This window comes from Paraburkholderia sp. CI2 (assembly GCF_014201055.1).
GTDB classification, from domain to species: domain Bacteria; phylum Pseudomonadota; class Gammaproteobacteria; order Burkholderiales; family Burkholderiaceae; genus Paraburkholderia; species Paraburkholderia tuberum.
The window spans coordinates 1-57671 of record NZ_JACHDL010000013.1 but is presented as its reverse complement, the minus strand read 5'-3'; the positions used below and the strand labels follow the sequence as shown (position 1 = coordinate 57671).

The following is a 57671-nucleotide window of genomic DNA, read 5'->3' as shown; positions in this document are numbered from 1 at the left end:
CGCGCTATGCCTCCGTCCTGGAGGCCGCGAGCGATCACCCCGACGCGCACTACCACCTCGGCGTGCTGCTCATGCAAACGGGGCGGCCCTCCGAAGCAGTGCCGCATTTCGAGGCGGCGCTTGGGCAGATGCCGAAAAATGGGCAGATCTGGGTCTACTACATCAACGCCCTCGTCGCCAGCCAGCAGACCGAGGCGGCGCGCGTCGTGCTCGACCTCGCGCGGCATCAAGGCCTGCCCGAGGCGGTCGTCCAGATGCTGCACGCGCGCATCAATGGGGAAGAAGCGCCGCTCCCGGCCACGCCGGAGCCCGAGGCTGCGACCGCTCCCGCTCCCCAGGCTGATGCGAGCGGGAGCGACTCGCGCCCCGCTGCGGCATCCGATACGGACGAGCGCGGGAAGCTCGATACGCGCCGCGCAAGCCTCAAGGAGATGCGCCAGCTCCAGCATCTCTTCAACAGCGGGAAATTCGAAGCGGCGCTGAATGTGTCCCGCCGCCTGACGCATCAATATCCGTCGCATGGCGAATGCTGGTACGAACTTGGGCGTGTCCTGCGACGCACGGGCCGCTACACCGAGTCCGTCGAGGCAGCCGACCACGCCGCCCGCCTGCTGCCCAATTTCATTGCCGCCCGGACGATGCTGACTGACGGGCTGATTGCCACCCGCCAGTATCAGCAAGCCGAAGCGCATTGCCGGCAGGCGCTCGAAAAATATCCGGAAAGCGCCGCGCTACATCGCAACCTTGGTACCGCCTTAGAGGAGATGGGCCGGTACGCCGAGGGGATCGTCCATCTCCGCCGTGCCGTGGAACTGGCGCCGAACGACGCCCTCGAGTGCGACGCGTTTGCCCTCTTGCTGCTCAAGCATGGTCTGTACGACGAAGCCGAAACCGCTTTCCGCCGTGCGCTCGAACTGGCACCGATGCAGGCGATAACCCACAGCAACCTGCTGTTCACCCTGATGCACAAGCCCGATCTGGACGCGCTCAGCGCATTCGCGGAGTTCCGCGAGTTTGCAGCGCGCCACGAAGCGCCGCTGCGTGCGCGTCGGCCCCGGCACACCAATGACCGCGATCCGTCGCGGCGCCTGCGAGTCGGTTTTGTTTCCGGCGATCTGCTCGGTCACCCGGTTGCGTATTTCTTCCTGTCGGTGCTAGAGCATCTGGCGCTCGATTCAAGTCTGTCACTGCACATCTATTCGAACTACGCGGTGACCGACGGCTTCACCGAGCAGATTCGTGCGCATGCGCAGACGTGGAGCGAAATCTTCGGCATGAGCGACGACGCAGTCGTGCAGAAGATCCGCGACGACGGCATCGATATCCTCATCGACCTGTCCGGCCATACCGGCCGCAACCGGCTCGTGGCCTTCGCGCACAAGCCGGCGCCGGTCCAGGCGAGCTGGATCGGCAATCCGGCCACGACGGGGCTGGATGCCGTCGACTATTACCTGTCGGACCGTTTTGTCACGCCGCTCGAACAATTCGAGCGCCAGTTCTCGGAAAAGCTCGTGTTCCTGCCGGCGCTCGCGCCGTTCAAGCCGCACCCGCAAGCGCCGGACGTCAACGAGTTACCTGCCCTGAGAAACGGCTTCATCACGTTCGGCAGCTTCAGCCGCATCGTCAAGATCGGGCCTGAAGTCGTGGCGCTCTGGGCACGCGTGCTGCGCGAGGTACCGGATTCGCGCATGGTCGTCGGCGCGATTACGGCACGGCAGCAGATGGACAAGCTGACCGGGCTGTTCGCAAGCGAAGGGATCGACTTGAGCCGTATCAGTTTTCTGCAGCGCGGGAATGTCTCGACTTACCTGCAGCAGCACAATCTGATCGACGTCTGTCTCGACACGTTGCCCTTCGGCAATTCGACCACGACCATGCAAGCGTTGTGGATGGGCGTGCCCACCATGACCCTGCCCGGCGTTTCGATGGCGAGCCGCGGCAGCACGGGGTGGCTCTCGCACCTCGGGCTCGACTCAGCCTTCGTTGCGCAGGACAAGGACGACTTCGTGCACAAGTGCGCCGCGCTGGCCGCCGACCCCGAAGCGCTCGCGGTAGTGCGCGGCGAGCTGCGCGAGTACTGCAGACAGTCGGTCCTGATCGACGCCGGCGCGATCTCCAACGCCGCCTCGCGCGCGTTTCGCACCATGTGGCAGCGGTGGTGCGACGGACTGGAGCCTGAGCATTTCGAGGTTCTGGCGCATGTCAGCAATGCGCACACCGCCGGGGACAGCCCAGCAGGCCTGTCGCCCGAGCAGCGCGCCGCGCTGGCCGGTGAATTCGTCGATACGCTCACGCTCCTGCTCGACAAGCAGCAGTTTGCCGAGGCCGAAGCTGTAGCCCGCCAGTTCACCACGCTCTTGCCAGAAATCGGCAAGGCATGGCACATGCTGGCGACGTCGCTACGGCAGCAAGGGAAACCCTTTGAGGCACTGGAGCCTTTGCGCAAGGCCAATACCCTGCTGCCGAACGACAGGAACATCCGCCAGGAACTGAGCCGAGTCTCACAATACGTGAGCGATCTCGAGCGCATCGCGCCGGTCAACCAGGGTGAGCCAGCGAGCGAGCTGGCAGCGCTCAGGGCGGATAGCCGGCAATACCGGCATCCAGTCGGCGCCCTGATCGCCAACGTGCCGGTTCTGATCCCGACCTTTAACAACGTCACATATCTGCGCCGGATGGTGTCGCAGCTCCAAGGCAGAGGATTGCGCAATCTCATCGTCGTGGACAACGCATCGAGCGCCCCCGGTATGCTCGACTACCTCGCCAGCATCCAGGATACGGTGAGCGTCGCACGGCTCGACCACAATGTCGGGCCGCGCGCGTTCACGCTTTCAGACGTCATCTATCACCGGCTGCCGGACATTTTCTGCATTACCGATCCCGATCTCGAACTGAATCCCGAGTTGCCCGATACTTTCCTGTTCGACCTGATAGACGCCACGGAAGCTTTGAAAATCGGCAAGGCCGGCTTTGCTCTCGACATCTCGCAACCCGCGCTGATGGACGAGAAAGCACTCTCCATCATGCAGTCGGACGGCGTGAAGAACTATGGGCTGATCGACTGGGAAGCACGCTTCTGGCAACAGCAGATCGCGGCGAGCGCCAACGGTGACCCGATCTTTCGCGCGCCGATCGATACGACCTTTGCGGTCTACAACAAGCGGTACTTCCGCCGCGAAACTCATCTGGCTGCGGTGCGTTTCGGTGGACGGTACACGTGCAGGCATCTGCCCTGGTACAAGGACAACGGACTGGATGCTGCGGAGGATCAGTACTACCGCAAACACCAGGCATGGTCGACGTTCCTGAAATGACCATTGCGCCTGGTCGGTCAACTAAAGCTTTGTTGCGGGCGCGTGGGGTAGAGCGATAGTTCAGGCGACAGACTATCGGCGGTGCTAATGCCCGGTATCCCGTAGCCCTGGGCGTGCACTCAATGAGGGCCAACTAGCCAACCTCTCCCGCACCCGCTCGACCACCTCTTCCGCCAGAGCGGCGCGAGCAACGCGACCGCCGGCAACGACCGGTTTGCGTCGTTGTGATGTTGCGGCTTGCCCCGCCAAACGAGACCGACGCGCAATTCCGGCGGCAGCGCATCGAGCAGCGCGAGCATGTGTCGAGGAGCTGGGGTGCGTGGCAGCGGCGCTACGACCAGGGGCTGAGCGGGCGCTTTGGGAGCGCGCTTGAAAAATATGCGCTGTGCGGCTGCGCTTTCGGGGAGGCTGGTGTGCCTGGCGGCGCGTGCCAGCCTCTCGCCCACACCAGGGATTGATGTATTGGAAGAGCGACAGGTTCTGCGCGGACGAGAAGGTTTTCTGCGACGCCTCCGCCTACCGAAGCCAGGATCGTGACCACGTTCGAGTACGAGTTGGAGAGCCGCGCCTCGCCCGTCGTGAGCGCATTATCGAGCGCCGCCGTACCCGCAGGCGTGTTGCCTGGGCGCTCGCATTGCCGGGCGTCACGCTGAACGCGTCGCCGTCCTTCGGGCGTACTCGAGATCGGGACGCTCAAGACGGAGCCGGCCACAATTACCGAGATGTCTGTGTACGTGCCGGTCGTTTGCGTCGTCGTATTGGCCGAGTTGTCCTGACCCTATAGATCATCGCGCCGGTGGTAGTGTCCGTCGCGAACTGGATTGAGTGGTTGTCGTTGACGTCAGACGCCGCCGGTTGGTCGCGTGCCCGTGCCCTGATTGGACGAGCCGGCCGCGGCGACGTAGGCGGAGCCGTCTGCCTGCACGCTCTGGAACACCGTCTGACCGTTGTCGATGATCGTGATCTGCCGCGGGACCGACACCTGCACGTAGCGCGTGCCCGCGTCGCGGTTGTTCGTGACGCTGCCGCCGGCGGCATTCGTGAACACCAGCGGTGTTCTGAATAAACTTGAGACGCGCGCAAACTATTGCGCCATCTTTTGCGCCACGCATCGACCGCGTTCAAGCGCGAGGCGTGCGGCGTAGCCTTCGTGCCCGGGGCTGCAACGTAGTGCAAGGCGGCGTATGCTCAACGGTCCCGGGTTTGCCCGGCCATTTTCCCGCATTGCGTTCGCCCACTCATACCTGGAGCCATCATGGAACTACGCAGGATCGGCACTTCCTCGTTGCAGGTCGCCCCGCTCATGTTCGGCGGCAACGTATTCGGCTGGACGGCCGATGAAGCCACCTCTTTCTCGATCCTCGACGCGTTCGTTGAAGCCGGACTCAATTTCATCGACACCGCCGATGTCTATTCGGCCTGGGTGCCCGGCAACCAGGGCGGCGAGTCGGAGACGATCCTCGGCAAGTGGTTCCATCAGAGCGGCAAGCGCGAGCGGATCGTGCTTGCGACCAAGGTGTCGAAGCATCCGCAGCGCAAGGGGCTATCGGCCGCAAATATCCAGGCGGCGGTCGAAGACTCGCTGCGCCGCCTGCAAACCGATTACATCGACGTCTATTTCTCCCACGACGACGACACCGCGACACCGCTCGCCGAAACGCTCGGTGCGTATCAGAAGCTGATCGAGGCGGGCAAGGTGCGCGTGATCGGCGCGTCTAACTATAGTGGCGCGCGCGTCGAGGAAGCGCTCGCGGTATCGCGCGAGCACGGGCTGCCCGGGTATCAGTTGCTGCAGCCCGAATACAACCTGTACGACCGCGCGCAATACGAGAGCGACAGCGAGCCGGCGGCGCTCGCGAATCATCTCGGCGTGGTCGTCTATTACAGCCTCGCGAGCGGGTTCCTGTCAGGCAAATACCGCAGCGAGGCCGATCTGGCCGGCAAGGCGCGCGGGAGCCGGGTCGAAAAATACCTGAACGGGCGCGGCTTGCGGATTCTCGGCGCGCTCGACCGCGTCGCGCAACGGCACGGCAGCACGCCGGCGGCGATCGCGCTTGCATGGCTGATGGCGCGCCCGAGCGTTACGGCCCCTATTGCGAGCGCAACCTCGGTCCAGCAGTTGAAGAGCCTGGTCGCGGCCGTCCAGCTGTCCCTCGCCGCCGACGATATTCGTGAGCTGGACGAAGCGAGCGCCTGATAAGGCGAACACCTCGGCCGCCAACGCGGGGGCGATCCGCGCCAGGGAAAAGCCTGGCGCAATCGGTAAACCCCTGGTAGGATGGGGAGTTTCCTGATATGATCGGGAGTGAATTGAGATCTTTGCCTGTTTCGTCAGTGTTCTTCGTTGATGAAAGGTTGGCGAAACGGCAACAGACGCGGCTTTTGCATTACGTCTGTCCGCGTTCCGCGGTGAACTCCCCACCTCTCTTTTCCGGCCTCCGTGGCCGCTTTGCCTCTCGCTTCATTCGTGGTTTGGCCGGGGTTGTTTATCAGCCTCGCGTTTGCCTGTTACTGGCCATGAATCGAAGCGACCGGAGGGCCGGCGCGTGAGTGGTGACCTGAGCGGTTACCGCCATGCAATTAAACCCGTATCTAGTGATTGAGTTAGGAATTACATGACGACGATTCTTCTGAAGGAAAACGAGCCGTTCGAAGTGGCAATTCGCCGCTTTCGTCGCGCAATCGAAAAGAATGGCCTGATCGCTGAACTGCGTGAACGCCAGTCGTACGAAAAGCCGACCACGGCTCGCAAGCGCAAGAAGGCAGCAGCTGTTAAGCGCCTGCACAAGCGTCTGCGCAGCCAGATGCTGCCGAAAAAGCTGCACTAAGCACGCTTTTTAGATACGCCGAACGGCGGTGTGAGCTTCGAAAGAAGCCACATCGCCGTTTTGCTTTTGCGGCGTCGGATTTTGCCCCTGCGTGCAGCCGTTACGCCGCGCTCCTCAGCCGCTCGGCCGACAGCCCGAACTCGCGCGCGATCGAGCCCAGCCGGTCGTGCCACTCCCATGTGCCGAACACGTCGTGCACGTTTTGCAGGCAACTGAGCAAAGCGATGGTCACCGGATCGTATACGTTGATGCGGGCGCGAAGCAGCGCTTTTTTCAGCGCGGCCAAGCCGACATCCATGTAAGCGGGCACTTCGGCCAGTGGCTTGCCGATGAAGCGCACCGGAACGCCTTCCATTGCGGTCATGTAATCGCGCGGCTTGATCAGGTTGCCGACCGGGCAGCCGCCGCAATAGCCGCGGTAGGCGCCGCCGCCCCTTGGTAGCAATGCAGCGCGTTTCTGTTCGAACAGATGCGTGACGGACTGATCGTAAATGTCCTGGTGGGCCAGGAAGCTAAGTGTTTTCATGGTTGGTCTCCCGCGTCCGAGGCGGTAGTTATTTGTTGTTGAGCGCGCATCGCGTGAGCGCATGGCGACGAGTATCCGCCGTGCGTCGTCCGACGAAGGGCCGACTACGGGCATGAAAGGGCGCCAATTCACGCGTTTGCGCCTCCCGCGGACGCCGTGGCCTCACCTCGCCTTCCGACCACGCCCCTTCTTGCCCAGCGACACGCATCGCTCACGACACATGCAGGTCGTCTCATGATCGTTGACCATGCCGATCGCCTGCATGAATGCGTAGCAGATCGTCGAACCGACAAATTTGCAACCGTAGCGCTTGAGCGCCTTGCTTAGCGCGTCCGATACTTCCGTCGACGCAGGTGCATGCTTATACGAAGCCCATTCGTTCTGAATCGGCGTGTCATCGACGAATGACCACACGAAGTTCGCGAGCGAGCCATGTTCGGCCTGAATCTGCTGCACAGCGCGCGCGTTCAGGATGGCCGCCTCGATTTTGCCGCGATGTCGAACGATGCTTTCATCGGCGACGAGCGCATCCACGCGCTTCGGCGTGAAGGCCGCGACCTTGTCGATGTCGAAGTCGGCGAATGCACGGCGGTAGCCGATGCGCTTGTTGAGGATCGTCGACCATGACAAACCGGCCTGCGCGCCTTCGAGCACGAGCATCTCGAACAGGTGCTGGTCGTCGCGCGAGGGCACACCCCATTCGGTGTCGTGGTACTGTGCGAGCGCTTCGCTCGATACCCAGTTGCATCGTTGTGTCACTGTCGTGCCCCCGCGTGGTCATGTCGTTCGCCAGCATAGCGGAAGCGGTGTGCGCCGCAAGCTGGCCCATCGGCTAATTGCGCGATTCAAACTGACCTGCCACGCTAAGCGCTATTCACCCACGGAACTGATTCGATTCGATGAACCACGACTTCTTTCTGATCGGCGTCGACGGCGGCGGCACCGGCACGCGCGTCGTGCTCGGCGACGCGCAGGGCCGCGAACTGGCGCAAGCGGCAAGCGGCCCATCGGGCCTTGGGCTCGGCATCCCGCGCGCATGGCAGTCCATTCAGGCCGCCTGCGGCGAAGCGTTCCAGCAAGCCGGAGTCGCGCTGGACTGGTCGCGCTGCGTGCTCGGTTGCGGACTGGCGGGCGTCAACAATCGCGACTGGCTCGCCGAGTTTCACCAGCAGGCGCCGCGGCTCGCCGGACTGGCCGTCGAAACCGACGCCTACACGACCCTGCTCGGCGCTCACGACGGCGCGCCCGGCGTGATCGTCGCACTCGGCACCGGCAGCGTCGCGGCTTCGCTCGCGAGCGACGGCGAATTCCGCATGGCCAGCGGCTACGGCTTTCCATCGGGCGACGAAGCGAGCGGCGCGTGGCTCGGCCTCCGGCTGATCGTGCACGCGCAACAGGCGCTGGACGGCCGCGCTGCCGTCGACGATCTCACGCAAGCGCTGCTCGCGCATACCGGCGCGCGGGATCGCGACAGTCTCGTCGTGTGGCTGTGCACGGCCAACCAGACTGCCTACGCGCGGCTCGCGCCGATCGCGATCGAACACCGCGCACATCCGTTCGCGGCGCGGCTGCTTGGCGAGGCCGGCGTCGAAGTCGGCAAGATGATCGCTGCGCTGGACGCGACGGGCGCGCTGCCGGTCGCGTTATGCGGAGGCCTCGGTACGCCGTTGCGCGAGTACGTGCCGCAGGCGTATCAGGCGCGCCTGCGCGAGCCGCAGGCGGATTCGGCGCATGGCGGCTTGCAACTGGCGCGGCGCGAGGCGCAGCGGCTGGCTCGAGGAGACCTGTAAAATACCCGCTTTGACGCTGCCTCGACGGTTCAGCCGCCGTACTCACCATGTATAAAGTCATCGCCACGGATCTCGACGGCACACTGCTCAACGCCGATCACCAGGTAGACCCGTTCACGGTCGCCACGGTGCGCAAGCTCGAAAGCGACGGGCTGCAGTTCGTGATCGCCACCGGGCGGCATTACTGCGACGTCGCGGGCATCCGCGATCTGCTCGGCATCAATCCGTATCTGATCACGTCGAACGGCGCGCGCATTCACGCGCCTGACAACACGGTGATCCACGCCGACGATTTGCCGCCGGCGATCGTCCAGCGTCTCGTGCAGCCCGAAATTGTCGGCGCGCATCGTCGAGTGATCGTCAGTCTGTTTGCAGACGAGGCGTGGCTCATCGACCGCGACGCGCCCCATCTGCTGGAATTTCACCAGGATTCCGGCTTCACGTACGAAGTGACCGACCTGCCGAAGCACGATGGCGTCGACATTGCCAAGGCGCTGTATATCGGCGACCCCGCCGATCTCGCGCAGGTGGCCGCCAATCTGGAACGCGAGTTCGGCGAACGACTGTACGTGACGTATTCGTTGCCGGATTGTCTCGAAGTGATGACCGCGAATGTGTCGAAGGGGCGCGCCCTGCAGATCGTGCTCAAGCGTCTCGGTGTCGACGCGTCGCACTGCGTCGCGTTCGGCGACAACATGAACGATATCGATCTGCTCGAGACGGCCGGCCATCCATTCATGATGAACAACGCCAATCCCGATCTGATCACCCGCCTGCCGCATGTGCCGCGCATCGGCAACAACTTCGAGGCAGGCGTTGCGCATCATCTGCGCAAACTGTTTGCGCTCAACGACGAACTGGCATCTTGAACCGCAGTCACTGCGATTGAAAGCGGCCCGCATCCACTCGCGTGGATGCGGGCCGCAGAAGTTGCTCGCGAAGCGCGCAGCGTGCGCTCCGCTTGCGCTCGTCAATCCCGCCAGCCGCGGTGCTCGCCTCGATTGTCATGACCCCAGCGACGGTTGTCGTGACCCCAGCCGCGATCATCGCGGTGATAGTCGCGGTAGTAGTCACCACGCGGGTAGCGATGATCCCAGCCGCCGTAATACACCGGCTCCGGCGCGGCGTAGACGCTCACGGGCGCGGCATAAACCGGGGCGCCGAGCGATAGGCCGACGCTCAGATCCGTATGCGCCTGCGCGACACCGCATGCGCCCGCCGCGAGTCCGGCAGCAACCAGCAAGTGAGTGACGATGCGTTTCATGTTGGTCTCTCCTGTGAGGCGACGTAGGTTTGTCGCACAGGACCAATGTACGCACTCGAGGCGGGCTGGACTGCGACCAGATGTTACGGACTGCAAGCATCGTCGAAGTCATCGAAGCTAGAAAAAGCGCTCGCGCGGACGTTGCGCGCAAATACCTTACTTCGCTTGCAGCCGCGCCGCACGGGGCTTTGCGGCCGGTCAATTCAAGCCGGCAGACGGCTCTTCGCGCACGCTCGCGGCTTGCCGCGCCGGCGCACGTAAACACGGCTTACATCTGTATTGCTCAATTAATCCGCCGCAGGCGCCGAAGCGGCCGAAGTTGCGGAAGAGGCCGCCCCTGCCGAAGATGCCGACACTCCCGGCAAGGCCGCGCAAGGGCAATCGGTTGCCCGCCCGTCGAGCCCTTCGCGATCGTGTTTGAAGCTCGCGCGCGGCGTGCCGTTCTGCCAGTCGAGTCGGACGACGTAAATGCTGTCGAAGTCGTCGCTTTGCCATTTCGGCACGTCGGCCGCGCGACCGCCATGCGTGCTCAACATCTGCCGCAACAGCTTCTCGATCAGCTTGTGCTCCCAGGCAACGACGATCAGCTTGCCGCGATTGGCCGGGTCGACGAGCGCGTTGCCGAGCTGGTCGATCTGCGCAAAACCGTACGGTGTTTGGACCGGCATCTGGAATTGAATCGCGGTCGGTTCGATCGTCGCGAGCGGGCGCACGTAATAGTACGGATGACCGCCGTCGTCTTTTTGCTGGCCGGGGTCGGGCGCGTAGATCGCATCGGGTTTGCCGAATTTGGCGGCGATCACGGCCGGCAACGCGAGCGCACGGTTGAGCCCCTGGCAGTCTAGCTGGCCGTACCCCTGCGCGGGTTTCTCGCCGTGTCGAACGAATACGAGGGTTTCGATATTGCCGCCCGCCGCGGCAACGACGGTCGCCGTGTTCGTCGCCGCGGACGCGGCCGGCAACGTCATCGTGCTCGCGCACAGACCGCCGAGCGACAGTGCGACGCCATGCAGGAATCCGCGGAAACGGTTCATCGAAAGCACCTGTGCGAGGCTGGGAAGTCGCCCGATTCTAGCAGCGGTGCCCACCGGCACGCGGCCGGCGCGGCATTCATATCGCATTGGCGAGCGCAATGAATAATGGGCGCCGAGGCGCCCATTCATGCCCACTACGCGACGATCGCGAGACCGGCGCGTCGAACTGGCCGTCAGTCGAGCGCCAGCCTGCGCGCATCGCTGCTGCGATCGTCAGCGATCAGCGGATAGACGACACCCGCGATCACCGCACCGATGATCGGCGCAACCCAGAACAGCCACAGCTGATCGATCGCCACGCCGCCGACGAATAGCGCCGGGCCCGTCGAGCGCGCCGGATTGACCGACGTGTTGGTGACAGGAATCGAGACCAGATGGATCAGCGTCAGGCACAGGCCGATCGCGATGGGCGCGAAGCCGGCCGGCGCGCGGCGGTCGGTCGCGCCGAGAATCACGAACAGGAAGAAGCCAGTCATGACCACTTCGCAAATGAAGGCAGCGGCGAGCGAGTAGTGACCGGGCGATTGCTCGCCGTAACCGTTCGTCGCGAAGCCGCTCGCGATGAGGTCGAAGCCAGGCTTGCCCGATGCGATCAGCGACAGTACGAATGCGCCGAGCACCGCGCCGACCACCTGCGCGGCGACATAGGGCAGAAGATCGCGCACCGGAAATCGGCCGGCGACGGCCAGTCCGACGCTCACCGCCGGATTCAGGTGGCAGCCCGAAATGTGGCCAATCGCAAAAGCCATCGTCAGCACGGTCAGGCCGAAGGCCAGCGACACGCCGACGAAGCCGATGCCCAATCCGTGAAACGGCCCGGCGAAGTTGGCGGCGAGGACCGCGCTGCCGCAGCCTCCGAGCACGAGCCAGAAGGTGCCGAACAATTCGGCAACGAGGCGCTTTGACAACTGCATGTTTGGCGATCCTAAAAAGAATGGGTACTTCAGAAGCACGCATCGAAAGGGCGAGTACGTACCTTGAGCGCGCAATTCTAGGCAGACAGCGCCAAATCGGGTGTCAAAGATTGTCAAACCGCACAGAATTTATAAACTATTGCGAGATAAAGCGCAGGTTTTACAATTCACACTCTTTAATAATTATCAGAGGAAAATTCGCTAAACCGGTATTAGTCGCCATTGCGAATTTTTATAATTGCAGCTAGTCTGCGGTCGAATGAGTTCTAGAAAAGGGGAGAACCGAATGTCTCAATATGCAGACCTCAAGGCGCAGATTGCCAAATTGCAGGCACAGGCAGAAGAAGCGCGACGCACGGAAATCGACAATGTCGTCGCCGACATCCGCCAAAAGATCGCCGAATACGGTCTGACCGCGCAGGATCTCGGTTTCGCGGTCGCCGCCAAGCGCGGCCGCCCGCCCAAGAAGACGCCGCTGCCGGCGAAATATCAGGACCCGAAGTCGGGCAATACATGGAGCGGGCGCGGCAAGCCGCCCAAATGGATCGTCGGCAAGAATCGCGAGCGATTTCTGATTGGCTCGGCGTGACGCTCGCCCGACCTGATGTGAGACGGGGTGAAGGCGGTCTGAAGGTTTCTTTGCTGTTTGACTTATTCGCCGCTCGCAAATCCACCGTGGAAGCGCAACCATCCCTGTATTAAAAAAGCCGCCCATACAGGGCGGCTTTTTCGCGTCCGGCAGCCAAAAGACTTCGTTTTTCGCTCGCGCAAACGATTCCGATGCCGGACTCGCCGCTATTGCGGCGTTATAAGCGAAGGTTCACAGCGCCGCTTCAATGCGGGCCGAAAACGGCCAGCCGTAAAAGCGCCGGCCGTTTTCAGGCGCGCCTAGCCGACCGCGACCTGGCGCAATACCGGGCGCCGCGACGTTTCAATCAAGGCGGAATAGCCGTCGATATAGTTCTGCGCCATCGTTTTCGAACTGAAGCGGCGTTCGAACTGGGCGCGGATTTCGATGCGCGACAGCTCGTCGAGACGCTGCAGAGCCGCTACCGCGCCTTGCACGTCCTCGACGATATAGCCGGTCACGCCGTGGTCGATCACCTCAGGCACGGAGCCGCGGTTGAACGCGATAACCGGCGTGCCGCAGGCCATCGACTCGATCATCACGAGGCCGAACGGCTCGGACCAGTCGATCGGGAACAGCAGCGCCTTCGCGCCCGACAGAAACTCGGGTTTCTGCGCCTCGTTGATCTCGCCGACGAACTCGACATGCGCCATCGACAGCAGCGGCTCGATCTCGCGCTTGAAGTACTCCATGTCGACCTTGTCCACCTTGGCGGCGATCTTCAGCGGCAGACCGCTTTGCGCGGCGATCCTGATAGCTGTATCGACGCGTTTTTCCGGGCAGATGCGGCCGAGGAACGCGAGATATTCGGGCTTCTTGTGCGGCTGCGGCGTCAGCAACTGGTCCGGCAGACCGTGATAGATCGTGTTGAGCCAGTTGGCCTGCTGCAGCGGCAGACGCTGCGAATCCGAAATCGACACGACCGGCACGTGCGAGAACGCGTCGAACACCGGCTGTAATTCCGGCAGGTCGAGACGACCGTGCAGCGTGGTCACGAACGGCGTGTCCATCGTCGTGAACAGGGGGAACGGCAGGTAGTCGAGATGGAAGTGCAGCACGTCGAACTCGTGCGCGATCTTGCGGACCTTTTCCATCATCAGCACGTGCGGCGCCAATGCATCGCGAATCGTCGGATCGAGGCGCAGCGCGCGCGGCCAGCATGCCTCGAGATTGGCGGACGTGACTGAGTCGCCGCTCGCGAACAGCGTGACGTCGTGGCCGAGTTCGACCAGCGCTTCGGTCAGATACGACACGACACGTTCGGTGCCGCCATAGAGTTTCGGTGGGACAGCTTCGTAGAGCGGCGCGACTTGTGCGATTCGCATGCGTTTTCTCCTGTGTCGATCAGAGTTAGCGCTGTGGCGCCGACCCGGATCCCATGCGGATTTTTGATACTTACCGGGGCTTCGCACGACGGCTGAATGGCGCGTGGTACGTCTGCCTAACCGGACGGTTGGGCGCGGTTTGCCCCGCCCGAGGGTGCTCCGAAATAGCTATCGGGTAATCCCTTAGCCTTCATTATCGGGATCGACCGCGGTAATTCGAGTTATTTTTCAAACGCTTAATGTTGTTACAGCGCGAAACATGGACCGTTACAGCTGCCGCGCAAGGTCGAGCAGCCAACAGGTCCCCATAATCGGGAAGCGTAATTCCACCGACTCAATCAAGCTCGACAGGCGAAATGCACCGTAGCAAGCGGCGGACCCGAGGGTCGGATGAGCCGGGAAAGATCTCTAACCGAGCCAGATTGCAGCCGGGTGAAAACGTCTTATAATTCTTTTCCACCGTTTTACGGTGCGGCGGTGAAGTTCTGAAAACTCACCATCCGGTACACGCCGCAGCCGTATAAATTCCCAGCGCGCATCGTCAGTCCCGCCCCGCGCATCAATTCGGCCCAATTCGTGCCTCGCCGCAACCCGGGTTGTAGGAATAATTCCTACACAAATGACGGATTAATCCGTCACCCAGCTGGGGTGTCTCTCCGATTTTCGGCTGTGCCCCCTTTCGAGACAATGCTTGCAAGACCAGAGACGAGCGGATTCGCGCGGATTCAGCGCGCGCGTTCGAGCAAACGTTTCCGCAAAAATCGGCCTGACCAGCCGGGCATACGAACGGGGGAAATCATGAGCACGACTAGCCATATGCTCAGTGAGATCAGGGAAGTCAATCTTTCCTATCTGCTGCTCGCCCAGCGTCTGCTGCGCGAAGACAAGCCGATGGGCATGTTCCGCATGGGTATTTCGGACCAGCTGGCCGACGTGCTCGCCAATCTGTCGTTGGCGCAGACCGTCAAGCTCGCGGCGTCCAACCAGATGCTGTGCCGCTTCCGCTTCGACGATCACGCGGTGCTGACCGCCCTCGCGGACAAGGACAAGTCCAGCGCGATCGCGCAGGCTCATTCGGCGATCCTGATGGCGAGCCAGCCGGTCGAGCAGATCGGCTGATGGCCAGTAAGAGCGTCGTACTCGAAGTCCGGGAAATCACCCTCGCGATCGAGCTGATCGAACTGGGCGCGCGTCTGCAATTGCTGGAGGCGGAAACCAGCCTGTCGCGCGACCGGCTCGTCAAGCTGTACAAGGAATTGAAAGGGGTGTCGCCGCCCAAGGGCATGCTGCCGTTTTCGACCGACTGGTTCATGACCTGGCAGCCGAACTTTCATTCGTCGCTGTTCTACAACATCTACCGTTTCATGGCCGGTCACGGCGGCTGCCGCGCGATCGAATCGATCGTGAAGAGCTACCGGCTGTATCTCGAGCACGTGCAGTTGCACGACGACGAGCCGGTGCTCAGTCTCACGCGCGCCTGGACGCTCGCGCGCTTCTTCGACTCGGGCATGCTGCAGATGAGCGCCTGCCGCCGCTGCGGCGGCCACTTCGTCGCGCACGCGCACGATCCGCAGCACGGGTTCGTTTGCGGGCTGTGTCAGCCGCCGTCGCGCGCGGGCAAGACGAAGAAGGCGGCGCAAACGCGGGCCGAGCGGCAAATCGCCGTCGCCGGAGTCCCGGCCGAGGTGCCGCAAGTGACCGACGCGCGAGCTCACGAGGCCCGCTGCCCCGCCCCCACGCTCGATACCCTCGTCACCGCCGAAGTCTGAGCAGCACGCGTTGAGGCAGCGCAAGCCTCTGGTTTACATCGGACTCGAGCGCCGTCTTTTTCCCCAAAGTTTTCCGCCTCGGTGCCGTAAACCTGACTAACGACGGTAACCGTCGCTTTTTTGTGAGGGCTCGGCAGTGCTGATTTTCGTGGGAACACTCGTGACGCTGTTGTCCGTTTTCGGCGGTTACGCGCTCGAAGGCGGCCATCTCGGCGCGCTGCTGCAACCCGTCGAGGTGCTGATGATCGTCGGCGCCGGAGTCGGCGCATTCATTCTCGGTAACGGGATGAAGACGATCCGGGCGACACTGCGCGTCATTCCGACCCTGTTCAAGGGCGCGAAGTACAACAAGGATGTCTACATGGAGCTGATGGGGCTCCTGTACGTGCTGCTCGCGAAAGCGCGCAAGGAAGGCACGCTGACGCTCGAAGCCGACATCGACGATCCGTCGAAGAGCCCGATCTTCACGCAGTACCCGAAGATCCTCGCCGACAAGCACATCATCGAGTTCCTGACCGACTACCTGCGGCTGATGGTCGGCGGCAACATGAATGCATTCGAGATCGAAAGCCTGATGGACGAGGAGATCGAGACGCACCACCAGGAAGGCGAGGCGCCCGCGCACGCGCTGACCAAGGTCGGCGACGCGATGCCGGCGTTCGGTATCGTCGCCGCGGTGATGGGCGTCGTGCACACGATGGCCTCGGCCGACAAGCCGCCCGCGGTGCTCGGTGAAATGATCGCGCAGGCGCTCGTCGGCACGTTCCTCGGCATTCTGCTTTCGTACGGGCTGATCGGGCCGCTCGCCAGCGTCGCCGAGCAGCGCGTGACCGAGTCGACCAAGATGTTCCAGTGCATCAAGGTGACGATCCTCGCGAGCCTGAACGGCTACGCGCCGGCGATCGCGGTCGAGTTCGGCCGCAAGGTGCTGTTCTCGACCGAGCGCCCGTCGTTCGCCGAGCTCGAAGAGCACGTGCGCCGCGTCAAGGCGAAATAAGCAGGCGACGGGAACCGAACCGATGAGCAGCAAGGACAAAGACCGCGCAATCGTCGTCAAGCGCAGCGCGCCGAAAAAGTCCGGTCATCACGGCGGCGCGTGGAAGCTCGCGTACGCGGACTTCATGACCGCGATGATGGCGTTCTTCCTGCTGATGTGGCTGCTGAGTTCGGCCTCCACCGTGCAGCTGAAAGGTATCGCCGACTACTTCAACCAGCCGTTGAAGATCACGCTGTGGGGCGGCGATCGCAGCGCCGAAGACTCGAGCATCCTGAAGGGCGGCGGTCGCGACATCTCGACCGACGCGCAGGGCGTGACCCGCTCGACCGACGGCAGCAGCAGCCGCGCCGAGCGCACCGCGTCGCACAACGACGACGACTCCGTGAAGCAGCTGACGGGCGCGCTCGAACGCCAGGAACAGGTGCGTCTGCACGACCTGCAGGTCAAGCTGATGGCCGCGATCGAGGCGAACCCGGTGCTGCGCCAGTTCAAGCAGCAGATCCGCATCGACTCGACGCTGACCGGCCTGCGCATCGAGATCGTCGACTCGCAGAAGCGGCCGATGTTCGCGACCGCACGCGACGTCGTCGAGCCGTACATGCGCGACATCCTGCGCGAGATCGGCCACACGCTGAACGACGTGCCGAACCGCATCATCGTGCAGGGCCATACCGACGCCGTGCCGTACGCGGGCGGTGAGAAGGGCTACAGCAACTGGGAGCTGTCGGCCGACCGCGCCAACGCATCGCGGCGCGAGCTGGTCGCGGGCGGCATGGACGAAGCGAAGGTAATGCGCGTGCTCGGTCTCGCGTCGACGCAGAACCTGAACAAGGCGGACCCGCTCGATCCGGAAAACCGTCGCATCAGCATCATCGTGTTGAACAGGAAGTCCGAGGAGGCGCTCGATCACGACGACTCCACGACGACGACCCTGTCGGACGACGCAGCCGGCTCGAAGCCGCTGCTGCAAAGACTTGCGCAGCCGGTGACGGCTGCACCGAAGTTGCCGGCGGCGGCGCCGCCGGCCCAGTAACAGACCGCGGCCGCCGGGCCGCGGCCCGCGCCCGACCGGCGCGCACCGCCCGGCGGCCCAGTGTTAAGCGCAGCGAGGTTTTCATGATCAGGCACATCCTGGCAATCGACGATTCGGCATCGATGCGGCAGATCCTCGCCGCGACGCTGACGGGCGCCGGCTATGAAGTCACGCTCGCGGCGGACGGCAACGAAGGGCTCGAAAACGCGCTCGCGATGGCGTTCGATCTCGTGTTGACCGACCAGCACATGCCCGGCAAGACCGGTCTCGATCTGATCACCGCGCTGCGCGGAAATCCGGCCTATCAGGCGACGCCCATCCTCGTCCTCACGACGGAATCGGGCGAACCCTTCAAAGAGGCGGCGCGCGCGGCGGGCGCGACCGGCTGGATCGAAAAGCCGCTCGACCCGGACCTGCTGACCGAGCTGGTGGCGGCGCTGGCCGAACCGGACCCGGCTTGATCCGCGTCATCAGCACCTTTAGACACAGTACAGATAGCTCTCGACGCGCCTCTACGGCGACTCACGCCAGACAGGCACTCTCGCGGTGAACCAGGCATGACACTCGACATCACACAGTTCTATCAGACGTTCTTCGACGAAGCGGACGAACTGCTCGCGCAGATGGAGCAATTGCTGCTCAATCTCGACGTGGCCCACCCGGACCCCGAAGACCTCGCGGCGATCTTTCGCGCCGCGCATTCGATCAAGGGCGGCGCGGCGACGTTCGGTTTCACCGCGCTCACCGAGACCACGCACATTCTCGAGTCGCTGCTCGATCGCGCGCGCAACAACGAGCTGGTGCTGCGCAAGGACATGATCGACACGTTCCTCGAAACCAAGGACGTGCTGTCCGGCCAGCTCGCCGACTATCGCGCGAGCGTCGAGCCCGATGGGGCGGTGGCGCGCGCGATCTGCGCGAAGCTGGAGCACCTGCACGCGGAAAGCCGCATGGGCGGCGCGCCGGCAGCGGCGGCGAGCGCCGAAACCGCGCCGGCCGTGAGCGCCCCCGCGCCCGCAGCAGCGCAGGCGACGGCAACCCAAACAACAACACAAGCAACCGCGGTACAGCAGCAAGGCGGCACCCCGCCCGAGCACGTCGTCGAACAGGCGGTGCAGGCGGCGGGCGAATGGATCGACGGCGAACCGGCACAGACCGGACAAGCCGCGGGCACGGCCGACAGCGCCGGCCCACATCTGAAAATTACGCTACGGGGCGTGGGAGAGAAAGACCAGGAACTGCTCGCCGAAGAGCTGGGCAACCTGGGCAACATCGTCGGGCAGGTCAAGAGCGGCAGCGATCTGACGCTGTGGCTCTCGAGCGACGTATCTTCCGACGACATCATCGCCGTGTGCTGCTTCGTGATCGACGAAAGTCAGATCACGATCGGCCGCGGCACCGCGCCGGCGGACGACGCGCAGCAGGGCGAACCTGGAACGCCCGACGCTGCCGCTCCGACACCGGCGCAATCCGCGCAGGTCGCGCCCGCCGCTCCCGCGGCGCAAGCGCAGGCGCAGCCGGTCCTTCACACGGAGCCCGCAGCATCGTCGACCCCGGCGGCCCTCGCCGCTGCGCCCGCAGGCGCACCCGCTCAGGCGGACAGCATCGAGCCGCCGCCCGCGGCACCCGCGGCGGCTCAGGCGGCGGCCAAACCGGCTTCGGCCGCGTCCGCCGATCCGGACCGCAAGGCGGCCCGTCCGGCCGCCGCGGCGGCCGGCGGCGAAGGCAGCTCGATTCGCGTCGGCGTCGAGAAGGTCGATCAGCTGATCAATCTGGTCGGCGAGCTGGTGATCACGCAGGCGATGCTCGCGGAGACCACCAGCACGTTCGATCCGGCGCTGCACGACCGGCTCTTCAACGGCATGGCGCAACTCGAGCGCAACGCGCGCGATCTGCAGGAAGCGGTGATGTCGATCCGCATGATGCCGATGGATTACGTGTTCAGCCGCTTCCCGCGTCTGGTGCGCGATCTCGCGGCGAAACTCGGCAAGGAGGTCGAACTCGTCACCTTCGGTCAGGCGACCGAACTCGACAAGAGCCTCATCGAACGGATCATCGACCCGTTGACGCACCTCGTGCGCAACAGTCTCGACCACGGCATCGAAACCGTCGAGGCGCGGCGCGCGGCGGGCAAGGACTCGACCGGTCAGCTGGTGCTGTCGGCGGCGCACCACGGCGGCAACATCGTCATCGAGGTCAGCGACGACGGCGCGGGCCTGCGCCGCGACAAGATTCTCGCGAAGGCGGCCAAGCAGGGCATGCAGGTCAGCGACACGATGAGCGACGAGGAAGTCTGGAACCTGATCTTCCTGCCGGGCTTCTCGACCGCCGAGCAGGTCACCGACGTGTCCGGCCGCGGCGTCGGCATGGACGTGGTGAAGCGCAACATCCAGTCGATGGGCGGTCACGTCGAGATCACGTCGCACGCGGGCAAGGGCAGTACCACGCGGATCGTGCTGCCGCTCACGCTCGCGATCCTCGACGGCATGTCGGTGAAGGTCGGCAACGAGATCTTCATCCTGCCGCTGAACTTCGTGATGGAGTCGCTGCAACCGCGAGCCGAAGACATTTACACGGTCGCCAACGGCGAGCGCGTGGTGCGCGTGCGCGGCGAATACCTGCCGCTCGTCGCGCTGCACGAGGTGTTCAACGTGTCGGATGCGAAGCAGGAGCCGACCCAGGGCATCGTCACGATCATGCAGACCGAGGGACGGCGCTTCGCGATGCTGATCGATGAACTCGTCGGCCAGCAGCAGGTGGTCGTGAAGAATCTGGAAACGAACTACCGCAAGGTGCACGGCATTTCCGCGGCGACCATTCTGGGCGACGGCAGCGTCGCGCTGATCGTGGACGTCGCGGCGCTGAACCGCGAATCGCGTCATGCGCATGGGCATGCGCAGGCGATGAGCCTCGCGTAACGCACGCAGCAAACGCGGCACTGACAGACATTCGCAACACAACTTCAACTCAATTCATCCCAACCGTTTGGGGGCTAACGTGGCAGAAGTCCAATCCATCAATTCGAGCGTCGCGGGCGGGGCGAAGGGTCGCCGCGACGCGCAGGCGGACGCCGGCGGTCAGGAATTCCTCGTCTTCACGCTCGGCGCGGAAGAGTACGGCATCGACATCCTGAAGGTGCAGGAAATCCGCGGCTACGACAACGTGACGCGCATCGCCAACGCGCCCGAGTTCATCAAGGGCGTGATCAACCTGCGCGGCATCATCGTGCCGATCGTCGACATGCGGATCAAGTTCCATCTCGGCCGCGTCGAGTACGACCATCAGACCGTCGTGATCATCCTGAACGTCGCGCATCGCGTGGTCGGCATGGTCGTGGACGGCGTGTCGGACGTCCTGACGCTCGCGGTCGATCAAATCATGCCGGCGCCGGAATTCGGCGCGACGCTGACGACCGAATACCTGACCGGTCTCGGCACGGTCGACGGCCGCATGCTGATCCTGATGGACATCGAGAAGCTGATGACCAGCTCCGAGATGTCGCTGACCGAAACGCTCGGCGTCTGAGCGCAGGCAGTAACGGAACCCGGCACAAGGAGCATCAAAATGCTGAGCAGGTGGTCGATCCGCACGTCGCTGACGATGGTGGGGATTCTTCTGGCGACGCTGACCGTGGTAGTCGGCGCGCTCGGGCTGACCGCGCTGAATCGCGCGAGCGGCTCGCTCGATCGCATCGCACGCGGCGAACTGGTCGCGATTCATGCGCTCGACGATGCGTCGGCGTATCTGTTGCGTTCGCGCATCGCGATCGATCGCTTCAACACGCTGACGGCCGCCGGTAACGCGGACGAGGCGAAGAAGGCGCTCGATCGCGCGCAGGAGCTGCTCGGCAAGAGCAAGCAGAGCTGGCAGGCGTATCTCGACGCGCCGAAGCACCGCGTCGAGCAGGCCTTGCTCGACGACGTGCTCGCGAAGCATACGACGGTGATGCACGACGGCGTCGACGTCGAATTCGCCGCGTTGAACGCGAACAATCTCGACGCGTATCACGCCGTCGCGGACACGAAGATCAGCCCGATGTTCATCGCCTACGACGCGGCCGCCGCCGCGGTGATCCAGGCGTTGCGGCAGAGCGTGGCCGATCAGGAAACGAGCGCGCAGTCGAGCGCGTCGCTGATGATCATGCTGATCGGCGTGACCACGGTGCTCGCGCTGCTGGTGGTGGTCGGCATCCGTTTCGCGCTGCGCGGTCTCATCGTGCAGCCGCTGAACGACGCGACCGCGTGCTTCGAGCGGATCGCTGGGGGCGACCTGTCCACCCCCGTCGAGGTGTTCAGCAACAATGAAATCGGCCGTCTGTTCGCGGGCATCAAGCGGATGCAGGAAAGCCTCGCGACGATGGTGCGCGCAGTCCGCAGCGGCACCGAATCGATCGACACCGGCGCGCGCGAAATCGCGATGGGCAACACCGATCTGTCGCAGCGCACCGAGCAGCAAGCGGCGTCGCTGCAGGAAACCGCATCGAGCATGGATCAGCTGACCGGCACCGTGCGGCAGAACACCGAGAACGCGCGCCAGGCGAGCCAGCTCGCCGTCAACGCGTCGGACATCGCGACGCGCGGCGGCGACGTGGTGAGCCAGGTCGTCACGACGATGCAGCAAATCGCGACCAGTTCGAACAAGGTCGTGGACATCATCGGCGTGATCGAGGGCATCGCGTTCCAGACCAACATCCTCGCGCTGAACGCGGCGGTCGAAGCCGCACGCGCCGGCGAACAGGGCCGCGGCTTCGCGGTCGTCGCGGGCGAAGTGCGCAGCCTCGCGCAGCGCAGCGCGAGCGCCGCGAAGGAGATCAAGGAGCTGATCGGCGATTCGGCCGACAAGGTCAGGAGCGGCTCCGAGCTGGTCGGCCGCGCGGGCACGACGATGGAAGAAATCGTGCAGGCGGTGCGTCGAGTGACCGACATCATGGGCGAGATCAGCGCGGCGTCGGAAGAGCAGTCGGGCGGCATCGAGCAGGTCAACCGCGCGGTCGTGCAGATGGATTCGGTCACGCAGCAGAACGCGGCGCTGGTCGAACAGGCGGCGGCCGCGGCGGCGTCGCTCGAAGATCAGACGCGGCAGTTGCAGGCGGTGCTGGGCGGCTGGAAGGTAACCGGCACGCCGGCGCGTCGGAGCGCCCCGCCGACGCGTGCGCAGACGCCCGCGCGGCTCGCCAAGGCTGCACCGCAAGCGGCGAGCGCGGCGACTCCGGTGAACCCGGTGAACCCGGTGGGCGCGAGCAAGGAATCGAAGGCAATCGCGGCGAGCGCGGCGACCCCGACGCAGCACGACGCAACCGCACGCGTCGAACCGGTATTGAAGCCCCGGCCGGCCGCAGCCGCGGCTCGCGTCACGACCGACACGCCCACGCGCGCCGCTCCGCCGGGCACGGCGAAGGCGAGTTCGGACGCGGACTGGGAAACGTTTTAGGCAACGGCAGAGTGACATGTGGTCAACCGGCATCGCGCCCGCGGATGGGCGAAGCATCGAAGCACGCGCAGTACGCGTGTCGCGAGCCGGCCATATGTCGCTGGTACTCGCGGGAGGGCGCGACCCCGCGACGACAATTCCTACCTCCCAGGCAGTCCGGCTGGGCGGCGAGCGTGATGGCTCATATCGCAGACAGGAATTTTCATGATGGCAACGCGCGCAACACAACGCCCCGCGCGGGCAGCACCTGACGGCACAGAGCCGGCCAGGTCCGTCGAGACGGGCCGCGATTTCGAATTTACGGCGGCGGATTTCGCCCGCATCCGCGAGCTGATTCATCGCGGGGCGGGCATCTCGCTGTCGGACCACAAGCGCGACATGGCGTATAGCCGCCTCGCGCGCCGCTTGCGGGCGCGCGGCATCGATACGTTCCGGCAGTATCTCGATCTGCTCGAAGCGGAAAACGATCCGGCCGAGTGGGAAGCGTTCACCAATGCCCTGACCACCAACCTCACTGCGTTTTTCCGCGAAGCCCATCACTTTCCGATCCTCGCCGAGTTCGTGCCGCGCCGTGCGCAACCGGTGTCCGTGTGGTGCTCGGCGGCATCGACGGGCGAGGAGCCGTACTCGATCGCAATGACGCTGATCGAAGCGCTCGGCGACAGCGGCGCGCGCCAGGCGTCGGTGCTCGCGACCGACATCGACACCCAGGTGCTCGCGAAGGCCGAGGCCGGCGTCTACCAGTTCGACCAGGTCAAGCACCTGTCGCCCGAGCGGTTGAAGCGCTTCTTCCTGAAGGGCACGGGCGCGCATGCGGGGATGGTCAAGGTGCGTCCCGAAGTGCGCGCGCTCGTGCGCTTCGAGCAACTGAACCTGACCAATCGCGATTACCAGTTGCGCACGCAGTTCGACGCGATCTTCTGCCGCAACGTGATGATCTATTTCGACAAGCCGACGCAGGCGCAGGTGCTGACGCGCTTCGAGCCGCTGATGAAACCGGGCGGCCTGTTGTTCGCCGGCCATTCGGAAAACTTCACGTACGTGACGCAAGCGTTCCGGCTGCGCGGCCAGACCGTCTACGAACTGACCCGCGACGTGGGCGGCATTCGCGCGCCGTCGCGCGCCAACGCGCCTGACGCGCATGACGCGCATCAATCGAGCGGGGTGGCCGCATGAGCAGCACGCTGCCGATCGCTTCGAACCTGTACTACGACAACCACTTCCAGCGCCCCGGCGTGAAGCTGTTGCCCAACGAGTTCTATACGACGAGCGAAGACATGGTGCTCGTGACCGTGCTCGGCTCGTGCGTCGCGGCCTGCATCCAGGACCGCACCGCGGGCATCGGCGGCATGAATCACTTCATGCTGCCCGACGACGGCGCCGACGTCGCGCAGGCCGCGTCGGACTCGATGCGCTACGGCGCGTACGCGATGGAAGTGCTGATCAACGAACTGATCAAGGCGGGCGGGCGGCGCGAGCGCTTCGAGGCCAAGGTGTTCGGCGGCGGCGCGGTGCTCGCGGGCATGACGACGATGAACATCGGCGATCGCAACTCCGAGTTCGTGCGCCGCTACCTGGCCACCGAAAAGATCCGCATCGTCGCCGAGGACCTGCAGGGCTCGCACCCGCGCAAGGTCGCGTTCATGCCGCGCACCGGTCAGGTGATGGTGAAGAAATTGCGCTTGCAACAGGAAGCGGGCGTCGCCGAGCGCGAGCAGGCGCTCGTGCTGCAAAGCGCCGAAGCACGCGCGGAGCGGCTCGCCGCCGCGCGCAAGCGGGTCGAGCTGTTCGCGAAGCCGGCCGCCGCCGCCGCGCGGCCGAGAATCGAACTGTTCGGCGCGAGCCCGCGCCCGACTCATTCCAACAACGCCAGAACCACAGAGGAGGCGTGAGCGCTGTGCAAAAGATCAAGGTATTGTGCGTCGACGATTCGGCGCTGATCCGCAGCCTGATGACCGAAATCATCAATAGCCAGCCGGACATGACGGTGGTCGCGACGGCACCCGATCCGCTCGTCGCGCGCGAGCTCATCAAGCAGCACAACCCGGACGTGTTGACGCTCGACGTCGAAATGCCGCGCATGGACGGCCTCGACTTTCTCGAGAAGCTGATGCGTCTGCGGCCGATGCCGGTCGTGATGGTGTCGTCGCTGACCGAGCGCGGCAACGAAATCACGCTGCGCGCGCTCGAACTCGGCGCGGTCGATTTCGTGACCAAGCCGAAGGTCGGCATTCGCGACGGCATGCTCGACTACGCGGAAAAGCTCGCCGACAAGGTTCGCGCGGCAGCCCGCGCGCGCGTACGCCAGGCGGCGCCGGCGCAGCATGCGGCCACCCAGGCCGCGCAGGCGCCGGCCGGCGCCGCGCCGCTCTTCAACAACCCGCTGCTGAGTACCGAGAAGCTGGTTATCGTCGGCGCCTCGACGGGCGGCACCGAAGCGATCCGCGAAGTGCTGGTGCCGCTGCCGCCCGACGCGCCCGCGGTGCTGATCGCGCAGCACATGCCGCCGGGCTTTACGAAATCTTTCGCGCAACGCCTCAATGGTTTGTGCCGGATTACCGTTAAAGAAGCAGAGCACGGCGAGCGTGTGCTGCCGGGGCACGCGTATATCGCGCCGGGCCATGCGCATCTGTTGCTCGCGAGGAGCGGTGCGAACTATATTGCGCATCTGTCCGACGACCCGCCGGTGAACCGGCATCGTCCGTCGGTCGATGTACTGTTCCGTTCGGCCGCGCAGCATGCGGGCAAGAACGCCGTTGGCGTGATCCTGACCGGCATGGGGCGCGACGGCGCGGTCGGGCTGCTGGAGATGAAAAAGGCCGGTGCCTACACGCTGGCGCAGGACGAGGCGAGTTGCATCGTGTTCGGCATGCCGCGCGAGGCGATCGCGCTCGGCGCGGCCGACGAAATCGCCGCGCTGCCGGACATGAGCCGGCGCGTGATGGCGCGTTTGTCGTCGATGGGTGACCGCGTTCAGCGGGTATGATGCGTGCCGGATGGAATGACGCGGCCGAGCGCCGCAACATGGATCAAGCAAAGGGAAAGAAATGGACAAGGGAATGAAGATTCTGGTGGTTGACGATTTTCCGACGATGCGCCGGATCGTCCGCAACCTGCTGAAGGAACTGGGCTACTCGAACGTCGACGAGGCGGAAGACGGCGCGGCCGGTCTCGCGCGTCTGCGCAGCGGCAGCTACGAGTTCGTGATCTCCGACTGGAACATGCCGAACCTCGACGGTCTCGCGATGCTGAAGGAAATCCGCGCCGACGCGAGCCTCGCGCATCTGCCGGTGTTGATGGTGACGGCCGAGTCGAAGAAGGAAAACATCATCGCGGCGGCGCAGGCCGGCGCGAGCGGTTACGTCGTCAAGCCGTTCACGGCCGCGACGCTCGACGAGAAGCTCAACAAGATCCTCGAGAAAATGGCGAAAGCCGGGAGCTGACGTGACGCCGCCGACCCAAACGCCTGGCGCCGAAGCGGGCAACGACAGCGGCGACTTCGCGTCGGACCGCATCCTTGCCCGCATCGGACAACTGACGCGCACGCTGCGCGATTCGATGCGCGAACTCGGGCTCGACAAGCACGTCGAGCGCGCGGCCGAAGCCGTGCCCGATGCGCGCGATCGTCTGAAGTACATCGCCAACATGACCGAGCAGGCCGCCGAGCGCGTGCTGTCGGCGATCGACATCGCGAAGCCGATCCAGGAGCAGCTGCAGAAAGACGCGGGCACGCTCGACGCGCGCTGGGAGCAGTGGTACGCGGCGCCGATCGAGCGCGAGGAAGTGCGCGCGCTGATGAACGACACGCGCACCTTCCTGCGCGGCGTGCCCGAGGCGACCAGCGCGACCAACTCGCAGCTGATGGAGATCATGCTCGCGCAGGACTTCCAGGATCTGACCGGCCAGGTGATCAAGAAGATCACCGACGTCGTCTATCTGATCGAGCAGCAGCTGCTCGGCGTGCTGGTCGAGAACATCGCGCTCGAGCGGCGCGAGCAGTTCGCGGCGAACGCCGCGGCTCTCAAGGCGGAGGTGTCGTCGACGGGCAGCCCGGAGCATCTGCTCAACGGTCCGCAGATCAATCCGGAAGGCAAGACGGATGTGGTGCAGGATCAATCGCAGGTCGACGATCTGCTCGCGAGCCTCGGTTTCTGAGCAAGTGACTCGGCCCGGCAAGCGCGCCGGGCTGGTGGTTTCTCCGCGATTTGCGCCAATCACGCGTTCAATGAGTACCGGCTACCCATCTTCCGTACGTTATCCTGCTAGTAATAGTCGGTAAGTCGCGCGCGTGGGCGCGCCTTGCGCCGGCTGAAAGAATCCGCAGGCATACTACGAGGTCAAAGCGGTACGGCACCCGGCCCGCGCAACGCCGGGCAGTCGCCCGGTGAGGCCATCCCTCAGCGTTGTGGCCGCGGCGGTGCCGTATCATCTGCCTATAAGCGGCCGCTTCGCGCAGTCGGCGAAGCGTGCCGCGGCTCGGGAGGAGCTTCTCATGTGGAGTCGTATTGGTCGCGCCGGAGTCACGGCGCTCGTATTGCCATGTTCGTTACTGGCCCTGACGGCCGCGCAATCCGCCCATGCGGCGCTGGGCAGCGCGCCGCTTACCCCCCCGTCCGACGCGTCGGTGTCCTCCCGCGTGGTGCAGCCCGCCAGCGGCACATCGCAAAGCGTCATGCGTTCTGAATCGAGCGCGGCGTCTTCCACATCTTCCATACCCGCTTCCTACACGGTACGCGAGACCACGTTCGGCAACGGCACCGTGGTGCGCGAATACCTGAGCACGAGTGGCGCGGTATTCGGCATTTCGTGGCATGGTCCGCAAATGCCCGATCTCAGTGATCTGCTCGGCAGTTATTTCCCGCAGTACGTGGCCGGCGTGAAGGCCGCGCGGGCCGCGCGCGGCAATGCGCGGGGGCCGGTCGCCGTCGACGAGAGCGGGCTGGTGGTGCGTTCGGGCGGCCACATGGGCGCGTTCAGCGGCGTCGCGTGGCTGCCCTCCGCGCTGCCGGCCGGCGTCAGCGGTTCCGACATCCAGTAACGGCGAGGACCACGATGCGAAACATGCTCACGACCGCGAACCTCAAAAGCTGGATGCAGGCCGCGCTTGCCGTGCTGCTCACGGCGACGCTCGTCGCCTGCGGCGGAGGCGGCGGTAGCGACAACAACTCCAGTTCCAACAATGGCGGCAGCTCCTCGAACGGACTGAACGGCGGTTCGCTGCCGGCCAGCCCGACCCAGCAGCCGATCTCCGCGAATGCGTCGAACACGGTGCCGATCACGGTCGGCCGGGGCGTTTCGGGTGTCATCAACATCCCGACCGTCAGCGTGACGATCTGCGCGCCGGGCTCGACCAGCAACTGCCAGACGATCAACAACATCCAGGTCGACACCGGCTCGTTTGGCCTGCGCGTGGTCAGTTCAGTGCTCAATTCGACGCTGCTCGGCGCGCTGCCGGTCAGCACGATCGGCAGCAACGCCGCGCAGCTCGCCGAGTGCGCGACGTTCGCGGACGGTTACACGTGGGGCTCGGTGCGTACCGCGATCGTGACGCTCGGCGGCGAAACGACGACCGGCAGCATCCCGCTGCAGATCATCGGCGACAAGGCCGCGAGCACGGTACCAAGCGGCTGCGGCAGCGGCCCGGCCGAAAACACGGCCGCCGATCTGGGCGCGAACGGCATCCTCGGCATCGGCACCGCGCCGACCGATTGCGGCGCAACCTGCGCGAACACGACGACCGCGGCGACCTACAGCAACTACTTCGCCTGTCCGAACGGCACGTCGTGCACGCGCACCGCGGTGCCGATTCCGCAACAGATCGCCAATCCGGTCGCGAACTTCCCGCTCGACAACAACGGCGTGATCGTACAGATGGCACCGGTGTCGAACACCGGGCAGGCGTCGGCGACCGGCACGCTGGTGTTCGGCATCGGCACGCAGGGGAACAACCCGCTTGCCGCTGCGCAGGTGTTCACGACCGACGCATACGGCGACCTCAACAACAGCACCTTCAACGGCACGACCGTCCAGGCGTTCCTCGATTCCGGCTCGAACGCCTATTTCTTCGGCGATAGCACGCTCACGCTGTGCGGCAGCCAGTTCGCGGGCTTCTATTGCCCGTCGTCGGCGCAGACCCGCACGGTCACGCTGGTCGGGAAGAACAACGTGTCGGCGGTCGCGAGCATCGGCATCGTGAACGCGCAGACGCTGTTCGCCAACGGCGGCAACTACGCGTTCAACACTCTCGCCGGCCAGATCGGCGGCAACGCCAGCTTCGACCTCGGTCTGCCGTTCTTCTTCGGCCGCTACGTGTACTACCACCTCGATCAGACCGCGAGCGGCGGTCCCTCCCCCTTCGTCGGCTACTGAAGCCGCACGTCGATCCAATGCCGGACGGCTTGCGTGACAAACGCGCGAGCCGTCCGCTCATCCGTCGAAATACCCCCGTTTCTCCGCCCTTATCCGCCGATCGGCGCTTGCGTCGAGCAGGAATAATCGCTCTCACTGGAAAGAGGCGCCGTGCCTCGGCCGACTGGAGAGCTTTGTGGCAGAGGACAGCGACCTCGAAAAAACCGAATCCGCGACCCCTCGGCGCCTGCAGAAGGCGCGCGAGGAGGGGCAGATCGTGCGTTCGCGGGAGCTGTCGACCTTCGCGCTGCTCGCGGCCGGGTTCTACGGCGTATGGGGCATGTCGGGCAGCATCGGCGAGCATTTGCAGAACATGCTGCGTGCGTCGCTCACCTTCAACCACGCGAGCGCGTTCGACACCAGCCGCATGCTGATCGGCGCGGGCTCGGCGGGTCGCGAAGGACTCTACGCGCTCGTGCCGATACTCGGCGTCACCGGACTTGCCGCGCTGCTCGCTCCGATGGCGCTGGGCGGCTGGCAACTGTCCGCGAAAGGGCTCGAGCCGAAGTTCAACCGGCTGAACCCGATCGAGGGCCTCGGCCGCATATTTTCGATCAACGGACCGATCCAGCTCGGCATGTCGCTCGCGAAGACGCTGGTGGTGGGGTTGATCGGCGGCACGGCGATCTGGAATCGCCACGAGCAATTCCTCGCGCTCGCGACGCAGCCGCTCAATCTCGCGCTCGCCAACTCCGTGCATCTGATCGCGGTGTGCTGCGGCATGACGGTGGCCGGCATGTTCGCGGTGGCCGCGCTCGACGTGCCGTACCAGCTGTGGTCGTTCCACAAGAAGCTGCGCATGACGAAGGAAGAAGTGAAGCGTGAGCATCGCGAGAGCGAAGGCGATCCGCACATCAAGGGCAAGATTCGCCAGCAGCAGCGCGCGATCGCGCGGCGCCGCATGATGGCGCAAGTGCCGAAGGCCGACGTGGTCGTGACCAACCCGACCCACTTCGCGGTCGCGCTGCAATACACGGACGGCGAGATGCGCGCGCCGAAGGTGGTCGCGAAGGGCGTGAACCTCGTGGCCGCGCGGATTCGCGAGATCGCCACCGAAAACAACGTGCCGCTGCTCGAAGCGCCGCCGCTCGCGCGTGCGCTCTATCACAACGTCGATCTGAATCGCGAGATTCCGGGGCCGCTCTATGGCGCGGTCGCGGAAGTGCTCGCGTGGGTCTATCAGCTGCGCCGCTTCAAGGCCGAAGGCGGCGACGTGCCGGTCGCGCCGACCGAACTCGACGTGCCGCCCGAACTCGACAAGGGCGGCGTATCGGACGAGGACGCCGCCGAGGAAGCCGCCAACACGCTGAACCCGGCCGACGACAACGCCAACGACGCCACTAGCGACGACAACAACGGAGCCTCCGCATGAACGCTCGCGCCGGTTTCCTCGCCCGACGGCCGGATGCGCTGAGCAGCACCAACCTGCGCGCCCTCGCCGGGCCGGTGCTGATCTGCATGATCCTCGGCATGATGATTCTGCCGTTGCCGCCGTTCCTGCTGGATCTGCTGTTCACGTTCAACATCGCGCTGTCGGTGATGGTGCTGCTCGTCAGCATGTACACGATGAAGCCGCTCGACTTCGCCGCGTTCCCGAGCGTGCTGCTGTTCTCGACGCTGCTGCGGCTGTCGCTGAACGTCGCCTCGACGCGGGTCGTGCTGCTCGAAGGCCATACCGGTCCCGATGCGGCCGGTCAGGTGATCGAGTCGTTCGGCCACTTCCTCGTGGGCGGCAACTTCGCGGTTGGTATCGTCGTGTTCGTGATCCTGATGGTGATCAACTTCATGGTGATCACGAAGGGCGCGGGGCGGATCGCCGAAGTGTCCGCGCGCTTCACGCTCGACGCGATGCCCGGCAAGCAGATGGCGATCGACGCCGATCTGAACGCCGGCCTCATCAACGAAGAGCAGGCTCGCACGCGGCGCAAGGAGATCTCTCAGGAAGCCGAGTTCTACGGCTCGATGGACGGTGCGAGCAAGTTCGTGCGAGGCGATGCGGTCGCCGGCCTCCTGATCATGGTGATCAACATCATCGGCGGGCTGATCGTCGGGATGGTCCAGCACGACATGAGTTTTGCCGCGGCGGGCAAGAACTACACGCTGCTGACGATCGGCGACGGCCTCGTCGCGCAGATTCCGTCGCTGGTGATTTCGACGGCGGCCGGCGTGATCGTGTCGCGCGTCGCGACCAACGAGGACATCGGCACGCAGCTGACCGGCCAGCTGTTCACGAACCCGCGCGTGCTGATGATCACCGGCTGCATTCTCGTGCTGATGGGCCTGATCCCGGGCATGCCGCACTTCGCGTTCCTGATTCTCGGCGGCGGCCTGATCCAGCTCGGCCGCACGATGAAGAAGCGCACCGAGGAGCGCAAGAACGCACCGGCGCTCGTCGACGTCGCGCCGGCCGCGCTGGCGCCGGTCGAAAACGCCGAGGCGAGCTGGGACGACGTGACGATGATCGACACGCTCGGCCTCGAAGTCGGCTACCGGCTGATTCCGCTCGTCGACAAGAACTCGGACGGCGAACTGCTCAAGCGGATCAAGAGCATCCGCAAGAAGTTCGCGCAGGAAATCGGCTTCTTGCCGCCGGTCATTCATATCCGCGACAACCTCGAATTGCGGCCGAACGGCTATCGGATCGCGTTGAAGGGCGTCGAGGTCGGCTCGGGCGAGGCGTATCCGGGCCAGTGGCTCGCGATCAACCCGGGCCAGGTATCGGCCGCGCTGCCGGGCACACCGACCCAGGACCCGGCGTTCGGCCTGCCCGCCATCTGGATCGACACGAATCTGCGCGAACAGGCGCAGGTATACGGCTACACGGTCGTCGATTCGAGCACGGTGGTCGCGACGCACCTGAATCACCTCGTCGTCACGCACGCGTCGGAGCTGCTCGGCCGCCGCGAGGTGCAGTCGCTGGTCGAGCGGATGCAGAAGGACACGGCGTCGCTCGTCGACGATCTGGTGCCGAAGATGCTGCCGCTCACCACGCTGCAAAAGGTGCTGCAGAACCTGCTCGAAGAAGGCGTGCCGATTCGCGACATGCGCACGATCCTCGAAGCGCTCGCCGAACACGCGACCAAGCTCACCGACCCGCACGACCTCACCGCCGCGGTGCGGCTCGCGCTGGGCCGCGCGATCACGCAGCAGTGGTTCCCCGGGACCGCCGACATGCAGGTGATGGGCCTCGACGCGAACCTCGAACGGGTGCTGTCGCAGGCGCTATCGACCGGACCGAACCCGGGCCTCGAACCGGGCCTCGCGAACACGCTGCTCACCGAAACGCAGAAAGCGATGACGCGTCAGCAGAACCTTGGCCTCGCGCCGGTGCTGCTGGTGCAGCACGCACTGCGGCCGATGCTCGCGCGCTTCCTGCGCCGCAGCCTGCCGCAGCTGAAGGTGCTCTCGTATGCGGAAGTGCCCGATACGCGCAACGTCAAGGTGGTCAATCTGATCGGCGCGCACGGCTGACGAAGGTCGCTCGCTCGCGGCTGTCGATATAACGAACCGGCGCTCCAGTGGGGTGCCGGTTTGCGTTTGCACGGCTCTCCCGGGCTCGTCGAACGATGCGTCCGCCGTGTGTCCATCGCGCGAATTACCCACCTTTAACGGTCTTTATCCATCGATCGTCGCCCGACGCCTTTCGCAATAATTGATCGCAATGGGAAGCGGTGTATTGCCGGTCCGTCAGTCCGTATACCTCATCGGGGGTCCAGCTTGAACATTCGTAAATTTGTCGGTGCTACCAGTCGCGATGCGTTGCGTCTCGTTCGCGAAGCACTTGGCCCCGATGCGGTCGTGCTGTCGAATCGCACGATGGACGACGGCAGCGTCGAAATCGTCGCGCTCGCCGATAGCGATCTCGCCGCGATCACGCCGAAAGCGCGCGAAGGCGCGCAGGCCGCGGCGCTCGGCACGGGCTCAGGTGCGGCATCGACGCGGGCCCCGCGCGGCTTGTTCGCGGCGCCGACGAATCCATACGCGAGCGCAATGCCGGACGTGTTTTCGTCGGTGTTCGGCGCGAGCCCGGAAGCGGGTGGTGAAGCGACGCCGGCGATCGAGCCGGCGAATGCGGCTGCGGATTTCATGGCCGGCTCGGTGAACAGGACGGCGCTCAATTCGGCCGTCAGCCAGGCGCTCAGCATGTCCGCGAATCAAGCAGCGTCCGCCGCCGCGTGGCCCGGCAATTCGCCAATCGGCCCGGCGATGCTGGGCGCGACCGGCGCGTCCGCGGCCATCGCGACAGGCCCCGCACCCGCCGCAAGCCAGTCGGCGTCCAGCGCGGCCACATCGTTCAACGCACCGGCCACGCCCGCCGCTGCCGCCACGCCTTCCGGCGCGAGCGCCCGCGCCGCGGCCGCGCGCCTGTCGAAAGACATCCGCGCGGATTTGCTGAAAGCTGCCGGCGTGCCGGTACCGCCGGCAATCCCATCGAGCGAAGCCGCCGCGCCGCGCACGATGGTCGAGTCGAATCCGTGGCTCATCGATCATGCGCGCCGCATCGCGGCCGAGCAGCAGCAACAGAGCGGCCAATACAGCGCGCGTCCCGCCGCGATGACGCCCGCCGTCGCGACCGCCAAAGGCCTCGGCAGCGCGGTCGACGCGCGGCCGGCCGCCGTGCCGCCGGTGATCGACACGCCCGACTGGGCGCGCGAAGCCGCCGAAGTCGCTGCGCGCCGCGCCGCTCAGAAGATCGCGCCCGTGCCGTCCGCTACTGACGAAAGCCGCACGCCGTCCGCCGTCGCCGAAGCGATCAAGGGGCGCATGGAGCAGGTCGTCAAGGACACCGTGATGAACGAGCTGTCGTCGATGCGAGACATGATGGAAGAGCACTTCGCGGGTCTGCTGTGGGGCGATCGACAGCGCCGCAGTCCCGCACGCGCCGCGCTCACCAAGCACCTGTTCGCCGCCGGCTTTTCCGCGCAGCTCGTGAAGATGCTGGTCGACAAGCTGCCCGAAGATGTCGACACGATGGATGGCGGCATGGACTGGGTGCGCTCGGTGCTCGAGTCGAACCTGCCGGTGATGGAGGACGAAGACGCGCTGATGGAGCGCGGCGGCGTATTCGCGCTGATGGGGCCGACCGGCGTCGGCAAGACGACGACCACCGCGAAGCTCGCAGCGCGCTGCGTGATGCGCTTCGGCGCGAGCAAGGTGGCGCTGCTGACGACCGACAGCTACCGCATCGGCGGTCATGAACAGCTGCGCATCTTCGGCAAGATTCTCGGCGTTTCGGTGCATGCGGTGAAGGACAGCGCCGATCTGCAGCTCGCGCTCTCGGAGTTGCGCAACAAGCACATCGTGCTGATCGACACGATCGGTATGAGCCAGCGCGACCGGCTCGTGTCCGACCAGATCGCGATGCTAAGCCGCGCCGGCCAGCCGGTGCAGCGTCTGTTGCTGCTCAACGCGACGAGCCACGGCGACACGTTGAACGAAGTCGTGCAGGCGTATCAGCGCGCGCCGGACCAGCAGCCGCTCGCCGGCTGCATTCTGACCAAGCTCGACGAAGCGACCAACCTCGGCGGCGTGCTCGATGCGGTGATCCGCTACAAGCTGCCGGTGCATTACGTATCGACCGGACAGAAGGTGCCGGAGAACCTTTACGTCGCGACGAAGAAATTCCTGATCAAGAGCACCTTCTGCATTCCGCGCGACAGCTCGCCGTTCGTGCCGCACGACGACGACATCCCCGCTTTGCTGTCCTCGCTGTCCGCACGTTCGACGGCCGAGCTGCACGAGGTTCGCTTTGGATAAGTTCGTTTCGGATCAAGCCGAAGGGTTGCGGCGGCTGCTCGGGCGCGGCGGCGCGCGCGTGATCGCGTTGGCGGGTGCGTCGTCGGGCATCGGTAATACGACCGTGGCGGTCAACCTCGCCGCGGCGCTCGCACAGCAGGGCAAGGACGTGCTGGTGATCGACGAATGCGTCGGTGAGAAATCGGTGAGCGCGATGCTTGGCGGCTTGCGCGGCGCGGGCAACTTCGCGGCGGTGATGCGCGGCGAGAGCCCGGTCGATTTTGCCGCCGCGCGTCACGCGCTCGGTTTTTCGGTGCTGTCCGCCTCGCGCAACAACCGCGAGGGGCATACGGAGGCCGAACTCGGTGTGCTGCTCGGCGGCTCGGCCGATATCGTGCTGATCGACGCGCAGCTCGACGACGAAGGGCATCTGTCGCCGCTCGCCAAGCAGGCGCATGACGTGATGATCGTCGCGCGCATGTCGGGCGAGGCGATCACCGAGGCCTATGCGTGCATCAAGCGTTTGCATTACGCGCACGCGATCGCGCAGTTGCGCGTGCTCGCGAATCACGTGCAAAGCGCCAACGACGCGCAAGCCGCGTTCGCGAATCTCGCCGGCGTGGCCGGCCGTTACCTGACCGTCGCGTTGGAAAACGCCGGCTGCATTGCGGCCGACGTGCGCATCGCCCGGGCACTCGAGCTGTCGCGCTGCGTGGTCGACGCGTTTCCGTCGACACCGGCCGCGCGCGACTTCCGCCATCTCGCCGCCGAATTGCAGTACTGGCCGATGCGGCCAGCGATGTCGTCGCAAACGCCCTGGCGGGCGCCCGCGACAGTTACAGCGGCGCACCACGCCGACCAACCGTCCGCGCATCACGCTTGAAAGGCGTGCACGAAGGACAAGGGGAGCACGATGTACAACGCTCAGGGAAAGATTTCTCAGGCCGAAGTTTTGACGAAGTACGCACCGCTCGTGCGTCGACTCGGCTTGCAGCTTGTCGCGAAAATGCCGGCGAGCGTCGATCTCGACGACCTGATCCAGGCCGGCATGATCGGTTTGCTGGATGCCGCCGGCCGCTACAAGGAAGACCAGGGCGCGCAGTTCGAGACCTATGCCAGCCAGCGGATTCGCGGCGCGATGCTCGACGAGCTGCGCAGCAACGACTGGCTGCCGCGCAGCCTGCGCCGCACGTCGCGCGAAGTGGAATCCGCGGTGCACAAGGTGGAGCAGAACCTCGGCCGCTCGGCGAGCGAGGCGGAGGTCGCCGAGCACCTGCAAATGCCGCTCGACGAATATCAGTCGATGCTGCAGGACCTGCATGGCAGCCAGCTGATCTACTACGAAGACTTCGACCGCTCCGCCGACGACGAACCTTTTCTGGACCGCTACTGCGTCGATCATTCCGATCCGCTCTCGGCGCTGCTCGACGACAGCCTGCGCTCGGCGCTCATCGAAGCGATCGACCGCTTGCCGGAGCGCGAGAAACTGCTGATGTCGCTGTACTACGAGCGCGGCATGAATCTGCGCGAGATCGGCGCGGTGATGGAAGTCAGCGAATCGCGCGTGTGCCAGTTGCATAGCCAGGCCGTGGCACGCCTGCGCGCCCGACTGCGCGAAATGGCCTGGGCGAACGCCGAAGCGAACTGACGCCACCGCGGCGCCGCACGCCGTATTTCAAACGCTGCCTGCAGATGCGGCGGTGCGCCGATGCCGATGCGCGCCTGTGCCGCCTGCCGTTGCTCAGGCGTTCGCCATCTCATGCTCGGCGGCGAGCGCGAGAAACGCCGAGCGCGACATACCGCGCGCCTGCGCATACGCGTCGATCTCCTGCACCAGCACCTCGGGCAGCGAGATGTTGATGCGAACCGCCTTCTTCAACGCCGGAATATTGCGCGTCGTCACGAATCCCCATGTGAACCCCGCGAACTCGGGATTGCGCCGATGCTCGCCTAGCGTGAGAGGCTCGGGCAGCGGCAGCCCTTCGTCGAGCAAGGTTTCGAGATGCGATTCGATTGCCTCTTTCGCGTTCACATAGGCTTGTTCGAGCGTGTCGCCCGCGGAGTAGCAGCCTGGAATATCGGGCACCACGACGCCGAACGCGTGCGTGTTGTCTCCGGGTTCGATGGCGATCGGAAAGATCAGATGCTTCATTTGAGCCCCGCCTGTTTCAGAATGCTGTTCAGGGTGCCGGCCGGCAAATCTTTTTTCGGATGCGGGACGGTCACGAGCCCCCGTTTTCCCGCGTGCCTGAAATGATGGTGACTGCCCGCTATGCGGACGAGCTGCCAGCCATTCGCTTGAATCAATTTGACGACCTCGGCACTGTTCATACATCATACCCTCCATTATACACACGCCTACACAAACTAACGAGCAAGCAAGATTCGGCCCGTCGAATTGCGGCCGCGTCGAAGCCGCGGCGTTGGCGAAAGCTCGAACGAAGTCACCATTTCAACGTGACGAGGTGGACTAGCGCCAGCTAGCCGAACGGCTAACGCAGCGCGGAACGGACGGGGAAGTGGGTGGAAAAGCGGCGGCGGAAAATGAAAAAGCCCGTCGATGACGGGCTTTTTCATTCATTTCGTATATTGCTCGATTGCAGGCCGGGCAGGCGGGCCGATCAAAGTCCCGAATAAGCCGGAACTCGTCCATCCGGCCCGTACAGATTCGTCTTGCGCGGCACGTTGACTTGAAGCGCCTTTAGCGCGCGCTCGTTGTAGTCCATCCGCACGCGGATCAGCTCGCCGTTGTTGGTGTTGACGCGCCGCGCGCGATCCGCGGCTTTCTGCAGCAGCTTCCATTGCGTCGCGACGCGCGCGTCGGTGCTGGCCGCGAGCTCCATGCCGGACCAGCCGGTCGGAAAGCCGAGTTCGGCCAGATGCGAGTCGCGCGCGGCTTCGAGCCTCGCGAGCACGCCGATCAGCTCGGTTTTCTTCTCGACGATCGCCGGCAACTGCTCCAGCGGCGAGACCGCCGTCAGCGCTTTGGTTTCGAGCGTGAGGATCGAGGCGAATGCCTCCACGGTCGAATATTCTTCGATCAGGGTAGCAACGAGGGCGTCTTTCATATCAACAACTCGCTACGCACACTGGCTCGCGAACGGCGCGCGAACCGGGTTGGTCGGACGCCGCCCGGCAGATCACCGCGCGGCGAAATGCCGATCAGTTGCCGGTCGACGAGGTTTTGTTCTGCAACAGGTCGCGCGCCGTCTGCAGCACGCCGTCGGCGATCTTGCCGGAGTCGATCTGCAGCTTGCCGTCCTTGATCGCCTGCTTGATCGACTCGACGTGCGCGGTGTCGATGTCGGCCGAGCCGGAGGCCGCGAGGCTGCGCAGATGCTGCGACAGACCCGACAGGCTCACGCTCGTGTCGTCCGACGCGCTGCTCGCGGCCGGCGCGGCCGTGCTCGTCGCGCCCTGGGTGGTGCTGGCTGCCGGCGTGGCTTCGTCGCTCTGCGGCGAACGGGACAAAGCGTCTTTCAACGACGGCAGATTTGAAGAGGTGGTGGGATCGACTTTCACGATTGGCTTCCCTAACGATTTGATCCTGATAACGGCAACCGCTGATCAAAACTTTAGCGCAATCGCTCGACACCCGGCTCGCCGCCAGGTGGCCATCTACCGCTTTCAATCCCTGTTCGTCTGCCCTGGCCACCGGGGCGCCGACCGTTTCGACGGTGCTCGTTGCCGCCAGCCCGCTCACATCGGGATCTCCACCGTGCCGCCGTCCTTGACGATGCCGGAGATGATCTGGCCGTTGGCGGTCTTCACGCGCACCTGCTGACCCGGCGACGCGTTGTTCATCGCGCTGCCCTCGGACGAGATCGAGAAACCGTCGCCGGCCGCGATGACCCGCACGGTCTGGCCGAACACCACCGCCGACGCGCTCTTCAGCATGTCGCGGCGCAGCGGCATGCCGCCCGCGATCCGCACGAGCGAGACCGAGCCGACCGCCTGCGACGGGTCGGTGACGATCGCCTGCGGCAGGCCGGTCAGGTCGCCTTCGCGCGCGACGAGGTCGGCGGCCGTGAGCACTTCGCCCGGCGCCATCGCGCGGGCGGCGAGGTAGTAGGTCGCATGCAGCGAGATGCGCGCCTGCAGATAGATGGTCCACGGCCGCTCGCCCGCGCAGCGCACGCCGACCGTCAGCCGGCCCCACAGGCGCGCGCCGGTCGGTATGAACGGTTCGAGCGACGTGCACGCGGCGAGGCCGCGCGGAAACGCGGACGCGACAGTGATGTCGGCCTTGCCTGGCAGGCCGACGGCCTGCTGTTGCAGGAACGCGAGCGCGCTCGCGTGAATCGCTTCCGGGTCCTGCTGGCCTGGCAGCGGCGCGGCTTGCGCAGCCGTCGCGGCGGTAGCGGTCTGCGGCGTTCTCTGTGCAATGACGGCCGCCGGCTGGCGCGAGCCAGGCGACGTCGCGGGTGTTCTCGCGATCCCGGGATGCGCCGGCTGCGCCGCAGCGGCCGCGATCGGCTTGCCATTCGCGCCGAACTCGGGTGGCTCGCCGCGCGCGGCGAGACTGTCGAAACCGTCGCCTTGCGGCGCACTGGCCGCGACCACGCGCTGATTCGCGACGCTGGCGGCCGGGCCCGCTTCGACATTGACGCGCGCGACGCCCGACGCCCCAGTGCTGGCCGCCGGCGGAATCGTCACGACGCCGTTGGCGTCCGGTTTGAAGTTGGTGCGGATGATGGCCGGCGCGGCGGCGGGCTCGCCCGCGCCCGGAATGACGATCGCGCCGCTTGCGCTCGCGGCACGCCCGAACGTATCGGTGTCGCGCGACCCGCTCGCGCGGCCGAGCGACTGTGCGGTCGCCGCCGCGAGCGACGCCGCCGACGCGCTGCGCTGCGCCGGCGTCTGAATCCGTTGCGCGAGATCGTTCAGCGCGGCGGGATTTTTCTCGGCGGGCCCGGCAATCACGATCGGGCCGCCCGCATCCTGCGCCTGGGTCGTAGCCGGCAGCAACACGATGCCGCCCGCAACCCATACCGCGACGTTGACGGCCGCCCGCGTCAGGCAATGCGCAAGGCAACGCGAGAAAGAGCGCGGCACCGGCTGGGCGAGCGCGCCCTCCGAACCATCGCCCCGTTCATCGGCCCGGCCACCCCCCACGCGACGCATCGTCGTGCCGCTCGCCGGCTGCGGCAAGGTGTTGGTGGGCTGGTCCATCGCGGGTCTCCATCGAATGCATCGGTACGCTTTGCATTCTAGTGAGCCCCGCTTTCGCGCAAACGTTGAATAGAAGCCCCCTTTCCCGGTTATTCGTCCGATTGCCGCTTGCGCGCGGCCCATAAGATGCATCACATGCAAAAAGGCCTTCGCACCCGCCGCGTGTCTCTCACGATGCGCACACGGGACGGCCTTGGAAACGTTCTCGGGAGATTCCGATGCTGGACAAGCTCGATGCCGAATTCGCATTCGGCCGGCAGGCGATGGATGTGCGCGCATACCGGCAGGAACTGCTGTCGTCGAATATCGCGAACGCCGACACGCCCGGCTACAAGGCGCGCGATATCGACTTCGCGTCGTCGCTCGCCGGCGCGCTGAAGAAGACGGGCGGCAGCACCGCCGGCCAAGGCGCGTCGAACAGCTCGACGCTCGCGATGACGCAACCCGCGGGCGTGACGAGCGGCATGTCGATGAACACGACCGAGGCCGGCCACATGAGCGGCAAGGCCACGCTGACGGCGACGGGCGGCAGCCCCGACGATTACGGCAACCTGCAATACCGGATTCCGCTGCAGCCGGCGCTCGACGGCAACACGGTCGACGTCGACACCGAGCGCGTGCAGTTCGCCGACAACACGGTGCACTTCGAGTCGGGTATGACGGTCGTGTCGAACCAGATCAAGACGATGCTGTCGGCGATCACGTCGGGCTCGTCGTAAGCCGGGCACGAGCACGGCACCCAGGCAGGGCGCATAGCAGCTGAACACAGGCAGCATGCACGCACGAACAGAAACGCTACGGGACTTAACGTAAAGCCGGTGCGAACCGGCAGGAGAGGTCAGGAAACATGCCATCCCTGATGAACATTTTTGGTGTCGCGGGTTCCGCGATGTCGGCGCAGTCGGAGCGGCTCAACGTGACGGCGTCGAACCTGGCCAACGCGGACAGCACGACGGGCCCCGACGGTCAGCCGTACAAGGCCAAGCAGGTCGTGTTCGCGGTGAGCCCGCTCGGCGGCGCGCGCACACGCTCCGGCCAGCAGGTCGGCGGCGTGCAGGTGACGGGCGTGGTCGACGATCCGTCGCCGATGAAGACCGCGTATGAGCCCGGCAATCCGGCCGCCGACGCGAACGGCTACGTGACGCTGCCCAACGTCGACCCGGTGCAGGAGATGGTCAACATGATCTCGGCCTCGCGCTCGTACCAGGCCAACGTCGAAACACTGAACACCGCCAAAACCCTGATGCTGAAAACGCTCACGATCGGAACCTGAGGAGAGAGCCTTGACCACCAACACCACGATCGGCGGCAGCGGCACGACCGTTTCGCAGACGCTGCTCGACACGATGAACGGCACGAGCAGCAGCTCGAGCGCGACCAGCTCGACGAGCAGCACGTCGAGCAGCACGTCGGGCACGTCGGCGGCGGACCTGCAGACCACCTTTCTGCAGCTGCTCGTCGCGCAAATGCAGAACCAGGACCCGACCAATCCGATGGACAGCTCGCAGATGACCTCGCAGCTCGCCCAGATCAGCACGGTGCAGGGCATCAGCCAGCTCAATACGTCGCTCAGCTCGCTGTCGACGCAGCTGTCGGCGGGCCAGCAGTCGCAGGCCGCGCTGCTGATCGGTTCGACCGTGCTCGCACCGGGCAACTCGATCACCGTGGCGAGCGGCAAGACGAACGAGTTCGGCGTCACGCTCGCGAACTCCGTCAGCGACCTGCAGATCGTCGTGAAGAACTCGGCCGGCACGATCGTCAACACGCTCGATCTCGGCAAGCAGTCGGCCGGCACGATTCCGGTTGGCTGGACGCCGACCGATTCGGCGGGCAACCCGCTCGCCGACGGCACCTACACGATCACCGCGACAGGCTCGATCAACGGCCAGCAGGCGACGGCTACCACGCTCACCGGCGCGACGGTGCAAAGCGTCGTCCAGCAGAGCAGCGGCACGCCGGGCCTCGTGCTGTCGAACGGTTCGACGGTCGACCTGACCAGCGTCGCAGCGATCCTGTAGTCCGGATCCATTCAGTTACGACTTTACAGATACGGAGTACGTCATGAGTTACCAAACAGGTTTGAGCGGTCTGTCGGCGTCGTCGAGCGATCTCGACGTGATCGGCAACAACATCGCCAACGCCAACACCGTCGGCTTCAAGAGCGGCACCGCGGAATTCGCCGACATGTACGCCAATTCGGTCGCGACCGCGACGAGCCAGCAGATCGGTATCGGTACGCAACTCTCCGAAGTGCAGCAGCAATTCTCGCAAGGCACGCTCACGACGACGAACCAGGCGCTGAACGTCGCGATCAACGGCAACGGTTTCTTCCAGATGTCGAACAACGGCACGCTGACCTATTCGCGCAACGGCGTGTTTCAGCTCGACAAGAACGGCTTCATCACGAACGCGCAGGGCCTCGATCTGATGGGCTACGCGGCCAATAGCTCGGGCATCGTCAACACCGCGCAGACCGTGCCGCTGCAGGTGCCGACCGCGAACATCGCGCCGCAGGCGACCACCTCGATCACCGCGGGCCTGAACCTGAACGCGCAGGACAACATCATGCTCGGCGCGCCGACGGCGACGCCGGGCGGCACCAACGCCGGCACGCTGAGTACGACCGGCGCGACGATCACCAACGCGGCAGCGGGCACCAACACCGACCAGTACACGATCAACTTCACGAGCCCGACCACCTACACGGTCACGGACAACACGCTCGGCACGACCACGGCGTCGCAGCCCTACACGGCCGGCACCGCGATCACGCTCGGCAACGGCGAGAGCATCACGTTCAGCGGCACGCCGGTGGCCAACGACAGCTACACGATCACGCAGAACCCGACCGCGTTCAACCAGAACAGCTCGTCGACCTACAACTACTCGACGAGCACGACGGTCTACGACACGCTCGGCGGCTCGCAGACCGTCAATATGTACTTCGCGAAGACGGGCTCGGGCACATGGAACGTGTACGCGGGCCCGTCGACCGGCACCGCTTCCCTGATCGGCACGGCGAACTTCAATTCGTCGGGCACGCTGGTCAGCACGACCGACGCGACGACCGGCCTCGCGACCGCGACGCTCGGCGCGTTCACGATGTCGATCCCGACCACCGACGGTTCGGGCACGCCGCAGAACGTCACGCTGAACATGGCCGGCACCACGCAGTACGGCGGCAAGGACGGCGTGAACAGCCTGTCGACCAACGGTTACGCGGCGGGCCAGCTGACGAGCTTCACGGTCGGCTCCGACGGCACGCTGACCGGCAACTACTCGAACGGCCAGACCGCGGCGCTCGGCCAGATCGTGCTCGCGAACTTCTCGAACCAGAACGGCCTCGTCGACCTCGGCAACAACGAGTACGGCCAGACGGCTGCCTCGGGCGTCGCGCAGATTTCGACGCCGGGCTCGACCAATCACGGCGTGCTGCAAGGCGGCGCGGTCGAGAACTCGAACGTCGATCTGACGAGCGAGCTGGTCAACCTGATCACCGCGCAACGCAACTATCAGGCGAACGCGCAGACGATCAAGACCCAGCAGGCCGTCGACCAGACCCTGATCAACCTGTAAGCGAACGGGACCTCTTCATGGATCGGCTGATCTACACCGCGATGTCGGGCAGCGCGCAGGCGCTCGAACAGCAGGCGATCGTCGCGAACAACCTCGCGAACGCGTCGACCACGGGCTTTCGCGCGCAGCTCGAAACCTTCCGCGCCGTGCCGATGTCGTTCGGCGACGGCAGCACGATCAACGGCGACACGACCCGCACCTTCGTGCTGTCGTCGACACCGGGCGCCGACTACACGCCGGGGCCGATCCAGCAGACGGGCAATCCGCTCGACGTCGCGATTCAGGGGCCGGGCTGGCTGTCGGTGCAGACCGCCGACGGCAACGAGGCCTACACGCGCGCGGGCAATCTGCACATCGACGAAAACGGCCAGCTCGTGAACGCGACCAATCAGGTCGTGCTCGGCAACGGCGGGCCGGTATCGGTGCCGCCGGGCGCGCAGATCACGGTCGGCAAGGACGGCACGGTGTCGGCGCTGACGCCTGGCGATCCGCCCACCGCCGTGGTCACCGTCGATCAGCTGAAGCTGGTCAATCCCGATCCGCAGTCGCTCACGCGCGGCGATGACGGTCTGTTTCGCACCGCCGACGGCAATCCCGCCGACGCCGATCCGACCGTGACTCTCGCGCCGGCGTCGCTCGAAGGCAGCAACGTCAATCCGGTCAGCGCGATGGTCTCGATGATCACCAACGCGCGCCAGTTCCAGATGCAGACGCAGTTGCTGGAAAACGCCGACAAGAACGATCAGTCCGCCAACCAGCTGCTCAGCTTCAGCTAACGGATTGCCGCGGGGCGCCCTTCGAGGCGCGCTCCGAGACCGCTTTGCATGGGGCCGGAGCAAGCGCTAAAGCGTCAATTTCGCCCGACATTGGAGAACCATAAGTGAACCGCTCACTGTATATCGCCGCTACCGGCATGAATGCGCAACAGTCGCAGATGGACGTGATCTCGAACAACCTCGCGAACGTCAGCACCAACGGCTTCAAGGGTTCGCGCGCGGTGTTCGAAGATCTGCTGTACCAGACCATCCGCCAGCCGGGCGCGAACTCGACGCAGCAAACCGAACTGCCGTCCGGCATCCAGCTCGGCACCGGCGTGCAACAGGTCGCGACCGAGCGTCTGTACACGCAGGGCAACCTGCAGCAGACCGGCAACTCGAAGGACGTCGCGATCAACGGCGGTGGCTTCTTCCAGGTGCAGATGCCCGACGGCACGACCGCCTACACGCGCGACGGCTCGTTCCAGACCAACGCGCAGGGTCAGCTCGTCACGTCGAGCGGCTACCAGGTGATTCCGGCGATCACGATCCCGACCAATGCCACCTCGCTGACGATCGGCAGCGACGGCGCGGTGTCGATCACCGTGGCCAACTCGAGCAATACGCAGCAGCTCGGCACGATGCAGCTCGCGACCTTCATCAACCCGGCCGGCCTCGACGCCAAGGGCGAGAACCTGTTCTCGGAGACGGCGTCGTCGGGTGCGCCGAACGTGTCGCAGCCGGGTCTGAACGGCGCGGGCACGCTCAACCAGGGTTACGTGGAAGCGTCGAACGTGAATGTCGTGCAGGAACTGGTGAACATGATCCAGACGCAGCGCGCGTACGAAATCAACAGCAAGGCCGTGACGACCTCCGACCAGATGCTGCAGACCTTGAGCCAGATGCAGGTTTGAGGACTGGAAATTTAAGGCGGTAAACGATGATGTCGCACTCCACTCGCACTCCGGTTCATTCGCGCACGGCCGAGGCGCTCGTGCAGCTCACGCTGCTCGCCGCGCTCGGCGGCTGCGCCCAACTGCCGAGGGAACCGATCACCCAGCAGCCGATGAGCGCGGTGCCGCCGCTGCCGCCGCAGACGCAGGCGCCGGGCTCGATCTACAACCCGGGCTACGCGGGTCGGCCGCTGTTCGAAGACCAGCGGCCACGCAACGTAGGCGACATCATCACGATCGTGATCTCCGAGAACATCAACGCGACGAAGAACTCGGGCGCGAATGCGAGCCGCGACGGCAGCACGAAGTTCAGCGTGCCGACTTCGGGCTTTCTCAGCGGCCTGTTCGCCAAGACCAACCTGAACGCGACCGGCTCCAACGGCTTTACCGGCACCGGCGGCGCGAACGCGTCGAATACGTTCAACGGCACGATCACGGTGACCGTGACCGGCGTGCAGGCGAACGGCAACCTGGTCGTGAGCGGTGAGAAGCAGATGCTGATCAATCAGGGCAATGAATTCGTGCGCTTTTCCGGTGTCGTGAATCCCAACACGATTTCGAGTCTGAACGCCGTGTACTCGACCCAGGTCGCCGACGCGAAAATCGAATACTCCGCGAAGGGTTACATCAACGAAGCGGAGACCATGGGCTGGCTGCAGCGGTTCTTCCTCAACGTGGCGCCGTGGTGATCATGGGTACCGTCTTCAACACGCTGTCGCGCGCGGGCCGCGCACTGATGTTCGTCGCGCTCGCCTGCGCGGCGCTGCCGGCCGCGACGCCGGCGCACGCGGAGCGCCTGAAGGACCTCGTGCAGATCCAGGGCGTGCGCGACAACCCGCTGATCGGCTACGGCCTCGTGGTCGGCCTCGACGGCACCGGCGACCAGACCACGCAGACGCCGTTTACGACGCAGACGCTCGCGAACATGCTCGCGAACCTAGGCATCTCGATCAACAACCAGGCGGCGGGCTCCAGCAACTCGCAGTCGTCGCTGTCGAACATCCAGCTGAAGAACGTCGCCGCGGTGATGGTGACCGCGGTGCTGCCGCCGTTCGCGCGGCCGGGCGAAGCGATCGACATCACAGTGTCGTCGCTCGGCAATGCGAAAAGCCTGCGCGGTGGCACGCTGCTGCTCACGCCGCTGAAGGGCGCCGACGGCCAGGTGTATGCGCTCGGCCAGGGCAACGTCGCCGTGGGCGGCGCGGGCGCGAGCGCGAACGGCAGCAAGGTGCAGGTCAACCAGCTCGCCGCGGGGCGCATCACCAGCGGCGCGATCGTCGAGCGCTCGGTGCCGACGGCGGTGTCGCAGGCGGGCACCATGCAGCTCGACCTGAACGACATGGACTACGACACCACGCAGCGCGTCGTCGCGGCGATCGACAACGCGTTCGGCAGCGGCACCGCGACCGCGCTCGACGGCCGCACGATCCAGCTGCGCGCGCCGGCCGATCCGCAGCAGCAGGTCTCGTTCATGGCGCAATTGCAGAACCTCGAAGTGCGGCCCGGGCAGGCCGCCGCGAAGGTCATCCTGAACGCCCGCACCGGCTCGATCGTGATGAACCAGATGGTCACGCTGCAGAACTGCGCGGTCGCGCACGGCAATCTGTCGGTCGTGATCAATACGCAGCCGGTGGTGAGCCAACCGGGCGCGTTCTCGAACGGCCGCACGGTGGTCGCGCAGCAGTCGCAGATCCAGATGAAGCAGGACAACGGCTCGCTGAAACTCGTGAACGCCGGTGCGAACCTCGCCGAAGTGGTGAAGGCGCTCAACGCGCTCGGCGCGACGCCCGCGGATCTGATGTCGATCCTGCAGGCCATGAAAGCAGCCGGTGCATTGCGCGCCGACCTTGAAATCATCTAAGGAGCACGCGGGATGAATTCCGATACGACCAATAGTGTCAACTCCGCCAACGATCTGACCAGCCGGTTCGCGCTCGACGTGCAGGGCTTCGGCGCACTCAGCGCGCAGGCGAAGGCCTCGCCGCAAGCCGGCATGAAGATGGCCGCGCAGCAGTTCGACGCCGTGTTCACGCAGATGATGTTGAAGAGCATGCGCGATGCAACGCCGCAGGACGGTCCGTTCGATTCGCACGACACGGCGACGTTCACGTCGATGATGGATCAGCAGATGGCGCAGCAGCTGTCGAAGAAGGGCATCGGCGTCGCCGACGCGATGCTCAAGCAGCTGATGCGCAACCAGGGCATGCAGGTGGGTGGCGCGAGCGGCGCGGGCGCGGCGGGTGGTCTCGCCGGCATGGCCAACGCGCTCGGCGGCGGTAGCGGCGGCGGCGAAGGCCAGAGCGCGGCGCTCAACGCGCTCGCGCGTGCCTACGGCAATGCCCAGGCCAACGGTCAGCTCGGGCTCGGCCGCGCCTACTCGGCCAATAGCGCGCTGACGCCGCCGGTGCGCGGCGACGGCAGCTCCTCGAAGGTCGACGCCTTCGTCGACAAGCTCGCCCTGCCGGCGCAGGCCGCGAGCGCGGCGACCGGCATTCCGGCGCGCTTCATCATCGGTCAGGCCGCGCTCGAATCGGGCTGGGGCAAGAGCGAGATCAAGAAGGCCGACGGCTCGACAAGCCACAACGTGTTCGGCATCAAGGCGGGCAACGACTGGACCGGCAAGACCGTGTCGACGGTCACGACCGAATACGTGAACGGCAAGCCGCAGCGCACGGTCGAGAAATTCCGCGCGTACGACTCGTACGAGGAAGCGATGACCGATTACTCGAGCATGTTGAAGAGCAATCCGCGTTACGCGCAGGTGATCAATTCGTCGCGCGACGTGAACGGTTTTGCGAACGGCATGCAGCGCGCCGGTTATGCAACCGATCCGCATTACGCGAAAAAGCTGCTGTCGATCATGCAGAAAATGGGCTGATTAAAAATAACGCACGCGACAGGCATTAAAGCGGTTTTAAAGGTGTCGGTAAAAGCGGCGATAAAAGCAGCAGAAAAAGCGGCATCGGTAAAAAGCTCCGCAAGGTCCGGGGCGAGCAAGGTCGCGGGAAATAGGGCGGATACGCTTTTAACGTTTGCGTGAAATTTTCCGGCGAATATTTAAATTGAGCCCCTAAATTTTGGCTCGATGCTGCCGCTAACGAGTTAGACCCGATACCGGAATAGCGCTGTAAGGTCCGGTCGAACGCGTGTGTTGCGGCTTTGCATGAAGACCCTCAGAGTCCATGGCTAGGCCCTGGCACGTGCCCGCAAGAACATGCTTACCGGCAAGCCCATGGATATGAACCAGTCGAACGGCCTGATTGACACGAACGGTCAGCCGCACGTCCCGCAAAACGAGAGCGCTTCCGATTTCGGCCGCCGCAATCCGCTGGAAATCGGCGTGCAGCTGCGCAATATCGTCAATCGCGGCGATTTCCTCACCGTCGAATATGCGGGCGGGCAGATCGTCACGCGCCTGCTCGACGTCGACGTGCGCGAGCGCACCTTCACCTTCGATTGGGGCGCGCTCGCCGATCAGAACAAGGGGCTCCTCAACGCGCCGCGCTGCCAGTTCCACGCGTCGCCCGACGGCGTGCGCGTCGAGTTCACGACCCCGACGCCGCGCGAGACGCGCTTCGAGGGAATGCCTGCGTTCGAGGCCGACTTCCCCGAGGTGCTGTTCTACGTGCAGCGCCGCGAGTACTTCCGCGTCGCCGCGCCGATTCTCGACCCGTTCATGTGTACGGGCCGCCTGCCCGAGGGCGACACGTTCCGCTTCGAGGTGCACGACCTGTCGCTTGGCGGCGTCGGGATGCGCACGACCGACCTGCGCGTCGCCGCGCTGCCGATGGGCGCGCGCCTGATGGACTGCGAGCTCACGCTCGGCGCGCTCGGCCGTCTGTCGCTCGATCTGCAGCTCGTGTCGCATCGCTCGCTCGCGCTGCCGAACGGCACGCAGCGCTATCAGCTCGGCTTCCGTTTCCTGTCGCTGCCGGGCAGCGCGGAAAACACGCTGCAGCGGCTGATCACGCAGCTCGAAATGAAGCGCCGCTCGCTGGCGCGCTGAGCGGCGAGCCAACGCGCGGTGCCGTGCGCGCGACGCCCGGCACCGCGCGAACGCTTTGGCCGACGAAGCAAACGTTGCACTCGCGTCGGAGGCAGCAGCGCGGCAACGTCGCGCAAACATCGCGGCGAGCGCAAACGAAGTGGAATGGCCCTCAATTTTTCGCACGGTGGGCCGTTAAAGAGGATGTTCCACTAACGCGGTGGCATGTCTGCGATGCCGCCCTTCAGGATGACGCATGTCCAGCAATCTGTTGAATATCGGCCTTAGCGGACTCAACGCGGCCCAATGGGGTTTGACGACGACTGGTGAGAACATCAGCAACGCGTCGACACCCGGCTATACGATGGAAACCCCGGTGTATTCGGAGACAGGCGGCACGTATACCGGCTCCGGCTACCTGCCGATGGGCGTCTCCACCGACACCGTGACGCGCGCGTACAGCCAGTACCTGACGACCCAGCTGAACAACGCGCAGTCGTCGAGCAGCGCGCTCACCGCGTACAACACGATGATCACCCAGCTCAACAACCTCGTCGGCAGTCCGACCGCCGGGATTGCGAGCGCGATCAGCGGTTACTTCACGGGGCTGCAGAACGTCGCCAACAACGCGTCGAGCGTGTCGGCGCGGCAGACCGCGATCAGCGACGCGCAGACGCTCGCGAACCAGATCAACGCGGCGGGCCAGCAGTACGACCAGTTGCGCTCGAGCGTCAACACGCAGCTGAGCAACTCTGTTGCGCAGATCAACACCTACACCGCGCAGATCGCGTCGCTGAATACGCAGATCACGCAGGCGAGCAACCAGGGCCAGCCGCCGAACCAGCTGCTCGACGCACGCGACCAGGCGGTGTCGAACCTGTCCCAGCTGATCGGCGTGTCGGTCGTGCAGGACAACGGCAGCTATAGCCTGTTCATGTCGAGCGGACAGCCGCTCGTGCTGGCCGGCAACAGCTTCAATCTCGGCACGGCGACTTCGTCGGGTGATCCGAGCGAGCTGTCGGTCCAGTATCTCGGCCAGGCCGGGGCAAAGCCGACACCGACGCCGCAGACGCTGTCCGACACGAGCGTGTCCGGCGGCACGCTGGGCGGACTGCTGCAATTCCGCTCGCAAACGCTCGATCCGGCCGAGGCGCAACTCGGTGCGATCGCGACCAGCTTCGCCGCGCAGGTCAATGCGCAGAACGAACTCGGCCTGACGCTGAACGGCACCGCGGGCGGCGCGCTGTTCACGGTCGGCTCGCCGACCGTGTACGCGAACTCGCAGAACACCGGCAACGCTACGCTCGGCGTCTCGTTCGCCGACGCGACCCAGCCGACCACGGGCGACTACACGCTGTCGTACGACGGCAGCAGCTACACGCTGACCAACAACCAGACCGGCAGCATCGTCGGTTCGGCGGCGAACCTGACCAACCCGATCGGCGGCCTGCAGTTCTCGGTCGCGAGCGGCACGATGAAGGCCGGCGACTCGTTCTCGGTCGAACCGACCCGCGGCGCGCTCGACGGCTTCGCGCTGACCACCACGTCGGCGTCGGCAATCGCGGCCGCGGCGCCGGTGCTCGCGTCGGCGTCGACGTCGAACACCGGCACCGGGACGATCACGCAAGGCACGGTATCTGCCGGCTACAGCGCGCCGACCAGCACCTCGACGATCACTTACACCGCGGGCACCGGCCTGACCGGCTTCCCGGTCGGCACGGTGGTGACAGTCGCCGGCTCGCCGTCCACGCAGTACACGATCAGCTCGGCGACGACCGCGGTGCCATACTCGCCGAGCTCGGGCGCGACGCTGACGATCACCAACCCGAGCAATTCGACGAGCGCGGGCGTGATGAACAACGTGACGGTCACGATCAGCGGCACGCCCGCCAACGGCGACTCGTTCACGATCGGACCGAACACCGGCGCGACCAACGACGGCCGCAACGCGCAACTGCTGTCGAACCTGACTTCGGCGCAGGCGCTCGACGGCGGCACCTCGACGCTGACGGGCGCGTACGCGAGCTACGTCAACAACATCGGCAACCAGACCACGCAGATCCAGACCTCGGCGACCGCGCAAAGCACGCTCGTCACGCAGATCACGTCGGCGCAGCAGTCGGTGTCGGGCGTCAATATCAATGAGGAAGCGGCCAACCTGCTTCAGTACCAGCAGCTCTATCAGGCCAACAGCAAGGTCATCCAGACGGCGCAGACGCTGTTCCAGACTTTGCTTGGCATCTTCTCGTAAGGCGGAACCATGCGAATTTCGACCCAGCAGTACTTCAGCATGAACGTCGCGAACATGAGCAATCAGCAGGCTCAGTTGTCGCAGATCTATCAGGAAATCTCGAGCGGCCAGAGCCTGACCACGCCCGCCGACAATCCGCTCGGCGCCGCGCAGGCCGTGCAGCTCAGCTCGACGGCGTCCGCGCTGTCGCAGTACGCGACGAACCAGAATGCGGCGCTCACGTCGTTGCAGGCCGAGGACTCGACGCTCTCCAACGTCATCACGACGTTGCAAAGCGCGAACACGTTAGGCCTGCGCGCCGGCGACGGCAGTTTGAACGACGCCGACCGCACGGCGATCGCCGCGCAGCTGACCGCCCTGCGCGACCAGCTCGTCACCTCCGCGAATGCGACCGACGGCTCGGGCAATGCGTTGTTCGCCGGTTTCCAGAATTCGACCCAGGCCTTCACGACCGATGCGGCCGGCAACGTCACCTATACGGGCGACACGGGCACGCGCACCGTGCAGGTCACCGGCAGCAACGCGGTCTCGACCGGTGACAATGGGCTGTCGGTGTTCATGAGCGTCGGCGCGACCAACGCGCAGCCGATCGCCTCGGGCGACCCGGCCAATACCGGCAGCGGCGTGATCGGCGCGGTGTCGGTCAAGGATCCGACCAACGCGGGGAACGCGGACTCGTACCAGATCCAGTTCAGCGGCAGCGGCAGCTCGCTCACCTACACGGTCACTGACACGACGACCGGCGTCGCGGGCACGGCGCAGCCGTACACGGCGGGCTCGGACATCACGATCGCGGGCCAGACCGTCGAAATCACAGGCACGCCGGCGGCCAACGACAAATTCACGGTGCAGCCGGCCAACCAGGCGGGCACCAACGTGTTCGCGAACCTGAACGCGATGATCGCCGCGCTCCAGCAGCCGGTGAGCGGCAACCCCGCGGCCTCGGCGACGCTGCAGAACGCGTTGAATACGGGCCTGTCGCAGCTTGGCAACACGCTGAACAACGTCACGGCGGTGCAGGCATCGGTCGGCGGCCGCGAGCAGGAAGTCAAGGCGCTGCAAACGGTTACGGAGACCAACTCACTGCAAACGCAAAGCGATCTCGCGGACCTGACCCAGACCGACATGGTCTCGACGATCAGCAAGTACTCGATGCAGCAGGCGGCCTTGCAGGCTTCGCAGCAAGCGTTCGTGCAGATCCAGAACATGTCGCTGTTCCAGTACATCAACAGCTGATGCCGCTGCGGCGGCGCAATAAAGAAACCGGCGCGAGCCGGTTTTTTTATGTCCGCGATTTTCGGCGTTATCCCAGCGCCGCCGCGACCCGTCCCATCTCATCGATGCCGTTATCGAACAAGCGCACGAAGAACGGGATCATGTTCGGCAGCATCAGCTGCACGAGCAGCAGGCCGACCAGCATCGTCAGCGGAAAGCCGATCTGGAACACGCCGATCTGCGGCGCCGCGCGATTGAGAATGCCGAGCGCGAGGTTCGCGATCAGCAGTGCGACGACGACCGGCAACGCGAGCAGCAGCCCCGCCGAGAAGATCGAGCCGCCCCAGTTCGCGAGCGTCTGCCAACCGTGCGGCGCGAGCAGGTTCGCCGACACCGGCACCGACTGGAACGTCGTCACGAGCGCGGCGATCATCTGCAGATGACCGTCGACGGCGAGAAACACCAGCGTTGCGATCGTCGTCATGTAGCGTGAGATCACGACGCCCGAGCCGGTCGCCTGCTGGTCGAAGAAGGTCGCGAAGCCAAGGCCCATGCCGAGGCCGATGAAGTAGCCGGTCGCGTCGATCGCCTGGAACACGACCTGCATCGTCACGCCGAGCGCGATGCCGATCAGGAACTGGTTGACGAGAATCCACACGCCGGCCGCGGAAAACACGGTGACCTGCGGCAGCGCGCCGATCGTCGGGGCGACGATGATCGTCGCGAACGCGGCGAGACCGATTTTCACGCGCGAGGGCAGCGACATGTTGCCGAGCACCGGCGCGGTCGCGATCAGCGCGGCGATGCGCGCGAACGGCCACAGGAACGCGGTCAGCCAGACGTTCAGTTGCGCGTAGGTGACCGTGAACATGGAGTGGGGAGGGCAGACGTGCCAGCGGCGCTCAGTTGACGAGCGTCGGAATGCTGGTGATCGTGTGGCGCAGATAGTCGAGCATCGTGGTCAGCATCCATGGTCCGGCGATCACGAGCGTGAGCGCGATCGCGAGCAGCTTCGGGATGAACGACAGCGTGCTTTCGTTGATCTGCGTGGCAGCCTGGAACAGGCTCACGACCAGACCGACGACGAGCGCGACGAGCAGCAGCGGGGCGGCCAGCACGAGGCCGACGTACATGGCCTGGTGGGCCAGCGTCATGACTGCTTCGGGTGTCATCGTGAGTGCCTGAGGAACAAGGAGTCGAAAAAATATCAGACGAAGCTCTGCGCGAGCGAGCCGAGCAGCAACTGCCAGCCGTCGACGAGCACGAACAGCATCAGCTTGAACGGCAGCGAAATCGTCGCCGGCGACACCATCATCATGCCCATCGACATCAGCACGCTCGCGACCACCATGTCGATGATCAGGAACGGAATGAAGATCGTGAAGCCGATCGTGAAGCCGGTCTTCAACTCGCTCGTCACGAACGACGGCACCAGCAGCGACAGCGGCACGTCTTCGGGCCCCTGCATCGGCGCCGCGTGCGAGATGCGCGCGAACAGCGCAAGGTCGCTTTCCCGGGTCTGACGCAGCATGAAGGTCTTGAACGGCGCGACGCCGCGCGCCACCGCCTGATCCATCGACATCGTGCCTTCGGAGAACGGCTTGTAACCTTCGTTATAGGCTTTATCGAGCACCGGCGACATCACGAACAGCGTCAGAAACAGCGCGAGACCGACGACCACCTGGTTCGGCGGCGTCGTAGTCGTGCCGAGCGCCTGGCGCAGCAGCGACAACACGATCACGATGCGCGTGAAGCTCGTCATCATCAGCACCATCGCGGGCAGGAACGACAGCATCGTGAGCAGCAGCATCGTCTGCACGCTCAGCGAGTAGGTCGTGCCGCCGTTGGGGCCGGGGCTCGTCGTGAACGCCGGCAGGCCGGCGGTTTGCGCGAAAGACAGCGTCGGCAGCGCGAACAGCAGTGCCGGCAGCGCGAGTTGAAGCGCTGCGGGGAGCGCCCGCCCCGCACGGCGCGTAAGCGTGAAGAACCAGGCTGACTGCCTGAAACTGACCTGCATTACCGATCCCCGCCGCGGTGCGCGTTGAAACGTTTGCCCACTTCGCCTTTCAGGGCGTCGCGAAAGCGTTGACCAAAAGTGCCGGAAAGCGGTGCAGGCGAAGCGGCAACCGTATCGGCCGCGACGGAACCCGCCGGCATCGTATGCAGCAGCCGCACGTTGCCGGGCGCGGCGCCGAGCACGAGCCACGTATCGCCGATCTCGACGACCGCGACGCGTTCCTTGCCACCGAGCGAAGCGCCGCCGACCGTCTTCACGAGGCCGCCGCGCTGGCCCGGTTGCAGGCCGAAGCGTCGCGCGAGCCACGCGCAGCCGAACACGAGGCCGATCACGACCGCGAGCCCGACGAAGGTTTGCAGGACCGCGCCGACGCCGAGCGCCGGCACCGCGCTACCCGCGCCGACACCGGAGGCGATCTTCGCGGCGTTGTTGACCGCGTTCATGTCGGCGGCGTGCGCGACGGTGGACGCGACGGTGGACGCGAAAAGCGACGCGAGCAGCACGCCGCGACCTGCCAAACGTTTCATCGATTGAGTTTCCGGATGCGTTCGGACGGCGTGATGATGTCGGTCAGCCGGATACCGAACTTGTCGTTGACGACCACCACCTCGCCCTGCGCGATCAGGCAGCCGTTGACGAGCACGTCCATCGGCTCACCGGCCATGCCGTCGAGTTCGACGACCGAGCCCTGCGCGAGCTGCAGCAGATTACGGATCGCGATCTTGGTGCGGCCGAGTTCGACCGTCATCTGGACGGGAATGTCCAGGATCATGTCGATGTCGTTGTGCGTCGAGGTCGGCGCGGCCTTCGACAGCGGCTGGAACACGGCGCCCGCGGCCGGGTTGATTTCGTCGTTGCCGTTCTGCTCGGCGAGCGCGCTTGCCCAGTCGGCCATCGCCGCGTCGTCTTCCACGGCGGACAGCTCGCCGGCGGCGAGTTGCTCGGCTGCCGCGAGATCGGTCTCGGGCTTTGCGTTCAGGTCACTCATATCCACCTTCCTTCATCGTGTCGGCTGCGCTGATCATCTTCTGGACCCGCAACGCGTACTGACCATTGAAAATTCCGTAGCCGCATTCCATCACCGGCACGCCGTCTACTTTCGCGGTGATGTGCTCGGGGATGTTGATCGGCAGAACATCGCCTTTGCGCATGTTCAGGATCTGTTCGAACGTGACCGGCACCTGCGCGAGATCGGCGCTAAGCTGCACTTCGGCGGCCTGCACCTGCTGCGACAGCACGCGCACCCAGCGTCGGTCGACGTCCATCGCCTCGCCCTGGATCGGCGACGAGAGAATGTCGCGGATCGGCTCGATCATCGAGTAGGGCATGCAGATGTGCAGCGTGCCGCCCGTCGAGCCGAACTCGATCGAGAACTGCGTGACGATGACGATTTCGTTCGGCGTCGCGACGTTGGCGAACTGCGTATGCATTTCCGAGCGCACGTATTCGAACTGCAGCGGGCGCACGCTCTTCCATGACGCCGCGTAGTGCTCGAACGTCAGATTGAGCAGCTTCGTGATGATGCGCTGCTCGGTCTGCGTGAAATCGCGTCCTTCGACGCGCGTATGGAAACGGCCGTCGCCGCCGAACAGGTTGTCGACCACGAAGAACACGAGGTTCGGATCGAACACGAACAGCGACGTGCCGCGCAGCGGCTTCACGTGGACCAGGTTCAGGTTGGTCGGGATCGGCAGGTTGCGCGTGAACTCGCTGTACTTCTGCACCTTCACCGGGCCGACGGAAATTTCCGCCGAGCGCCGCATGAAGTTGAAAATGCCGACGCGCAACAGGCGCGCGAAGCGGTCGTTGATGATTTCGAGGCCCGGCATCCGGCCACGGACGATACGTTCCTGCGTCGCGATGTTGTACGGCCGCACGCCCGTGCGGTCGTGTTGCTCGGATTCCGTGTCGGATTCGCCGGTGACGCCCTTCAGAAGGGCATCGACCTCCTCCTGGGACATGAACTCTTCGTGGCCCATTGCTTATTCCTCGTGCGTCCCTTGGCGATTGATGATGGCAGCGCTTGACAACGTCACGTCACTGCACGACGAATTCGGTGAACAGCACGTCCTGCACGCGGATTGGTGCGACGCTCTTGTCGGTCGGCTCGGTGATCAGCGTCTTCAGCTCTTCGGCGAGCGCGCGCTTGCCTTCGAGCGGCGCGAGTTCTTCGGGGTGCTTGTTCGACAGGGCGAGCAGGATGCGGCTGCGCACTTCCGGCATGTGATCGGTGAGCGCCTGCTGGGTGGCGGCATCGCCGAGCTTGAGCGTGAGGCCGATGCGCAGGAAGTGTGGCTGGCCGTCGTCCGATTGCAGGTTGACGGTCATCGATTCGAGCGGGAAGAACAGCGGCACGGCGGATTGCGCCGGCGCGGCTTCGGCCGATACGGCGACGGGTGCGCGCTTCGACATGAAGAACCACACGCCGGCACCGGCAGCGCCCGCGGCGATCAGCGCAATGAGGACGATCAGGATGATGCGCTTCATGGGGCCCGGCGAGGCGGGCGCGGCTTGTTGCGGGGCGGTCGTGGTTGCCATTTGGTTTGCCAGCTTGTTGCTGGCCTAGTAAGGGTTAGGGTGATTGTTGTTGATTTGCCTGCGGCGCTATGGGTCGAAAAGAAGGGCTATTTCTGGCTATTTCTCGTTGTTCTGGCTTTGTTGGCCTTTCCTTGCTGACTTATCGGTCTATTAGCGTTGCCCCTGTGCGGGGCGGCACCTACTTTCTTTGCTGCTGCAAAGAAAGTAGGCAAA

57 protein-coding genes (1 of these 57 running past the window's edge) are annotated in these 57671 nt (G+C 65.0%); 38 read left to right on the top strand and 19 right to left on the bottom strand.

Translation table 11 applies throughout. The features are described from left to right. A protein-coding gene (locus HDG32_RS19000; protein ID WP_184069805.1) for a tetratricopeptide repeat protein crosses the window boundary here: on the top strand, window positions 1-3314 show its 3' portion. 130 nt of this gene lie to the left of the window's left edge; 3314 of the gene's 3444 nt are visible here — the last part of the coding sequence; the start codon falls outside the window, past its left edge; the stop codon is at window positions 3312-3314. Window positions 3315-4155: 841 nt separating this feature from the next. Here the strand turns inward: HDG32_RS19000 and HDG32_RS18995 are convergent. Then, window positions 4156-4362, bottom strand: a complete 207-nt coding sequence (locus HDG32_RS18995) for a hypothetical protein (protein ID WP_184069803.1) — start codon at window positions 4360-4362, stop codon at window positions 4156-4158. Between the two features lie 207 nt (window positions 4363-4569). On the opposite strand from HDG32_RS18995, the gene HDG32_RS18990 reads away from it, so the two are divergent. Then, window positions 4570-5511, top strand: coding sequence for an aldo/keto reductase (locus HDG32_RS18990; RefSeq protein WP_184069801.1), 942 nt, complete (start codon window positions 4570-4572; stop codon window positions 5509-5511). A 418-nt stretch (window positions 5512-5929) separates the two neighbouring features. Further along, window positions 5930-6142 carry a 30S ribosomal protein S21 gene (rpsU, locus tag HDG32_RS18985; RefSeq protein WP_006050883.1) on the top strand — a complete coding sequence of 71 codons (213 nt, stop codon included), beginning with the start codon at window positions 5930-5932 and terminating at the stop codon, window positions 6140-6142. A 100-nt stretch (window positions 6143-6242) separates the two neighbouring features. Here rpsU and HDG32_RS18980 read toward each other — a convergent pair whose 3' ends face one another. Together HDG32_RS18980 and HDG32_RS18975 are read right to left on the bottom strand one after the other, a co-directional pair. Continuing rightward, window positions 6243-6668 carry a hypothetical protein gene (locus HDG32_RS18980; RefSeq protein ID WP_184069946.1) on the bottom strand — a complete coding sequence of 142 codons (426 nt, stop codon included), beginning with the start codon at window positions 6666-6668 and terminating at the stop codon, window positions 6243-6245. A 162-nt stretch (window positions 6669-6830) separates the two neighbouring features. After that, window positions 6831-7427 carry a DNA-3-methyladenine glycosylase I gene (locus HDG32_RS18975; RefSeq protein ID WP_184069799.1) on the bottom strand — a complete coding sequence of 199 codons (597 nt, stop codon included), beginning with the start codon at window positions 7425-7427 and terminating at the stop codon, window positions 6831-6833. Between the two features lie 140 nt (window positions 7428-7567). Here HDG32_RS18975 and HDG32_RS18970 point away from each other — a divergent pair, with 140 nt between their 5' ends. Both HDG32_RS18970 and HDG32_RS18965 read left to right on the top strand, forming a co-directional pair. Further along, window positions 7568-8458 (top strand): BadF/BadG/BcrA/BcrD ATPase family protein, encoded by an 891-nt coding sequence (locus HDG32_RS18970; RefSeq protein WP_184069797.1) that lies wholly within the window; start codon window positions 7568-7570, stop codon window positions 8456-8458. 47 nt (window positions 8459-8505) lie between these two features. Then, the gene (locus tag HDG32_RS18965; RefSeq protein WP_184069795.1) at window positions 8506-9327 is read left to right on the top strand and encodes a Cof-type HAD-IIB family hydrolase; all 822 of its coding nucleotides are present in this window, start codon (window positions 8506-8508) and stop codon (window positions 9325-9327) included. Between the two features lie 101 nt (window positions 9328-9428). On the opposite strand, the gene HDG32_RS18960 is transcribed toward HDG32_RS18965, so the two are convergent. The 3 genes from HDG32_RS18960 to aqpZ form a co-directional block, all read right to left on the bottom strand. Beyond that, entirely contained in the window at window positions 9429-9722 is a 294-nt protein-coding gene (locus HDG32_RS18960) for a PXPV repeat protein (RefSeq protein ID WP_184069793.1), read from the bottom strand. Window positions 9723-10009: 287 nt separating this feature from the next. Next, window positions 10010-10756 carry a histidine phosphatase family protein gene (locus HDG32_RS18955; RefSeq protein WP_184069791.1) on the bottom strand — a complete coding sequence of 249 codons (747 nt, stop codon included), beginning with the start codon at window positions 10754-10756 and terminating at the stop codon, window positions 10010-10012. Window positions 10757-10929: 173 nt separating this feature from the next. After that, window positions 10930-11670: an aquaporin Z gene (gene aqpZ, locus HDG32_RS18950; protein ID WP_184069789.1), complete on the bottom strand. Its 741-nt coding sequence runs from the start codon at window positions 11668-11670 to the stop codon at window positions 10930-10932. 286 nt (window positions 11671-11956) lie between these two features. Between aqpZ and HDG32_RS18945 the strand changes: the two genes are divergently transcribed. Then, window positions 11957-12259: an H-NS family nucleoid-associated regulatory protein gene (locus HDG32_RS18945; protein ID WP_013090908.1), complete on the top strand. Its 303-nt coding sequence runs from the start codon at window positions 11957-11959 to the stop codon at window positions 12257-12259. Between the two features lie 299 nt (window positions 12260-12558). Here the strand turns inward: HDG32_RS18945 and HDG32_RS18940 are convergent, their stop codons facing one another. Continuing rightward, window positions 12559-13623, bottom strand: coding sequence for a glycosyltransferase family 4 protein (locus HDG32_RS18940; RefSeq protein WP_090802471.1), 1065 nt, complete (start codon window positions 13621-13623; stop codon window positions 12559-12561). Between the two features lie 798 nt (window positions 13624-14421). On the opposite strand from HDG32_RS18940, the gene flhD reads away from it, so the two are divergent. The 20 genes from flhD to HDG32_RS18840 all read left to right on the top strand — a co-directional run bounded on the left by flhD (window position 14422) and on the right by HDG32_RS18840 (window position 36644). Further along, window positions 14422-14742, top strand: coding sequence for a flagellar transcriptional regulator FlhD (gene flhD, locus HDG32_RS18935; protein ID WP_260336525.1), 321 nt, complete (start codon window positions 14422-14424; stop codon window positions 14740-14742). Continuing rightward, entirely contained in the window at window positions 14742-15392 is a 651-nt protein-coding gene (flhC, locus tag HDG32_RS18930) for a flagellar transcriptional regulator FlhC (protein ID WP_184069785.1), read from the top strand. The genes flhD and flhC overlap by 1 nt, the downstream gene beginning before the upstream one ends. 136 nt (window positions 15393-15528) lie before the next feature. Next, on the top strand, window positions 15529-16389 hold the full coding sequence (gene motA, locus HDG32_RS18925) for a flagellar motor stator protein MotA (protein ID WP_090802475.1): 861 nt from the start codon (window positions 15529-15531) through the stop codon (window positions 16387-16389). Between the two features lie 22 nt (window positions 16390-16411). Next, complete coding sequence (gene motB, locus HDG32_RS18920) at window positions 16412-17422, top strand: flagellar motor protein MotB (RefSeq protein WP_090802477.1); 1011 nt, start codon at window positions 16412-16414, stop codon at window positions 17420-17422. Between the two features lie 83 nt (window positions 17423-17505). After that, entirely contained in the window at window positions 17506-17883 is a 378-nt protein-coding gene (locus tag HDG32_RS18915) for a response regulator (protein ID WP_184035000.1), read from the top strand. A 96-nt stretch (window positions 17884-17979) separates the two neighbouring features. Then, complete coding sequence (gene cheA / locus HDG32_RS18910) at window positions 17980-20340, top strand: chemotaxis protein CheA (RefSeq protein WP_184069783.1); 2361 nt, start codon at window positions 17980-17982, stop codon at window positions 20338-20340. Between the two features lie 79 nt (window positions 20341-20419). Beyond that, a complete protein-coding gene (locus tag HDG32_RS18905; RefSeq protein WP_184069781.1) occupies window positions 20420-20947 on the top strand; it encodes a chemotaxis protein CheW in 528 nt (175 codons plus the stop codon). A gap of 39 nt (window positions 20948-20986) precedes the next feature. Further along, complete coding sequence (locus HDG32_RS18900; RefSeq protein ID WP_184069779.1) at window positions 20987-22852, top strand: methyl-accepting chemotaxis protein; 1866 nt, start codon at window positions 20987-20989, stop codon at window positions 22850-22852. A gap of 204 nt (window positions 22853-23056) precedes the next feature. Next, window positions 23057-24028 (top strand): CheR family methyltransferase, encoded by a 972-nt coding sequence (locus tag HDG32_RS18895; RefSeq protein WP_184069777.1) that lies wholly within the window; start codon window positions 23057-23059, stop codon window positions 24026-24028. Continuing rightward, window positions 24025-24744 (top strand): chemoreceptor glutamine deamidase CheD, encoded by a 720-nt coding sequence (gene cheD / locus HDG32_RS18890; RefSeq protein WP_184069775.1) that lies wholly within the window; start codon window positions 24025-24027, stop codon window positions 24742-24744. Before HDG32_RS18895 ends, cheD begins: the two co-directional genes overlap by 4 nt. A gap of 5 nt (window positions 24745-24749) precedes the next feature. Continuing rightward, complete coding sequence (locus HDG32_RS18885) at window positions 24750-25838, top strand: chemotaxis response regulator protein-glutamate methylesterase (protein ID WP_184069944.1); 1089 nt, start codon at window positions 24750-24752, stop codon at window positions 25836-25838. 61 nt (window positions 25839-25899) lie between these two features. Beyond that, window positions 25900-26295 carry a chemotaxis response regulator CheY gene (gene cheY / locus HDG32_RS18880; protein ID WP_018418782.1) on the top strand — a complete coding sequence of 132 codons (396 nt, stop codon included), beginning with the start codon at window positions 25900-25902 and terminating at the stop codon, window positions 26293-26295. Between the two features lies 1 nt (window position 26296). Further along, window positions 26297-27007, top strand: a complete 711-nt coding sequence (cheZ, locus tag HDG32_RS18875; RefSeq protein WP_184069773.1) for a protein phosphatase CheZ — start codon at window positions 26297-26299, stop codon at window positions 27005-27007. A gap of 337 nt (window positions 27008-27344) precedes the next feature. Then, entirely contained in the window at window positions 27345-27890 is a 546-nt protein-coding gene (locus tag HDG32_RS18870) for a DUF2844 domain-containing protein (RefSeq protein WP_184069771.1), read from the top strand. Window positions 27891-27904: 14 nt separating this feature from the next. Beyond that, window positions 27905-29221 (top strand): DUF3443 domain-containing protein, encoded by a 1317-nt coding sequence (locus HDG32_RS18865; protein WP_184069769.1) that lies wholly within the window; start codon window positions 27905-27907, stop codon window positions 29219-29221. Between the two features lie 175 nt (window positions 29222-29396). Beyond that, complete coding sequence (gene flhB, locus HDG32_RS18860) at window positions 29397-30632, top strand: flagellar biosynthesis protein FlhB (RefSeq protein WP_184069767.1); 1236 nt, start codon at window positions 29397-29399, stop codon at window positions 30630-30632. Then, complete coding sequence (gene flhA, locus HDG32_RS18855; RefSeq protein WP_184065964.1) at window positions 30629-32731, top strand: flagellar biosynthesis protein FlhA; 2103 nt, start codon at window positions 30629-30631, stop codon at window positions 32729-32731. The genes flhB and flhA overlap by 4 nt, the downstream gene beginning before the upstream one ends. Before the next feature lie 246 nt (window positions 32732-32977). Beyond that, the gene (gene flhF, locus HDG32_RS18850) at window positions 32978-35017 is read left to right on the top strand and encodes a flagellar biosynthesis protein FlhF (RefSeq protein WP_184069765.1); all 2040 of its coding nucleotides are present in this window, start codon (window positions 32978-32980) and stop codon (window positions 35015-35017) included. Continuing rightward, a complete protein-coding gene (locus tag HDG32_RS18845; RefSeq protein WP_184069763.1) occupies window positions 35010-35879 on the top strand; it encodes an AAA family ATPase in 870 nt (289 codons plus the stop codon). The genes flhF and HDG32_RS18845 overlap by 8 nt, the downstream gene beginning before the upstream one ends. A 30-nt stretch (window positions 35880-35909) precedes the next feature. Next, window positions 35910-36644: an RNA polymerase sigma factor FliA gene (locus tag HDG32_RS18840; RefSeq protein WP_090802497.1), complete on the top strand. Its 735-nt coding sequence runs from the start codon at window positions 35910-35912 to the stop codon at window positions 36642-36644. Between the two features lie 93 nt (window positions 36645-36737). Here the strand turns inward: HDG32_RS18840 and HDG32_RS18835 are convergent, their stop codons facing one another. The 5 genes from HDG32_RS18835 to flgA form a co-directional block, all read right to left on the bottom strand. Continuing rightward, entirely contained in the window at window positions 36738-37148 is a 411-nt protein-coding gene (locus tag HDG32_RS18835; protein WP_090802498.1) for a type II toxin-antitoxin system HicB family antitoxin, read from the bottom strand. Continuing rightward, the gene (locus tag HDG32_RS18830; protein ID WP_013090886.1) at window positions 37145-37327 is read right to left on the bottom strand and encodes a type II toxin-antitoxin system HicA family toxin; all 183 of its coding nucleotides are present in this window, start codon (window positions 37325-37327) and stop codon (window positions 37145-37147) included. The genes HDG32_RS18835 and HDG32_RS18830 overlap by 4 nt, the downstream gene beginning before the upstream one ends. A 290-nt stretch (window positions 37328-37617) precedes the next feature. Next, window positions 37618-38064 (bottom strand): flagella synthesis protein FlgN, encoded by a 447-nt coding sequence (locus HDG32_RS18825; protein ID WP_018418771.1) that lies wholly within the window; start codon window positions 38062-38064, stop codon window positions 37618-37620. Between the two features lie 94 nt (window positions 38065-38158). Then, on the bottom strand, window positions 38159-38518 hold the full coding sequence (gene flgM, locus HDG32_RS18820; protein WP_184069761.1) for a flagellar biosynthesis anti-sigma factor FlgM: 360 nt from the start codon (window positions 38516-38518) through the stop codon (window positions 38159-38161). A gap of 177 nt (window positions 38519-38695) precedes the next feature. After that, entirely contained in the window at window positions 38696-40168 is a 1473-nt protein-coding gene (gene flgA, locus HDG32_RS18815; RefSeq protein WP_184069759.1) for a flagellar basal body P-ring formation chaperone FlgA, read from the bottom strand. Between the two features lie 218 nt (window positions 40169-40386). Here flgA and flgB point away from each other — a divergent pair, with 218 nt between their 5' ends. The 12 genes from flgB to flgL all read left to right on the top strand — a co-directional run bounded on the left by flgB (window position 40387) and on the right by flgL (window position 52924). Then, window positions 40387-40887 (top strand): flagellar basal body rod protein FlgB, encoded by a 501-nt coding sequence (gene flgB, locus HDG32_RS18810; RefSeq protein WP_090802505.1) that lies wholly within the window; start codon window positions 40387-40389, stop codon window positions 40885-40887. A 128-nt stretch (window positions 40888-41015) separates the two neighbouring features. Then, window positions 41016-41441, top strand: a complete 426-nt coding sequence (flgC, locus tag HDG32_RS18805) for a flagellar basal body rod protein FlgC (RefSeq protein WP_026225509.1) — start codon at window positions 41016-41018, stop codon at window positions 41439-41441. A gap of 10 nt (window positions 41442-41451) precedes the next feature. Then, a complete protein-coding gene (locus tag HDG32_RS18800) occupies window positions 41452-42186 on the top strand; it encodes a flagellar hook assembly protein FlgD (RefSeq protein ID WP_184069757.1) in 735 nt (244 codons plus the stop codon). 43 nt (window positions 42187-42229) lie between these two features. Further along, entirely contained in the window at window positions 42230-43744 is a 1515-nt protein-coding gene (locus tag HDG32_RS18795; protein ID WP_184069755.1) for a flagellar hook protein FlgE, read from the top strand. A 17-nt stretch (window positions 43745-43761) separates the two neighbouring features. Further along, complete coding sequence (flgF, locus tag HDG32_RS18790; protein WP_184069753.1) at window positions 43762-44520, top strand: flagellar basal-body rod protein FlgF; 759 nt, start codon at window positions 43762-43764, stop codon at window positions 44518-44520. 104 nt (window positions 44521-44624) lie between these two features. After that, window positions 44625-45413 (top strand): flagellar basal-body rod protein FlgG, encoded by a 789-nt coding sequence (flgG, locus tag HDG32_RS18785; RefSeq protein WP_184069751.1) that lies wholly within the window; start codon window positions 44625-44627, stop codon window positions 45411-45413. 29 nt (window positions 45414-45442) lie between these two features. After that, window positions 45443-46141: a flagellar basal body L-ring protein FlgH gene (gene flgH, locus HDG32_RS18780; protein ID WP_184069942.1), complete on the top strand. Its 699-nt coding sequence runs from the start codon at window positions 45443-45445 to the stop codon at window positions 46139-46141. A gap of 2 nt (window positions 46142-46143) precedes the next feature. Further along, window positions 46144-47313: a flagellar basal body P-ring protein FlgI gene (locus HDG32_RS18775; RefSeq protein ID WP_311540093.1), complete on the top strand. Its 1170-nt coding sequence runs from the start codon at window positions 46144-46146 to the stop codon at window positions 47311-47313. A gap of 12 nt (window positions 47314-47325) precedes the next feature. Beyond that, window positions 47326-48330 carry a flagellar assembly peptidoglycan hydrolase FlgJ gene (gene flgJ, locus HDG32_RS18770; RefSeq protein WP_184069749.1) on the top strand — a complete coding sequence of 335 codons (1005 nt, stop codon included), beginning with the start codon at window positions 47326-47328 and terminating at the stop codon, window positions 48328-48330. A gap of 354 nt (window positions 48331-48684) precedes the next feature. Continuing rightward, window positions 48685-49458, top strand: a complete 774-nt coding sequence (locus HDG32_RS18765; RefSeq protein ID WP_184069747.1) for a flagellar brake protein — start codon at window positions 48685-48687, stop codon at window positions 49456-49458. A gap of 235 nt (window positions 49459-49693) precedes the next feature. Next, window positions 49694-51688, top strand: a complete 1995-nt coding sequence (gene flgK, locus HDG32_RS18760) for a flagellar hook-associated protein FlgK (RefSeq protein ID WP_184069745.1) — start codon at window positions 49694-49696, stop codon at window positions 51686-51688. 9 nt (window positions 51689-51697) lie between these two features. After that, a complete protein-coding gene (gene flgL / locus HDG32_RS18755) occupies window positions 51698-52924 on the top strand; it encodes a flagellar hook-associated protein FlgL (protein WP_184069743.1) in 1227 nt (408 codons plus the stop codon). A 67-nt stretch (window positions 52925-52991) separates the two neighbouring features. Here flgL and fliR read toward each other — a convergent pair whose 3' ends face one another. The 7 genes from fliR to fliL are packed head-to-tail and all read right to left on the bottom strand — an operon-like array spanning window position 52992 to window position 57458. Beyond that, a complete protein-coding gene (gene fliR, locus HDG32_RS18750) occupies window positions 52992-53774 on the bottom strand; it encodes a flagellar biosynthetic protein FliR (protein WP_090802523.1) in 783 nt (260 codons plus the stop codon). A 31-nt stretch (window positions 53775-53805) separates the two neighbouring features. Continuing rightward, window positions 53806-54075 (bottom strand): flagellar biosynthesis protein FliQ, encoded by a 270-nt coding sequence (gene fliQ, locus HDG32_RS18745; RefSeq protein ID WP_090802525.1) that lies wholly within the window; start codon window positions 54073-54075, stop codon window positions 53806-53808. Window positions 54076-54110: 35 nt separating this feature from the next. After that, the gene (gene fliP / locus HDG32_RS18740; protein WP_184069741.1) at window positions 54111-54920 is read right to left on the bottom strand and encodes a flagellar type III secretion system pore protein FliP; all 810 of its coding nucleotides are present in this window, start codon (window positions 54918-54920) and stop codon (window positions 54111-54113) included. Beyond that, the gene (gene fliO / locus HDG32_RS18735) at window positions 54920-55447 is read right to left on the bottom strand and encodes a flagellar biosynthetic protein FliO (protein ID WP_184069739.1); all 528 of its coding nucleotides are present in this window, start codon (window positions 55445-55447) and stop codon (window positions 54920-54922) included. Before fliO ends, fliP begins: the two co-directional genes overlap by 1 nt. Next, window positions 55444-55908 (bottom strand): flagellar motor switch protein FliN, encoded by a 465-nt coding sequence (fliN, locus tag HDG32_RS18730; protein ID WP_090802529.1) that lies wholly within the window; start codon window positions 55906-55908, stop codon window positions 55444-55446. The genes fliO and fliN overlap by 4 nt, the downstream gene beginning before the upstream one ends. Next, window positions 55901-56899: a flagellar motor switch protein FliM gene (gene fliM / locus HDG32_RS18725; protein ID WP_184051834.1), complete on the bottom strand. Its 999-nt coding sequence runs from the start codon at window positions 56897-56899 to the stop codon at window positions 55901-55903. Before fliM ends, fliN begins: the two co-directional genes overlap by 8 nt. 58 nt (window positions 56900-56957) lie before the next feature. Beyond that, entirely contained in the window at window positions 56958-57458 is a 501-nt protein-coding gene (gene fliL / locus HDG32_RS18720) for a flagellar basal body-associated protein FliL (protein WP_184069737.1), read from the bottom strand. Between the last annotated feature and the right edge of the window lie 213 nt (window positions 57459-57671).

Bases quoted from the DNA above. Each gene is read 5' to 3' on its own strand.
- HDG32_RS18990 (WP_184069801.1), top strand. From the start codon at position 4,570: ATGGAACTACGCAGGATCGGCACTTCCTCGTTGCAGGTCGCCCCGCTC.
- rpsU (WP_006050883.1), top strand. From the start codon at position 5,930: ATGACGACGATTCTTCTGAAGGAAAACGAGCCGTTCGAAGTGGCAATT.
- HDG32_RS18980 (WP_184069946.1), bottom strand. From the start codon at position 6,668: ATGAAAACACTTAGCTTCCTGGCCCACCAGGACATTTACGATCAGTCC.
- HDG32_RS18970 (WP_184069797.1), top strand. From the start codon at position 7,568: ATGAACCACGACTTCTTTCTGATCGGCGTCGACGGCGGCGGCACCGGC.
- HDG32_RS18965 (WP_184069795.1), top strand. From the start codon at position 8,506: ATGTATAAAGTCATCGCCACGGATCTCGACGGCACACTGCTCAACGCC.
- HDG32_RS18960 (WP_184069793.1), bottom strand. From the start codon at position 9,722: ATGAAACGCATCGTCACTCACTTGCTGGTTGCTGCCGGACTCGCGGCG.
- HDG32_RS18955 (WP_184069791.1), bottom strand. From the start codon at position 10,756: ATGAACCGTTTCCGCGGATTCCTGCATGGCGTCGCACTGTCGCTCGGC.
- aqpZ (WP_184069789.1), bottom strand. From the start codon at position 11,670: ATGCAGTTGTCAAAGCGCCTCGTTGCCGAATTGTTCGGCACCTTCTGG.
- HDG32_RS18945 (WP_013090908.1), top strand. From the start codon at position 11,957: ATGTCTCAATATGCAGACCTCAAGGCGCAGATTGCCAAATTGCAGGCA.
- HDG32_RS18940 (WP_090802471.1), bottom strand. From the start codon at position 13,623: ATGCGAATCGCACAAGTCGCGCCGCTCTACGAAGCTGTCCCACCGAAA.
- flhD (WP_260336525.1), top strand. From the start codon at position 14,422: ATGAGCACGACTAGCCATATGCTCAGTGAGATCAGGGAAGTCAATCTT.
- flhC (WP_184069785.1), top strand. From the start codon at position 14,742: ATGGCCAGTAAGAGCGTCGTACTCGAAGTCCGGGAAATCACCCTCGCG.
- motB (WP_090802477.1), top strand. From the start codon at position 16,412: ATGAGCAGCAAGGACAAAGACCGCGCAATCGTCGTCAAGCGCAGCGCG.
- HDG32_RS18915 (WP_184035000.1), top strand. From the start codon at position 17,506: ATGATCAGGCACATCCTGGCAATCGACGATTCGGCATCGATGCGGCAG.
- cheA (WP_184069783.1), top strand. From the start codon at position 17,980: ATGACACTCGACATCACACAGTTCTATCAGACGTTCTTCGACGAAGCG.
- HDG32_RS18900 (WP_184069779.1), top strand. From the start codon at position 20,987: ATGCTGAGCAGGTGGTCGATCCGCACGTCGCTGACGATGGTGGGGATT.
- HDG32_RS18895 (WP_184069777.1), top strand. From the start codon at position 23,057: ATGATGGCAACGCGCGCAACACAACGCCCCGCGCGGGCAGCACCTGAC.
- cheD (WP_184069775.1), top strand. From the start codon at position 24,025: ATGAGCAGCACGCTGCCGATCGCTTCGAACCTGTACTACGACAACCAC.
- cheY (WP_018418782.1), top strand. From the start codon at position 25,900: ATGGACAAGGGAATGAAGATTCTGGTGGTTGACGATTTTCCGACGATG.
- HDG32_RS18870 (WP_184069771.1), top strand. From the start codon at position 27,345: ATGTGGAGTCGTATTGGTCGCGCCGGAGTCACGGCGCTCGTATTGCCA.
- HDG32_RS18865 (WP_184069769.1), top strand. From the start codon at position 27,905: ATGCGAAACATGCTCACGACCGCGAACCTCAAAAGCTGGATGCAGGCC.
- flhA (WP_184065964.1), top strand. From the start codon at position 30,629: ATGAACGCTCGCGCCGGTTTCCTCGCCCGACGGCCGGATGCGCTGAGC.
- HDG32_RS18840 (WP_090802497.1), top strand. From the start codon at position 35,910: ATGTACAACGCTCAGGGAAAGATTTCTCAGGCCGAAGTTTTGACGAAG.
- HDG32_RS18835 (WP_090802498.1), bottom strand. From the start codon at position 37,148: ATGAAGCATCTGATCTTTCCGATCGCCATCGAACCCGGAGACAACACG.
- HDG32_RS18830 (WP_013090886.1), bottom strand. From the start codon at position 37,327: ATGAACAGTGCCGAGGTCGTCAAATTGATTCAAGCGAATGGCTGGCAG.
- HDG32_RS18825 (WP_018418771.1), bottom strand. From the start codon at position 38,064: ATGAAAGACGCCCTCGTTGCTACCCTGATCGAAGAATATTCGACCGTG.
- flgA (WP_184069759.1), bottom strand. From the start codon at position 40,168: ATGGACCAGCCCACCAACACCTTGCCGCAGCCGGCGAGCGGCACGACG.
- flgB (WP_090802505.1), top strand. From the start codon at position 40,387: ATGCTGGACAAGCTCGATGCCGAATTCGCATTCGGCCGGCAGGCGATG.
- flgC (WP_026225509.1), top strand. From the start codon at position 41,016: ATGCCATCCCTGATGAACATTTTTGGTGTCGCGGGTTCCGCGATGTCG.
- HDG32_RS18795 (WP_184069755.1), top strand. From the start codon at position 42,230: ATGAGTTACCAAACAGGTTTGAGCGGTCTGTCGGCGTCGTCGAGCGAT.
- flgF (WP_184069753.1), top strand. From the start codon at position 43,762: ATGGATCGGCTGATCTACACCGCGATGTCGGGCAGCGCGCAGGCGCTC.
- flgH (WP_184069942.1), top strand. From the start codon at position 45,443: ATGTCGCACTCCACTCGCACTCCGGTTCATTCGCGCACGGCCGAGGCG.
- HDG32_RS18775 (WP_311540093.1), top strand. From the start codon at position 46,144: ATGGGTACCGTCTTCAACACGCTGTCGCGCGCGGGCCGCGCACTGATG.
- flgJ (WP_184069749.1), top strand. From the start codon at position 47,326: ATGAATTCCGATACGACCAATAGTGTCAACTCCGCCAACGATCTGACC.
- HDG32_RS18765 (WP_184069747.1), top strand. From the start codon at position 48,685: ATGGATATGAACCAGTCGAACGGCCTGATTGACACGAACGGTCAGCCG.
- flgK (WP_184069745.1), top strand. From the start codon at position 49,694: ATGTCCAGCAATCTGTTGAATATCGGCCTTAGCGGACTCAACGCGGCC.
- flgL (WP_184069743.1), top strand. From the start codon at position 51,698: ATGCGAATTTCGACCCAGCAGTACTTCAGCATGAACGTCGCGAACATG.
- fliR (WP_090802523.1), bottom strand. From the start codon at position 53,774: ATGTTCACGGTCACCTACGCGCAACTGAACGTCTGGCTGACCGCGTTC.
- fliQ (WP_090802525.1), bottom strand. From the start codon at position 54,075: ATGACACCCGAAGCAGTCATGACGCTGGCCCACCAGGCCATGTACGTC.
- fliP (WP_184069741.1), bottom strand. From the start codon at position 54,920: ATGCAGGTCAGTTTCAGGCAGTCAGCCTGGTTCTTCACGCTTACGCGC.
- fliO (WP_184069739.1), bottom strand. From the start codon at position 55,447: ATGAAACGTTTGGCAGGTCGCGGCGTGCTGCTCGCGTCGCTTTTCGCG.
- fliN (WP_090802529.1), bottom strand. From the start codon at position 55,908: ATGAGTGACCTGAACGCAAAGCCCGAGACCGATCTCGCGGCAGCCGAG.
- fliM (WP_184051834.1), bottom strand. From the start codon at position 56,899: ATGGGCCACGAAGAGTTCATGTCCCAGGAGGAGGTCGATGCCCTTCTG.
- fliL (WP_184069737.1), bottom strand. From the start codon at position 57,458: ATGGCAACCACGACCGCCCCGCAACAAGCCGCGCCCGCCTCGCCGGGC.